Source organism: Leifsonia sp. Root4, assembly GCF_001425085.1.
In the GTDB taxonomy this organism is placed as follows: Bacteria; Actinomycetota; Actinomycetes; order Actinomycetales; family Microbacteriaceae; genus Microterricola.
The window spans coordinates 393,429-449,682 of record NZ_LMDN01000004.1; the positions used below are offsets into that span (position 1 = coordinate 393,429).

Below are 56,254 nucleotides of genomic sequence, written 5' to 3' on the forward strand. Positions count from 1 at the left end.
CGTCGCTCGGGTCCGTGCTCGGCTCAGTGCTCGGCTCGGAGCTGGGCGCGTCTTCGCCCTCGCTCGGCGATGGAGTGGGGGTGGGAACTGTCGCCGTGAAGTTCGCTGGATCGATCGCGTCATCGAACGAGAGCGGCGCCAGGAACGGGTTGACCCCGAGCTGTGCCTGGGCCGTGATGTCGGCGTCGGAGTATGGCAGCGCGAAGATCTCATTCGTCGCGCCGGAGAGCCGCTCCAGCCAGTCAGTGGCCGACGTCGGCGCGCTGGAGCCGAGAACGCGAATCGACACGAGGATCTTCGGATCGAGGGCGATGGCGACGTTGTGGCCGAGCGCCGCGTCCAGGCTGCGGGTGAGCATGCCGCCGGGTCCGGTGTACACGGCCAGCATCTCGCTGGGGATGAGACCCAGGTTGCTCGCCGGAGCTGTGATCGGCATCACCATGCCCAGTGGACTGCGCGGCGTCTCGCCCGTCACGAGCACGGTCGTGCTCCGCGCCGTCGAAACGACGGTGCCGCCGCTGATGAGCGATGCGACGAGTCCCTGCGCCCCCCAGTCGGTGGTGTCGAAGTCGAGTGATGCTGCCGGAACGGTCACAGGAGTGACGGAATTGGAGCCGGCCGCGACGCTGGGGAGCTCAACGGTTGCGACGACGTGTGCATCGTCGGGCATGCCGGCGCTGTCGGCATCCGACTCGGCGATCACCTCGTCGCTCGGGTGCAGCCAGCCGGCGAGCTCGGCAGAATCACTCAGCGTGTCATCGCTCAGCCCGACGGTGACGGTGGAGCCGGTCACTGTCTGGTCGGTGCCGTTGCTCACGCTCACCGTGAGCGGCAGATCCTCACCGGGACGCACGATGGCGCCCTGTGCCGGGGCGACCATGATCGTCACCGAGGTGGGCTCGGCCGTGGCGGCGGCAGGTGCGGTGACGGCCTGTGCGGGAGCTGCCGTGGTGGCACTCGCCCCGAGCAGTGCCGGGGTGAGCGTTGCCGCGGCGATCAGCAACGACAGGGTGCGGTGCGGCGGCCTCACACGCGTTCCGCGGGCGTTCAGCCGGGCACGGACAGCCCCAAAAAGCGCAGGCCGATGCGTGTGTAGTGACTCGGCCTCCATGCGGGAATTCTACGGTGCCGCGCTGGGTGACTGCTGCACCCTCCACGGCAACCCTTAATATGGAGACCATGCAAAGTGTCGCGGCGGCCCTTGCCCGGCTGGGCGATCTTGCGGCGACGCCCGCTGTCTCCCGTCTGGCCGGCGCATTCGAGGCGGCAGGCCACGAACTCGCACTCGTCGGCGGCCCGGTGCGCGATGCCTTCCTCGACCGCGGCACGAATGACCTCGACTTCACGACGAATGCCTCTCCGGAGCAGATCCTTGCGATCGTCACGCCGATCAGCGAGGCGCAGTGGGACATCGGACGCCAGTTCGGCACGATCGCAGCGAAGATTGCCGGCGAGACCGTCGAGATCACGACCTACCGCACCGACAGCTACGTCGACGGAACGCGCAAGCCGGAGGTCGTGTTCGGCACCTCGCTCGATGAGGATCTCGTGCGCCGCGATTTCACGGTCAACTCGATCGCGCTGCGGCTGCCGCAGATGGCGCTCGTTGATCCCTCCGGTGGAATCGAAGACATTCTTGACGGTCGTCTGCGCACACCGGCCGCGCCGGAGCAGTCCTTCGGCGACGATCCGCTCCGCATGATGCGGGCGGCCCGCTTCGCCTCCCAGCTCGGCTTCGAGCTCGACGCCGCGGCGTTCACCGCCATGACGGCAGGCGCAGAGAGCATCCGACGCATCTCCATTGAGCGCGTCAACGATGAGCTCTCCAAGCTGTTGAAGACGGATGCCCCGCGCGCCGGTCTCGAGCTGCTCGTCGACTCGGGCATCGCCGCGATCGTGTTGCCGGAACTCCCGGCCCTCCGCTTGGAGATCGACGAGCACCACCACCACAAGGACGTCTACGAACACAGCCTGACGGTGCTCGAACAGGCCATCGGCTACGAGAAGGCGCGCGGAAAGCTGCAGAGCCCCGACCTGATTCTGCGCCTGGCTTCGCTGCTCCACGACATCGGTAAGCCGGCGACACGGCGCCTCGAACCCGGCGGCGTCGTGAGTTTCCACCACCACGACTACGTCGGCTCCAAGCTGGCGAAGAAGCGACTGCGCGAGCTGCGCTTCGACAACGACACGATCGCCGCCGTCGGCCTCCTCATCGAACTGCACCTGCGATTCTTCGGCTACACCGAGGGTGCGTGGACCGACTCGGCGGTCCGCCGCTACGTCCGCGACGCCGGCGACCAGCTAGAGCGCCTGCACATCCTGACCCGCGCCGATGTGACGACGCGCAACCGGCGCAAGGCCGACAGGCTCGGATTCGCCTACGACGACATCGAGACGCGCATCGCGCAGCTGGCCGAAGAAGAAGAGATGAACGCGGTTCGGCCGGATCTGGACGGGGAGCAGATCATGAGCCTGCTCGGCATCCGCCCGGGGCGTGAGGTCGGCGAGGCGTACCGCTTCCTGCTTGAGCTGCGACTGGACGAGGGGCCGCTCGGGGAAGAGCTCGCGACCGAACGGCTGCTCGCCTGGTGGGCCGCCCGAGACTGATCTGATGGCTGTCGGGCGCCCGGCAACCGAGCACTGGTAGCGTTCGACGCGGAGGTGTCGTGAATCTGCGCAGAAAATCCCTGATGACCGGGGCCCTGGGCGCCCTGGTCGCCGTTCTGGCGCTGGGCAGCGGGGTACTGCTCGCCGGGGCGATTGCCGGCTCCGGCAACACGATCGTGACCGTGCGCCTCTGGGACGACAAGGTGGCAGACGCCTACAAGGCCTCCTTCGCGGCATTTCACGAGTCCAACCCCGACATCACGATCGATGTCACCGTGATTCCGTGGTCGCAGTATTGGACCCAGCTCGACGATGACGTCGCGGCCGGCCGCGCCGATGACATCTTCTGGGTGAACAACTCCTATCTGACCGACCTCGCCGACGACGGCACACTGATGGACATCGACGACACCCTCGGCTCCAGGGCGAAGAACGATTGGGACAGGGCCGTCGTCCGCGAGTTCACCCGTGACGGCGTCCTCTGGGGCGTTCCGCAGCTTTCGGATGCCGGCATCGCCCTCTATTACAACAAGTCCATGTTGGCCAAGGCCGGGATCGACGCGGCGACGCTGGAGACCGTGGCCTGGAGCACCGACCCGGCCGCGGACACCCTGCTGCCGATTCTCACGGCCCTCACCCGCGACAGCAGCGGCCGCGCTCCGAGCGATCCCGCGTTCGATGCCTCCGCCGTGACGCAGTTCGGCTACAACGCCGGCAACGATCTCCAGGGAATCATCCTGCCGTCGGTCGGATCCAACGGTGCGACCTTCGACGCCGACGGTGCCTACACCTTCGGCGAGGAGGGAGCGGCGCAGGCCATCGGCTACCAGGTCGACCTGATCAACACCCACCGGGTGGCGCCTCCGGCATCCGAGAGCAACGCCGACGGCGACTACGCCCGCGATCGCTTCGTCGACGGAGGGATGGCGTTGTTCCAGTCCGGCCTCTACAACCTGCCGTACGTCTTCGAGGGAGCCGAGTTCGAGTGGGGCGTCGCATCGATGCCGGCGGGCCCGAGCGGTCGAGTGTCGGTGACGAACGGCATCGTCGCAGCCGGAAACGCCCAGACAGCCCACCCCGAGGCGACGGCCAAGGTACTGGACTGGCTCGGCTCCACCGAGGGAAACAGCTTCGTCGGTGCGAGCGGTGCCGCGGTGCCGGGCGTCGTCGCCGCCCAGCAGGCGTACTTCGACCACTGGGGTGGCAAAGACGTCGACGTCGCGAAGTTCTTCGAGGTGTTGGCTGATGACGCCCCGACCATCACCCCGCCGGAAACCGCGAACTTCGCCGCGGTCCAGGCGGCGTACCAACCGCTGTTGAACGAGGTGTTCGCCGGCACGCTGCCGGTGGCGGAAGGCCTGCGCCAGGCTCAGGATGCCGCGAACGCGGCCATCGCCGCGAAGTAGTGGCAGCTGCCGTCAGCCGAGTGGCGCTCCGACGCGGCATCCGTTACCCTTGGAAGGTTGCTCACGTGCCGGGATCTCTGGCCTCCGTGTTCAACACATGCACAACCCTCCTGTTGCAGAACGTCTGCAGCCGTTTTAGTCCGAAGGAGGTGGGTTAGTCATGCACCAGTACGAACTGATGGTTATCCTCGATCCCGAGATCGATGAGCGCACAGTTGCTCCCAGCCTTGACAAGTTCCTCAACGTTGTTCGCAACGATGGTGGAACGATCGACAAGGTCGACATCTGGGGCCGTCGTCGTCTCGCCTACGAGATCAACAAGAAGACCGAAGGCATCTACGCCGTCGTCGACTTCACCGCAGAGCCCGCTACCACCACGGAGCTTGACCGCCAGCTGAAGCTCAGCGAAGCCGTCATGCGCACCAAGGTGCTGCGCGCAGAAGAGGGAATCGCTCAGGTTGCCGCTGCACAGAAGCTCGCCGAGGAGAAGGCCGCCCGCAAGGCTGCCGCTCCGGCCAAGGCTGCGAAGGACGCTTAGTCCCGATGGCCGGCGAGACCGTAATTACCGTGGTGGGCAACCTCACCTCAGACCCCGAGCTGCGTTACACGCAGAACGGACTGGCGGTTGCCAACTTCACCATCGCCTCCACTCCGCGCACGTTTGACCGCGCGAAGAACGAGTGGATCGATGGCGAGGCATTGTTCCTGCGCGCAAGCGTGTGGCGTGAATTCGCTGAGCACGTAGCAGGTTCGCTGACCAAGGGTTCCCGCGTTATCGCTTCCGGGCGTCTCAAGCAGCGTTCGTACGAGACGAAAGAGGGCGAGAAGCGCACCAGCTATGAGCTGGATGTCGATGAGATCGGCCCTTCGCTTCGCTACGCAACCGCGTCTGTCACGCGTGCCCAGTCTTCCGGCGCCCCCCGCGGTGCCGCCCCTCAGGGTGGCAACTTCGGCGGAGCAGTGGAAGAGCCGTGGGCTCCGAGCGCCCCTGCTGCCTCTGGCGGCCAGGACGTGTGGAACACCCCGGGCAGCTACAGCGACGAGACCCCCTTCTAGGCCCTTGGGCCGGCTTCCGGATGCCGCACTGCGCGGCCTCCGGGTGTAAATACTTCAAGACAAAGGAAATACCATGGCTGGAAAGAGCAGCGGCGACCGCCGCAAGCCACTCCGCGGAGCCAAGGGTGGCAAGAACGCCGCTCCCGCGAAGTCCATCCGCGTTGGTGTCATCGATTACAAGGATGTCCCGACGCTTCGCAAGTTCATCTCTGAGCGCGGGAAGATCCGTGCCCGCCGCATCACAGGCGTTTCCGTGCAGGAGCAGCGTCTGATCGCCCGTGCCGTCAAGAATGCCCGCGAAATGGCCCTGCTGCCATACGCCGGCAGCGGACGCTGAGGAGCAACGACATGAAACTGATTCTGACGCACGAGGTCACTGGCCTCGGCACCCCCGGTGATGTCATCGAGGTCAAGAACGGCTACGCCCGTAACTACCTGGTTCCGCAGGGCTTTGCCGTGCAGTGGAGCCGCGGTGGCGAGAAGCAGGTCGAGCAGATCAAGGCCGCTCGCGCGGCTCGTGAGCTCGCCACGCTCGAAGAGGCACAGGCCCTCAAGGCCGCCCTCGAGGGCGCCAAGGTCAAGCTGGTCGTCAAGGCCGGCGCTGAAGGCCGTCTCTTCGGTTCGGTGAAGACCACCGACATCGCTGACGCTGTTGCTGCTGCCGGACTCGGCACCATCGACAAGCGCAAGATCGAGATCCCCAACGCCATCAAGGTTGTTGGAACTCACGAGGCCACGGTTCGTCTGCGCGACGAGCTCTCGGCTGCAATCACCCTCCAGGTGGTAGCCGCCAAGTAGGCGTAAAACTCATCGGTACGGCGGCGGGCTTCGGCTCGCCGCCGTATCTGTTTAAGCGGCATCCGTTCTGCGCAATACCCCCATTCTGTGCACAGGCGACCACGATTGTGAGCCGAAATCGGTGCTGTGGAAAACTACTTTTTTCACACAGCTGTGCAAAGATTTAAGCCCTGTTCAAGAGGGATTTTTGTTCAAAAGAAAGTGTGTTGTCCACAGCTGTTCCCACAGGCTTTGCACAACACTGGCGGCGTTTCGCGCAGATTGTGCACAGAGTTATCCACAGGCCGGGTTGAGTTGCCATGACGCTGTCCGTATCGTGGCTGCAGCGGCTCTCGTGAGCCTGTCGCAGCGGCCAGCCTGAACGGCTTCCGTGCGGCAAGCAGCAGTGTCAGAGGTACCCGCTATCACTGGATATGGGTTCAGCTGTTCCCGACCCACCACTTTTTGACCGGCGCAGGCCGGTAGTCCAGTCGCCGAGGAGGCACCGCGTGTCGATCGCTCACCTGGGGCTCGCAGATTCTGCCGAGACCCCACGCTCCGAGTCCTATCGCACCGAGCGCACCCCTCCGCACGACCTGCTCGCCGAGCAGAGCGCGTTGGGCGGCATGCTCCTCTCGAAGGATGCCGTCGCCGACGTCGTCGAGACGCTCCGGGGCCCCGACTTCTACATCCCCAAGCACGAGCTCATCTTCGACGCGATCCTCGCGCTCTACTCGCACGGTGAGCCGACCGACGTCATCGCGGTCACCGACGAGCTCACCAAGCAGGGCGAGCTCGCCCGCGCCGGTGGCGCAGACTACCTCCACACGCTGACCAGCCTCGTGCCCACCGCGGCCAACGCCGGCTACTACGGCTCGATCGTCGCCGAACGCGCACTGCTCCGCCGCCTTGTCGAGGCCGGCACGCGCATCGTGCAGATGGGCTACGCCGGCGAGGGCGAGGTGCTCGACCTCGTCAACAACGCCCAGGCAGAGATCTACTCCGTGACGGGCAGCACCGAGACCGAGGACTACGTTCCGCTCACCGACGCCGTCACCGCGGCGATGGACGAGATCGAGGCGGCATCACACACCGACGGTTCGATGACCGGCGTTCCCACCGGCTTCGCCGACCTCGACGACCTCACCAACGGTTTCCACCCCGGGCAGATGATCATCGTCGCCGCGCGACCGGCGCTCGGAAAGTCGACGCTCGCTCTCGACTTCGCCCGCTCCGCAGCCATCGGCCACAACATGCCGGCGATCTTCTTCTCCCTCGAGATGGGGCGATCAGAGATCGCCATGCGTCTGCTCTCCGCCGAGGCATCCGTTCCCCTGCAGAACATGCGCAAGGGAACCGTCGACGCCCGCGACTGGACCACGATCGCCCAGGTGCGTGGCCGCATCAACGATGCCCCGCTCTACATCGACGACTCCCCCAACATGACGCTCGTCGAGATCCGCGCGAAGTGCCGCCGCCTCAAGCAGCGTGTCGGCCTCAAGATGGTCGTCATCGACTACCTGCAGCTGATGACATCCGGCAAGCGCGTCGAGAGCCGCCAGCAGGAGGTCTCGGAGTTCTCGCGTGCGCTCAAGCTCATGGCCAAGGAGCTGCAGGTTCCGGTCATCGCCCTCTCGCAGCTGAACCGTGGTTCCGAGCAGCGTGCCGACAAGATGCCGGCGATCAGCGACCTGCGTGAGTCTGGCTCGATCGAGCAGGATGCCGACATGGTCATCTTGTTGCACCGTGAGAGCGCCTACGAAAAGGACAGCCCTCGCGCCGGCGAGGCCGACCTCATCGTCGCCAAGCACCGTAACGGCCCGACGCGTACCGTGACTGTGGCCTTCCACGGCCACTTCTCGCGTTTCGCGGACCTCGCCCCCAGCTAAACCGGTGTTGGAGGGACGGTCGGTGACGTCCGTTTCGATGTGGAGTCGTCCATGTCATGGCTTTCGGGACAGTTCGCCGAGCGTTAGGGTGGTCGGCATAAAGCGACTGACCTGATTCTTTGGCACGTCGAGATCCCAGGCGCGGAGAGATCCAGTCTTCCAGGGAGAGCAACGATGAGACCACTTCGATACTCCATCAATGTCACGCTCGACGGTTGCTGCCATCACGAGGCTGGGCTCCCGCCGGACGAGGAGTCCATGCGCTACTGGACCGCTGAGATGGCACGAGCCGATGCCCTGTTGTTCGGCCGGGTGACCTACGAGATGATGGAGTCGGCGTGGCGGAAGCCGACCACGGGTGCATGGCCTGACTGGATGGATGAGTGGGAGATCCCGTTCGCCGAGACGATCGACCGGGCGAAGAAGCACGTCGTGTCCAGCACGTTGAGTGGGGTCGACTGGAATGCCGAGCTGGTGCGAGGTGACCTGGGGCACGCGGTTCGGCAGCTCAAACAAGAGCCGGGTGATGGTCTCTGGGTGGGCGGAGTAACGCTCCCCCTGGCGCTGGCAGATGTGGGATTGATCGACGAGTACGAGTTCATCGTGCAGCCCGTCCTTGCCGGCCACGGGCCGACGTTGCTCGCCGGTTTGCGCGAGCGAATCCAGCTTGAACTCGTGGATCGCCAGGAGTTCCGCTCAGGTGCGGTCCGCATGCGGTACAGGCCCATTCCAGCAACGGCCTGACGCGACTCGCTAACCCAGGGCAGCTCGGCGCGTGGTGTGCCGGGTGGGCACCGCGGACCAGGGGTCCTCCGGCCACGGATGCTTCGGGTAGCGGCCGCGCATTTGTGCACGCACCTGCGCATAGGGACCGGCCCAGAACGATGCGAGGTCGTCGGTCACGGCAAGCGGGTGCCCGGCGGGGGACAGCAGGTGGAACAACACCGGCACCCGCCCTCCGACGAGACGCGGGGTCTTTGCCCACCCGAAGCATTCCTGCAGCTTCACGGCCACAACCGGGCGGGCGATGGAAGCATCGATCGGCGGGTAGTCGAGGCGGACACGGGAGCCACTTGGGACTTCGAGGCGTTCCGGAACCAGGGAGTCGAGCTCGACCGCGTCGGGCCACGGCAGGATCCGGCGGAGTGCCGAGGCAAGATCGAGGCGCGCGGCCGGCGTGCCGGCGGCGAGGTCCGAGAGTTCCGGGCCGAGCCAGGAATCGAGGCTGCGGAGGAGCGCGGCATCCGACACATCGGGCCAGGGGGATCCGAGTTCGCGATGCAGCAGGGCGAGTCGACGCCGGAGGCCATCCGCCGCGTCCGACCAGGTGAAGATCCCGAGCCCGCGCTCCTCGAGGGCACGACGGACGGCATCCCGACCGCCGACGTCGGCCTGGGCGCGCACCGGGACGGATGAGCGGACGATCGCGCCGACCCTCCGGGTACGGCGCGCGACGACGCGGCCATCCACGAACTGCGCCTCGACCCGCTCGGTGATCAGATGGGCGGCCGCCTGCTCAGCCTCGCTCTCAGAGAGAACGGCGGCGGAGCGGATGGTCGCCCCGGTTCCCGCGGCCGCCCGGCCCTGAGCGCGGGTGACGTCCGCCACCGCCAGCCACTCGGCACTCGCCAGCGGGCCCGTGATCCCGGCGCGGGTGCCAGAGGCGAGGAGGAACGTCGCACCGTGCGCCGAGTGATCGACGCGGCGGGCGATCCACTCGGGGAACGCAAGCGCAATGACGAACCCGGTCCGATCGGCAGCTGCTCGCGTCGCTCTGTGCGGCGCTCCCGGCGCGGCGAAGCGCTCGAGTCGGCGAACCTCCTGCTCCCATCGGCGGGAATCCGGGCTTCGCCCGGTGCGCAGCGCGGACAGCGCGCCCGCGGCGTCGCCGCCCGCAACGCGCAGATCACTGCTGAGCAGTGCGATGACCTCGGCGGCCGTGCGTCCGCCGACGACGGCGCTGCCGAGGAGAAGTGCGCGCGCGAGGCGAGGATCGGTCGGGATTCGAGCGAGCGCTCGTCCGTCCGTGGTGGCACGGCCATCGGCATCAATCGCTCCGAGTCCGCGCAGCACGGCGATGGCATCACGCAGACTGCCAGCGGGTAGCGGATCCACGAGCCGGAGCCCGGCCCCGCCTGGCGCACCCCAGCAGGCCAGGAGCAGCGCTGCGTCGGTGAGATCCGCCGCCGCGATCTCGGGGGCCGGCTGTGTCGGCGCCGCCGCGAAGGTGCGCTCGTCGACGCAGCGGACCGCGACACCCGGTCCCTGCCGTGTGGCGCGACCTGAGCGTTGGATGGCCGAAGCCTTGGGCGTCGGGCCGGTGACGAGACCGCTCATGCCGCGCGTCGCGTCGCGTTGGGGAGCACGCGACAGGCAACTGTCGACGACGAGGCGCACGCCGGGAACGGTCAGAGAGGATTCGGCGAGTGAGGTCGTGACGATGATCCGTGCGGCAGAGCCGGGGCTCCGCCCGCCGATCACGGCATCCTGTTCCGCGGCGGAGATCTGGCCGTGCAGTTCGCGGACATCGAACTCCGCCGCGCGAGCACGGATGCGTCCGGCGATCTCGGAAACCTCCCTCGCGCCCGGCGCGAAGACGAGGGCATCGGCGGCCGGATCCGTGCGAACCAGAGTGCGGTGAGCGGCAACGGCGGTGCTGGCGACGTGGTCGAGGAACGCCCACGTCACCCCGCGCTCGTCCAACCGCGGAGTCGGACAGGGCGCCCAGTGCACCTCGAGCGGATGTGCCGGTGCGGTCTGGGTCACGATCGGCGCCGGAGACGAATCCGTGCCGAGCACCGTGGCGAACCGCTCCGCGTCGAGGGTCGCAGACATCGCGACGAGGAGGAGATCCTCGCGTAGCTCGCGAACCTCGCCCAGCAGCCCGATCAGCAGGTCCGTCTCCAACGCGCGCTCGTGCACCTCGTCGATGATGACCGCGCCGACGCCGTCGAGACCGGGGTCGTCCAGCAGACGGCGCAGCAGCACGCCGGCGGTGACGAACTCGATCCGGGTGGATGCGCTCACCTGGTGTTCGCCACGGACGGTGAACCCCACGCGAGAGCCGATGGGTGAACCGTCCAACTGTGCGAGCCGACGGGCGGCGGCGCGGGCAGCGACCCGGCGGGGCTGCGTGACGACCACGCGCCCCGCCACACGATCGGCGACGATCGGCGGAACCAGCGTTGTCTTTCCAGTGCCCGGTGGCGCGCTGACGACGACGGCGTTGCTCCGGTCGAGTGCTTCCCTCAGGTCACCGACCGCTGATGCGAACGGGAGCCCGCGCCCGAGCCTCGACGGGTCGAACGGCAGAGTGGTCACTCCCCCAGTCTCTCGCGTTCGGCCGGTGCGTGCTCACAGCAGGTCCCGTGCCTCGGTGCTCCGCGTTCTCAACCGATTGCCTCCGCGATCGGTCCGTGCAATCGTGAATCATGCCTATCGAACGGATCCGCCCCGACGGCCTTGTTCACAGTCCCGCCTTCAGCCACGTTGCCGTGGTGCCGCCCGGAGCGACCACGATCTACGTCGGCGGGCAGAATTCCGTCGACGCCGACGGCACACTCGTCGGCGGGGACGACGTGGCTGCGCAGTCCATTCGCGCCCTCGAGAACGTCAAGACGGCGTTGGCCGCGGTGGGCGCGGGCGTCGATGACGTGGTGCAGTGGACGGTGCTGTTCGTTGACGGCGTCGACATCGCGGCGGCGTACGGGGCGATTGCGTCCGAGCTCGCCACCGAGCAACCGGGGCTGGTGACCGGTGCCCGCGTGGCCGGCCTCGCCGTGCCGGGCGCACTCGTCGAGATCGCCGCGATTGCGGCGAAACTCTCCTGACGTCCGTAGCAGCCGGGCCCGGCCGCGCCGCATGAGTGCCTGAGTCGGCTGCCGCACGGCTCGACGCGCTCGCGCGATCGGGAGGACTTCGCGCGATCGGGAGGGCGATATTCTCGAAGCCATCCTCCCGAATGGCCCTTCTCGTCCCGAGTGGCCGAGATGGCGTGCCTCAGACCGATTGGAAACCGTTCATGCTGGTTACTCGACTGGATGTCCAGGCCGCCGAGCGGCGCACCCGTGGTTTCGTGCGGCGCACGCCGACGTTTCACGCCGCGGAGACGCTGTCGTTCAAGCTCGAGTTCCTGCAGTACACCGGAACCTTCAAGGCCCGCGGGGCATTCAATCGCCAGCTCGCGGCCCGGGAGCGCGGGGAGCTGGATGCCGCGATCGGCATCGTCGTGGCATCCGGGGGCAACGCCGGCATCGCGAACGCCTACGCGGCCAGGGAGCTGGGGGTGCCGGCGACCGTCTACCTGCCGGAGACGGCACCGGCCGTCAAGGTGGCGCTGCTGCACAGCCTCGGCGCCACGGTCGTGCAGACCGGCAGCGAGTACGTCGAGGCCTTCGAGGCCGCGACGGCCTTCGCCACCGAGCGCGGCGCCCTGTTCTGCCACGCCTACGACCAGCCCGAGATCGCGGCCGGCGCCGGCGTGCTCGCCGAGGAGATGCTCGCCGACGATCCCGCGATTGAAACGATTGTCGTCGCTGTTGGCGGCGGTGGGCTCCTCGCTGGCGTGCTCGCCGCGGTGGACGCTCGCGCCCACGTCGTGGCCGTCGAGCCGGAGCGTGCCCCGACGCTGCACGCCGCACTGGCGGCCGGCGCCCCGGTCGACGTTGAGGTCGGCGGCATCGCCGCGGATTCGCTCGGCGCCAGGCGGGTCGGGCAGATCGGATTCGCGATGGCTCACGCAGCGAGCAGTGGGCTCAGCAGCGTCCTCGTGAGCGACAGCGACATCGTGGCGGCCCGCACGGCGCTGTGGCGCGACTACCGGATCCCCAGTGAATACGGGGCAGCTGCTGCGGCGGCCGCCCTGGCATCCGGGGCCTATCGCCCGCGCTCGGGCGAACGCATCGCCGTGATCGTGTGCGGGGCGAACACCGACCCGGGAACGCTCGCCGGCGGCTAGGARGCCGCTGCCCCCTGCGCGCTCGAACCGCTCTCGGCCTCGGTGCGCCACTTCGTGCCCCAGCGCACGAGCGGATGCAGCACCACGATGAGTTCGCGGCCGGCCGGGCTCAGCCGGTACCGCACCTGCACCGGCGTCGTCGGCGTCACCTCGCGAAGCATCAGCCCCTCCTGCTCGAGCTCCTTGAGCCGCACGGAGAGCAGGCGGTCGGAGATGCCGTCGACGAGCGCGCGGTACTCCGAGAAGCGTTCGGCGCCGCGGGCACCGGCGAGCAGGATCGAGGCCGTCCACTTGCGCCCGGCGATCTCGGCCGCCATCTGAAAGCGGCGGCACTCGGCGTCATCGATGTGCTCGCCGTACAGCGACGTCAATTCGGTATCCACTTACTAATAGTAAGCACCTAACCATCGGCTCGTCAATGGCGCGCCCAGCGCCCACGATAGAAGAACGAGAGCACGACTCTCCCCCAGACTCGCTCGCACTCGAGCCCGCATCTGATCGCAGTGAATCTGACCTCGGAGATTCTGACCTCAGTGAATCTGACTTCTATGAAAGGAACACCGATGGAACTCGGCGTCTACAGCTTCGGCAGCCTTGCCCGCGACCCCCAGAGCGGCGAGCTCGTGAGCACCGCGCAGTCCACCCGCAATCTGCTCGAGGCGATTCGGGTGGCCGATGAGGTCGGCCTCGACTACTTCGGCATCGGTGAGCACCACACGCACGAGATGCCCGCCTCGGCGGCGGCAACGATTCTGGCGGCCGCGGCATCCGTCACCGAGAACATCACCCTGGCCAGCGCCGTCACCGTGCTCAGCACCGATGACCCGGTGCGCGTGTTCCAGCAGTTCGCGACCGTCGACGCCCTCTCCAACGGCCGCGCCGAGATCACGGCCGGTCGCGGCTCCTCGACCGAGTCGTTCCCGCTGTTCGGATACAGCCTCAACGACTACGACACGCTCTACGCCGAGAAGCTCGAGCTGCTGCTCGCGATCAACGCCAACGAACGCGTCACCTGGAGCGGCACGACCCGCCCTGCGCTCCACGACGCGGCGGTGGTTCCGCGCCCGGATGCCGGCAGCCTGCCGATCTGGCTGGGCACGGGCGGCAACCCCTCGTCCTCTGTGCGCGCCGGTCTGCTGGGCCTGCCGATCGCCTACGGCATCATCGGCGGCGTACCGGCCCGCTTCGCGCCGCTCACCGAGCTCTACCGCAACACGGCCAGGGCCAACGGCATGGCGGAGGCCGACATCAAGGTGTCGGTCGGCAGCCCCGGCTACATCGGCGAGACCGGTGCCGCCGCCCGCGATGACTTCTGGCCGCACTGGCACAACACCATGGGGGTCATCGGATCGCAGCGCGGTTTCGCGGCCCCGTCGCGCCTCTCCTACGACCGCGACACGGCGGCCGGCGGTGCGCTCTTCGTCGGCTCGCCGGAGGAGATCGCCGAGCGCATCGTCACCCTGCACGGCAGCCTCGGACACATGCGGCACTTCCTGCAGATGGACTTCGGTGACATGCCCCAGCAGCAGCTGTTGCGCTCGATCGAGCTGCTCGGCACCGCGGTCAAGCCCCTCGTCGACGCGGCGCTCCGCGCATGAGCACCGTCGGAGTCATCGGTGCAGGCAAGGTCGGAACGGCCATCGCCCGGCTCGCTCTCGCGGCCGGCGACGATGTGCTCATCGCCGGCTCTCCGAACGCGCAGTTCCTCGAGCAGATCCTCGCGATGACGGCCCCGGGCGCCCGAGTCGCCAGCCTCGACGAGCTTGCGGATGCCGCGGAGCTCACGGTGCTCGCGGTGCCGTTCGGCAAGATCGACTCCGTGGATTTGGAACGATTCACTGGCGCGGTCGTTGTCGACGCGGCCAACTACTGGGAGCCCGTCGACGGCACCCCGGCGATCCTGGCCGGGGCCGGCGCGCTCAGCACCAGCGAGGTCGTGCAGGCGCGGCATCCGGGCGTGCGCCTGGTCAAGTCGCTGAACCACCTCGGCTACCACGACATGGACACCGACGCGGCCCCAGCAGGATCGGCCGGGCGCCGGGCTCTCGCCGTGGCCGCCGATGACGAGGAGGCGAGCGACATCGTCGCGTCGTTCCTCGACCGCATCGGCTTCGACCCCGTACACGTCGGCGCCCTGGCCGACGGTGCGATCCTGCAGCCGGGCGAGGCGCTCTTCGGTCGCTTCGTGCAGCGCGCGGAGCTGCTCGCCGTCGCCGCAGGGCGGGGCGAACTCGCTGCGTAGTGCCACGCCCCGGCGGTGGACGTGGCGTACACTCCGGGTAACGAGCTGCAGCACCGGTGCTGGAGCGTGCGGCATCCGCCCCACGCCGGCGTCGGCTGCACCCCGTGAGACGGGAGTCGGCGGTGAGAGTCGGAGTGTCGCGTGAGCGCCGAGACGGGGAGAGGCGCGTCGCCGCCACACCCGACACGGTGCGCCAACTGATCGGCCTCGGACTCGAGGTGTTCATCGAGAGCGGCGCGGGGACGGCGGCCGGTCACGGCGATCAGGCATACGCCGATGCCGGAGCCGAGATCGTCGCCGAACTCGAACTCGAGCTCGACAGCCTCGACGTCTACGCACACGTCCGGCCGCTCAGCCCCGAGACCGCCACCCGGTTGCGCCGCGGCGCGGTCACCGTCGGGCTCGCATCGCCGGCGAGCGAGCTGCCCACCGTGCGCGCCCTCGCCGCGGCCGGCATCACGGCCTTCGCACTCGAGTTGGTTCCACGCATCTCCCGGGCGCAGTCGATGGACGCCCTGACCTCCCAGGCGCTCATCGCCGGCTACCGTTCCGTGCTCGAGGCGGCACTGCGGCTGCCGCGCTTCTTCCCGCTCTACATGACGGCGGCCGGCACGATCCCGCCGGCGAGCGTGCTCGTGCTCGGCGCCGGCGTGGCCGGGCTGCAGGCGATCGGCACCGCGAAGAGGCTGGGCGCCCGGGTGTCGGCCAACGACGTGCGGCCGGCCTCGGCCGACGAGGTCGCGTCGATGGGCGCCACCTTCATCTCGCTCGATCTCGAGGCCGCCGAGGCGGGCGGCGGCTACGCCAAGGAGCTCGGCGAGGACCGTGCGGCCATGCAACGCGCTCTGCTCGCGCCGCACGTTGCGGCATCCGATGTGCTCATCACCACGGCCGCGATTCCCGGCCGCCCCGCCCCGCTGCTGGTGACCAGCCGGATGGTGGCGGCGATGCGCCCCGGCTCTGTGGTGATCGACCTCGCCGCGGAGAGCGGTGGCAATGTGGAGGGCTCGGTGGCCGGCAGTGACGTGCTCGTGCCGACGGCCGACGGCACGGGGGCGGTGACGCTCGTGGGGCTGAAGGATGCCGCATCCGCCATGGCGTCCGACGCCTCCAGGCTCTACGCCAAGAACGTCGCCAATCTGATCGAGCTGATGACCGCCGACGGCGTCGTCGCCCCGGACTTCGCCGACGAGGTCATCGCCGGCGCCTGCCTCACCGAGGGCGGGGTGGTGCGCCACGCGCCGACCGCCGCGGCAATCGAAGCGGAAGGAGCGGCCTGATGGATGGCATGGCGCTGTTGACGATCACCGTGCTCTCGGTGTTCGTCGGATTCGAGGTCGTCTCGAAGGTGTCGAGCACCCTGCACACCCCGCTGATGTCGGGGGCGAACGCGATCCACGGCATCATCCTGGTCGGAGCGATCATCGTCGCCGGCCAGGCGGACGACCCGTGGATTCTCGCGGTCGCCCTGCTCGCCGTCGTGCTCGCAACCGCCAATCTCGTCGGCGGCTTCGTCGTGACCGACCGGATGCTCGAGATGTTCCGCGGGCGCAAGGCCCCGACGCCGACGACGGCACCGGGGCGGGCGGCACCCGGGCACGGCTCGACGAGCGGGAAGGACGGAGAGCGATGACGCTGCTCGACCCCACCTGGACCGCCCTGCTCTACCTGGTGGCCGCCGTCTGCTTCATCCTCGCGCTGCGCGGGCTCGCCTCGCCCCGGAGCGCCCGTCGCGGCAACCTCATCGGTGCGGCCGGCGCGCTCATCGCCGTCGTCACCGTGTTCCTCTCGACCGAGCTCGACAACATCCCGTGGATCCTCGCCGCCATGGCCATCGGCTCGCTCATCGCGGCCCCGATCTCGCGGCGCGTGAAGATGACCCAGATGCCCCAGCTCGTCGCCGCCTTCAACGGCGTCGGCGGTGGGGCGGCCGCGCTCGTCGCACTGCTCGAGCTCTCGCACAACGAGGATCCCTGGGTGCGTCTGGCGATCGTCTTCACGCTTGTCGTCGGCGCGATCTCCTTCGCGGGCTCCGCGATCACCTTCGCCAAGCTACAGGAGCTGATGACGACGCGGCCGGTGCTCTTCCCCGGCCTGCCCGTGCTCATGGGCCTCGTGCTGGTGCTGGCGGTCGCCGGCTCGTGGGCGACCATCGCGACGGGCTCGATCGGGATCGCGGTGGCGCTGCTCGGCGTCGGGCTCGTCGCCGGCGTGCTGCTCGTGCTGCCGGTCGGCGGCGCCGATGTGCCCATCGTGATCTCACTGTTGAATGCTTTCACCGGGCTCGCGGTGGCGGCATCCGGCCTCGTGCTCGGCAACGTGCTGCTCGTCGTGGCCGGCACACTCGTCGGTGCCAGCGGAACGATCCTGACCAGGGCGATGGCCGCCGCGATGGGGCGCGGGGTGGCCGGAATCCTGTTCGGGGCCTTCCGCGGTGGCTCGACCGCGGGATCGACGACGCAGAGCGAACGGCCGGTGCGATCCTCCAGCGCCGAGGACGTCGCGGTGCTGCTCGGCTACGCGCAGCGAGTCATCGTCGTTCCCGGCTACGGGCTCGCCGTCGCCCAGGGCCAGCACACCCTCGTCGAACTCATCTCGGCGCTCGAGGCGCGTGGCATCGAGGTCGTCTACGCGATCCACCCGGTTGCCGGCCGGATGCCCGGCCACATGAACGTGCTGCTCGCCGAGGCGAACGTGCCCTACGAGTCGCTCAAGGAGATGGCGGATGTGAACCCCGAGTTCAAGCTGACGGATGTCGCGCTCGTCGTCGGCGCGAACGACGTCGTCAATCCGGCCGCCAAGACCTCTCCCGGATCGCCGATCTACGGCATGCCGATCCTCGAGGTCGAAGACGCCAGACAGGTCGTGTTCCTCAAGCGCTCGATGCGGCCCGGCTTCGCCGGGATCGAGAACGAGCTGCTCTACCAACCGCAGACGACGCTGCTCTTCGGCGACGCCAAGGACTCGCTCGGCAAGATCCTGGCCGCGGTGAAGGCGCTCTGAGCAGGCACGACGAGGAATCGCCTTCGTCCAGAGCAGATGGTCGGGTGCATTGTAGGGCGACGTAGACTGGAGGCATCCCCCAGCAATGAAAGAGGTCGCAGCGTGACTCAGACTCGGGTTGCCGCAGCGCAAACCTCGACCGAATGGTTCGTGCCACTCGGCCGGGCGATCCTGCTGGCCGTTCCGGCCATTGCGATCACCTTCTCCGAAGACCATGGCCCGCGGTTCGGCCTGATCGTCTTCGGCATCTGGGCGCTCGTCAGCGGCCTCGTGGTCGGTGCGCTGAGCCTGCGTCTGCTCGGGGACCCGCTCAGCCGTCGCCTCTTCGCCACGAACGGTGTCATCAGCGCCGCAGCCGGCCTCGTCGCGCTCGGCCTCGTCGGAGCGCTCGGCGCCGAAGAGGGGCTCGGCACCTTCCTGTTCCTCGTCACCGTCTGGGCCGCGTGCACCGGCGTTGTCGAGTTCTACGCCGGTTGGCGCACCCGCACGACTCAGGCGGCATCGCGCGACTGGCGCATGGCCGGTGGCTTGACCGTCATCCTCGCTCTGGTTCTCATGATCCTGCCTCCGCACGCCGTCGTGTCCGTTGGTCTGCTCGGGGCTTACTTCGCGATCCTCGCCGTGTTCCTCGGTATCGCAGCGTTTTCACTCAAGTGGGATTCGGCCACCGCTGCCCGCGCAGTCGACGCGCCGGCGGCATCCGCACCGCAGGCCACCTCCACCCCCACCACTTCACCTGAATCGGATGCCTCGTGACCTCGAAGCCAGACCCCAAGAAGCCCCTCGAGCCGTTGGGCGCGGCTTATCAGCCGAGCAGGCGTGAGATTCTGCGGCCGGCCGAACTCGTCGGCGGCGCCGGCATCGGTGCGGTGTTCGTCGGGCTCGTCGTCTTGCTGACGACCCAGCAGCTCGTGCTCACGCTCGTCTCCACCGGCATCACCTTCATCGTCGTGCTGATGGTGCTCGCCCTTTTCGCCATGGGCTCCAAGCAGGACGCAGAGGAGACCGCCGACATCGAGCTGCAGGATGACGCTGCCCAACGGAAGGCCCAGCAGACGCAGCAGGCCGAGACACCGGAGGCCCCGGAGGCCCCGGACACCGCGCACTAGCGCCACACACCACGCGCCGCGCGCTCGCGCCGCTCCCGCTCGGGAGGAAAGAGCGAGAGGGGGAGGACGGAATCACTGATTCCGTCCTCCCCCTCTGCTTGAGTCCTCGGACCGGCGGGATCGCTAGGCGCGGGGCAGGCGGTCCACGAGCTCGTCGGCGAGGCCGATGTAGCCGGCCGGGGTGAGCTCGAGCAGGCGCTGCTTGGCGGCGTCACCGATGTCGAGCGCGCCGACGAATGCGACGAGCTCGGTCTGGCCGATGCGCTTGCCACGGGTCAGATCCTTGAGCAGGGCGTAGGGGTCCTCGATGTTCGAGCGACCGGCTGCCACCTCGGCACGGATGACGGTTTGAATCGCTTCACCGAGGATCTCCCAGTTCGCGTCAAGGTCGGCCAGCAGCACCTCGCGGGCGAGGTCGATCTCGCCGAGGCCGCGCTGGATGTTGTCGAGGGCGAGCATCGAGTGACCGAAGCCGACGCCGATGTTGCGCTGCGCACTGGAGTCGGTGAGGTCGCGCTGCAGGCGGCTGGTCACGAGGGTCGCGGCGAGCGAGTCGAGCAGGGCGCTGGAGAGCTCGAGGTTCGCCTCGGCGTTCTCGAAGCGAATCGGGTTGATCTTGTGCGGCATCGTGGAGGAGCCGGTGGCACCGGCCTGCGGAATCTGACGGAAGTAGCCCATCGAGATGTAGGTCCAGATGTCGGTGGCGAGGTTGTGCAGCACGCGGTTCGCGTGCGAGACGCGGTTGTAGAGCTCGGCCTGCCAGTCGTGCGATTCGATCTGCGTGGTCAGCGGGTTCCACGTGAGCCCGAGGCCCTCGACGAACTCCTGCGAGATGGTGGGCCAGGCGGCATCCGGTGCCGCGACAACGTGCGCGGCGAATGTGCCGGTGGCGCCGGAGAACTTGCCGAGGTACTCGCTGGCGGAGACCTGGGCCTCGATGCGGCCGAGGCGGTAGACGAAGACGGCGAGCTCCTTGCCCATCGTCGACGGCGTTGCCGGCTGACCGTGGGTGTGGCAGAGCATCGCGGCGTCGCGGTGGGTCTCGGCCAGCTCGGTGAGCGTGGCGATGACGCCGCGGAACTTGGGCAGCCACACCGTCTGCACGGCGTCACGCACGGTGAGGGCGTAGCTGAGGTTGTTGATGTCTTCGCTCGTGCAGGCGAAGTGCGTGAGCTCGGCGATGGAGTCGAGGCCGAGCGCGGCCAGCCGGCGGCGAACGAGGTACTCAACGGCCTTCACATCGTGGCGGGTCACGGCTTCGAGGGCGGCGAGCTCGTCGATCTCGGCCTGGCCGAAGTCGGCGACGAGGGCGCGGAGCGAGACCTTCTTCTCGTCGGAGAGCGGTGCGGAACCGAACATGGAGTGGTCGGTCAGGTAGATCAGCCACTCCACCTCGACCTGCACGCGCGCCCGGTTGAGCCCGGCCTCGGAGAGGAACTCTCCCAACTCGGTGACGGCGGCCTGGTAACGGCCGTCGAGCGGGCTGAGTGGCTGAGGGGGCAGGGGACTCATCGGACTCCTTGTCGGATTGCGGGGGCGATTTGCCGGAATAGTGCCTGCGAAGACCTCTCAATCATCGCAAGAACTGCGTCAAACATCGCATCGTCCGAATAGTAGGGGTCCGGAATATCGCGCAGGTGCGCCTGTTCCGCGTCAAAACTGAGCATCATGCGCACCTTGTCGCGCTCGATCTCATCGGTGGCCCACGCACGCAGGATGCGCTCGTGGCTGCGGTCGAAGGCAACGATCAGATCGAAGTCGCCGAAGGAATCGGTCTCGAACTGGCGGGCCCTATGCATGCTTCCGTCATAGCCGCGTCGGGCGAGCGCGTCGATCGTGCGCTGGTCGGCCCGCTCCCCCACGTGCCAGTCGCCCGTGCCGGAAGAGGTTGTGACGATGTACCCGGCGAGGCCGGCGCGCGCGACCTGCTCGCGCAGCACAACTTCGGCCATCGGTGAGCGGCAGATGTTGCCGGTGCACACGAAACTGATGCGGAAGGGCTGCGCGTCATCGCTCGGCGAATCAGCGCGCGTCATGCAGTCCATTCTGGGGCACAAATCGGCCGCGCGCAGTTCGAATTTATGTTCGCATCAGGATGCCGCTCGCGGGGCGTGAATCGGGCCAGCTGCCGCCCCAGCGAGCGGCAGCGGCGCCACCGCTCCTCCTGCGCACAGCGCCGCACGAGCGACAGGTTCTCCACCGCTGCCCGTCCGGTGCCGACACCTCAGAGGAGTGAGCCGAGACTGGACGGGTGGACGTGATCGGAACGGCGCGGGGCGGCGAGCCAGAGTCGGCGTCATCGCTGGTGCTGGGCTGGCAGCTACTGGCGGCCGATGAGCGCTGCGCCACGGCCGAGGCGCGCCTGGCCGGCATCCGCGCCCTGCTCGCCGACATGGCACCCGACGTGGTCGACGCACTCCCGGAGGCACCGGAGAGTTGGCGCTCGCGGGCAGCCACCGCGTACGCCGCGCGCCTGCACGCGCTGCGCTCACGTCTGGCTGCTGCGCTCGCCGAACTGCACGAGGCAGAGGCGGCCGCCTGGCGGGAGCTGGTGGCGGAGCAAGAGGAGCGTGAGCGGTTGCGTTGGCTGGTGCAGGGCGGCGGAGCCGTTGTCGAGCGAACGGGGCCGGGCCCGTGAGTGACGCCCGGTGAGCGACACCCTGACGCTCTCCGGCGGCGGCTCGACCACGGTCGCTACCGAGGAGTTGCTGATCGACGCGGCCCGGCTGGGTGCCACACAGACCAAGGCGGAGGCGTGGCTTGCCCGCATCCGCGCCGTGCAGGCGCTGGATACCGGCGGCTCCACCTGGGCGGAGCCCGCTTCGATCGAGTCGCTCGGAGAGGCACTGCGCCAGGTGCAGGCGTTCGGGGACGAGGTGGCTCGGGCGCGGAGCGCGCTGGTGCTGGCGGCCGAGTCATACGGGTTCGCGGAGCGCACCGTCACGGCCCTCTGGGGTGCCGGGGCCCAGCTCGGCGCCTGGGCAGGCGGGCGGGCACTGCCGTTCCTCGTCGTGCCCGCAGCCCTCTCGCTCGTGCCGATCGCGCTGCTGGGGCTGCTCGTCAGCGGTGCGCTGGGGGTCCCTCCAACGCGCCTGCCCGCTCTGCTCGCCGCGTGGGTGCACGCCAACCCGGGGCTGCTGAACAGCCCGGCGTTCGTGCGGCTCGTGCGCGGCGCGGTTTCATCCGGCGACGAGTTCGCGGCCGGACTGCTGCGGGTGCCCGCCGCCGCGGCGCTGCCGACCGGCCGAGCTCTCGGCGCCGAGCAGGGGGCCGCCGCGATCGCGGCCCTGGCGGTGCTCGCCGCGGCCGCTGGCAACACGGCGCTCCGCGAGACACCGCAACGTGTGCACCGCACCGCCCCGCCACGCCCCGTTCGCCCGCCGCGCGGGGTCGGCGAGCTGGCGGCACGCGTGCCGTCATCCGCTGCGGGATCGCCGCAGATCAGGCTCGAACGCTACGGCGGTGCTGCCGGGACGCGCTGGGTCGTCTACCTGGCCGGCACGGCCGATTTCGCGCCGACACCGGCCGGGGAGCCGTTCGATCTCACCGCGAATGTGCTGGCCACCGCGGACGGCGACGCCGCGAGCGAGCGTGCCGTGCGCGAGGCGCTGGCCGCAGCAGGGGCCGATGCCAGTGATCCCCTGCTCGTTGTCGGGCACTCCCAGGGCGGCCTCGTGGCCGGCCGCCTCGCCGAGGCGGGCGATCTCAGCGTCGCGGCCTACGTGAATCTCGGCGGCCCGCTCGGTGCCGTCAGCGCCGCCGAGGCGCCCGGCCTCTCGATCGAGCACAGCGAAGACATCGTGCCGGCGCTCGGGGGCGAAGCGGCATCCCCGACCGAGCTCGTCACGGTGAGCCGCCGCGTGCTCGACGGGGCGGATGCCGCCGCACCGCTGTTCGCGGCGCACGAGCTCGAGCGGTACCGGGAGACCGCCCGCCTGATCGACGGCTCGGAGGAGGCCCGCTTGGTGGAGTTCGAGCGCATCGTGCGCGACTTCGCGGGCTCGGCCCCCGGCACGGAGACCCGCTGGCGTTCGGAGCGACTCCCCCGGCCCGGCGGCTAGCTCGCCGTCGCGGCAGCTGACGTTCGCGCGGACGGCTTGTGCCGACGGCGTGAGCGGCCGGCCGGTGATTCGGCCGACACGCTGCGGCTGACGCCCGCCCCGTCGGCGTGGCGACCGAATCACCGGCGGAACGTACGCGTTCCCGGTGCGGTCGCCGCAGACCGGAGCTGGCCGCTAGCGAGCGTCGGAGTCAGACCTGCGCATCAGCGGCCGCAGGATCAGGCTGAGCAGACCAGAGATGATGCTGAGCACGAGGGCGCCGAGCACGGCCCACCAGAAGTCCTCCACGACGAGGCCGAAGCCGAAGAGCGAGGTGACCCACGCGGCGAGCATGAGCAGGAGCGCGTTCACGACGAGAGAGAGCAGCCCGAGCGTCAGGATGTACAGCGGGAACGCGACGACCCGCACGACGGTGCCGATGAAGGTGTTCACGAGGCCGAAGACCAGGGCGACCAGCAGGTAGGTGAGCACGGTCGCGAGCTGCGTGTCGTCGTACGGGAGCACGCTCACGCCGGCCACAATCAGCGTGGTGAGCCACAGTGCGACGGCGTTGACGATCAGACGGAGGAGGAAGGTACCCATGGCACCACTATTCCACCTCCCTTGCACCGGGGCCGCGATATCTCGTACTCATGCCTCTCGCGGCATACCCGGCCAATAGACTCGGCAGGGTGACTGAGACCACCCCCAGCGCCACCGATCCGCGCGCAGCGCTTCGCCTGCGCCCCGAGATCGCGGCCCTTCCCGCCTACCGGCAGGGAAAGGCGGCCGAGGCCGATGCCTTCAAGCTCTCGAGCAACGAGAACCCCTTCGACCCGCTTCCCGGCGTCGTCGACGCCGTCGCGGCCGCGACGGCGTTCAATCGCTATCCGGATGCCACGGCGCTGAGGCTCCGCACGGAACTCGCCGCACGGCACGGCGTCAGCCCGGACGAGGTGCACATCGGCTCCGGCTCGGTCGCGCTGCTCGCGCAGCTGGTGCTCGCGACATCCGGCCCAGGCACCGAGGTCGTCTACTCGTGGCGCTCCTTCGAGGCATACCCCAGCCTGGTCACCGTCTCCGGTGCCGCCAGCGTGCGCGTGCCGAACACGCCGGAACACGGCCACGACCTCCCGGCCATCGCCGCCGCGATCGGTGACGCGACGAGCCTCGTCATCATCTGCAGCCCGAACAACCCCACCGGTGCCGTCGTCGGCGCCGAGGAGTTTGAGGCCTTCATGGCCACGGTGCCCTCCGACGTCATCGTCGTGCTCGACGAGGCCTACGCCGAATTCGTGTCCGCCGGAACCGCAGCAGAGCCTGCCGCGGTCAACGGCCTCCCCCGAGGGAGCGCTCCGCTCACCGCGCGCCACCCGAATCTGGTCATCCTCCGCACCTTCTCCAAGGCATACGGCCTGGCCGGCCTGCGCGTCGGCTTCGCGATCGGTTCGGAGACGATCCTCGATGCCGCCCGCTCCACGGCGATCCCGCTCTCCGTCACGGCTCAGGCCGAGACCGCGGCCCTGGCCTCGCTCGCGGCCGAGAAGCAGCTGCTCGAGCGGGTGCACACGATTGCGGCGCGACGCGACGCAATCCACGAGGCCCTCACCGCCCAGGGCTGGGCACTCCCCCGGTCCTTCGCGAACTTCCTCTGGCTGCCGCTCGGAGCCGAGACCGCAGCAGCAGCGGAGCAGCTGAACGCAGCCGGTCTCGTCGTGCGCGCCTTCGCCCCGGAGGGCATCCGCATCTCCGTCGGCGAAGAGGAGTCGGTGCCGCGGCTCCTCGCGGCGCTGCAGCAGATTCTCGACGAACTCGCACCGGGCCACCCGGCCAGGCGGCTAGCGTAGGACGGTGGCAGAACCAATGAACGGCAGCATTTCAGACCAGCAGGACCATTCCGGCCGGCGCTCCGTCGACCAGCGCTCCGTCGATCAACAGAGTGTCCCCAGGGTGCAGATGCTCACCGCCGACGGTGAGTTCGCGCCGAACGAGGCGGCCGCCGAGTTCCTGCCCTACTTCGAGCGCCTCGGCGACGCCGACTTCCGGCAGTTCTATCGCGACATGGTGATCGTGCGTCGATTCGACCGGGATGCCGCCAATCTGCAGCGGCAGGGCCAGCTCGCGCTCTGGGTTCCGAGCCACGGCCAGGAGGCCGCCCAGGTCGGCTCCGGTCGCGCCGCCCGCGCGCAGGACCACATCTTCCCGAGCTACCGCGAACACGTCGTCGGCATGATCCGCGGACTCGACCCCGTCAACATCCTCCGCGTGCTCAAGGGCGTCACGATGGGCGGCTGGGATCCGGCCGAGAACGGCAACTTCCACCTGTACAGCTTCGTGCTCGCCTCGCAGAGCCTGCACGCCACCGGTTACGCCATGGGCATGCAGTTCGATGGCACCACCGCGACGGGCAACCCCGAGACCGACGAGGCCGTCATGGTCTACTACGGCGACGGCGCCTCCTCGCAGGGCGACGTCAACGAGGCGCTCGTGTTCGCGTCGAGCTACCAGACCCCGCAGGTCTTCTTCCTCCAGAACAACGGCTGGGCCATCTCGGTTCCGGTCGAGCGGCAGTCGCGCGTTCCGCTGGCCCTCCGCGGCCCCGGATTCGGCATGCCCGGCACCCAGATCGACGGCAACGACGTCTTCGCCAGCTACGCCGTCACCGCCAAGCACCTCGACGACGCCCGCGCCGGCCACGGCCCGGCCCTCATCGAGGCGATGACCTACCGCGTCGGCGCGCACACCACCGCCGACGATCCCACGAAGTACCGCCGCGACGCCGAGACGGCCGACTGGCTCCCGCGCGACCCGATCACGCGCCTGCGCACCTTCCTCGAGGCCCGCGGGACCGAGCAGGCCTTCTTCGACGACACGGATGCCGAAGCGGCCGATTTCGCCAACGATGCGCGCAGGCGCGCCCTCGAGATCGAGGCGCCGGGCGACGAGGTGATCTTCGACAACGTCTACGCGGAGCCGCATCCGCTGGTCACAGAGCAGAAAGCGTGGCTCGAATCATTCGAGGCCTCGTTTGAGGACGGTTCGGCATGAGTACGACGACAATGAACCAGACGGCAGCCGCCCAGAGCACGGCCACACTGCCCCTTGGCAAGGCCATCACCGCCGGCCTCCGCGCCGCGATGACGGCGAACGACAAGGTACTGATGATGGGCGAGGACATCGGCCCACTCGGCGGCGTGTTCCGCGTGACGGAGGGCCTGCACGCCGAATTCGGCGACAAGCGCGTGCTCGACACCCCGTTGGCCGAATCCGGCATCATCGGAACCGCGATCGGTCTCGCCATGCGCGGCTACCGCCCGGTCTGCGAGATCCAGTTCGACGGCTTCATCTTCCCCGGCTTCGACCAGATCACCACGCAGCTCGCTCGCATGCGCAACCGGCACGAGGGCAGGCTCAGCATGCCCGTCGTCATCCGCGTGCCCTATGGCGGGCACATCGGCTCGATCGAGCACCACCAGGAGAGCCCGGAGGCGTACTTCGCGCACACCCCAGGCCTCCGCGTGGTGAGCCCGTCGAACCCGAATGACGCGTACTGGATGATCCAGCAGGCCATCGAGTCCGACGACCCCGTGTTGTTCTTCGAACCGAAGAGCCGCTACTGGCCCAAGGGTGTCGTGGAGCTCGGCGCCGCGCCGGAGCAGGTGCTGCCGCTGCACGCCAGCCGCGTTGTGCGCCAGGGAACCGACGTCACCGTCGTCGGCCACGGCGCCATGGTCAGCGTTCTGCTCGAGGCCGCGGAGCTCGCGGCCGAGGAGGGCACGAGCATCGAGGTGATCGACCTGCGATCGATCTCACCGATCGACTACGGGCCCATCCTCGAGTCCGTCGCCAAGACGACCCGCCTCGTCGTGGCGCAGGAGGCATCCGGCTTCGTCAGCGTGGGTTCCGAGATCGCGGCGACCGTCATGGAGCGGGCCTTCTACCTGCTCGAGGCGCCCGTGCTGCGCGTCTCCGGATTCGACACGCCGTTCCCGCCCGCCGCGGTCGAGACGCACTTCCTGCCGAGCGCCGACCGCGTGCTCGACGCCGTCGACCGCGCGCTCGCGTACTAAGAGCATTCTCTTCTCGGCTCTGGCCGAATACCCTTTGTTCATCTGCACGGAAGGCACCCCATGAGTGAACACACCTTCAACCTCCCCGACGTCGGCGAAGGTCTCACCGAGGCCGAGATCGTGCAGTGGAAGGTCGCCGTCGGCGACACCGTTGCCGTCAACGACGTGCTCGTCGAGATCGAGACCGCCAAGTCACTGGTCGAGCTGCCCTCGCCGTTCGCCGGTGTCGTCGGCGCCATCCTCGTCGACGAGGGAAGCACCGTCGACGTCGGCACCGCCATCATCACCGTCGGTTCGGGTGCTGCCGCTTCGGATGCCGTTCCCGCAGCCGACAGCGAGATGACACTCCCGGTCTACGGCAACCTCGACTCCGAGTTGGCTGACGCCGCGAGCACCATCACCAGCGAGGGCGAGGAGAAGCCGGGCGCCGTGCTCGTCGGTCACGGCAGTTCGGCCTCAGGCGGGAGTCGCCGTCGCAGGGCGCGCTCGCACGCCACCGCGCATGAGACGCTCGCCGCACCCCACACGACGACCGTTGTCGCCGCGCCCGTCGCAGCACCTGTGCCTGCTGCAGAGGGCGCCCCGGCGCCGAGCGCAGCCCGTGTGCCCGTGCCAGCGGCATCCGCCGGCCCGGTGATCGCCAAGCCGCCCGTGCGCAAGCTCGCCAAGGACCTCGGCGTCGACCTCGCGGAGGTGACGCCGACCGGCTCGATCGGCGACGTCACGCGCGACGATGTCATCCGCGCAGCCTCGCAGGTGAGCGTCTTCCGCAACATCGAGACGCCGAAGTGGCCGGAAGACCGTGAAGACCGGATCCCGGTCAAGGGCGTGCGCAAGGCGATCGCGAACGCGATGGTGTCGAGTGCGTTCTCCGCCCCGCACGTCAGCCTCTTCGTCGACGTCGACGCCACCCGCACCATGGAGTTCGTCAAGCGTCTGAAGAGCTCAACCGACTTCGCTGGCGTCAAGGTGTCGCCGCTGCTGATCATGGCGAAGGCCATGATCTGGGCCGTGCGCCGCAACCCGACGGTGAACGCCGCGTGGACCGACGAGGAGATCGTCGTCAAGCACTACGTCAACCTCGGCATCGCCGCGGCCACCCCGCGCGGGCTGATCGTGCCGAATGTCAAGGAGTCGCAGTCGATGAGCCTGCTGCAGCTGGCCGGCGCGCTCGAACAGCTCACCATCACGGCCCGCGACGGCAAGACCAGCCCGGCCGAAATGTCAGGCGGCACGATCACGATCACGAACATCGGCGTCTTCGGCATGGACACCGGCACCCCGATCCTCAACCCGGGCGAGGTGGCGATCGTGGCGCTCGGCACCATCAAGCAGAAGCCGTGGGTCGTCGACGGCGAGGTGCGCGCCCGGTACGTCACGACGATCGGAGCGAGCTTCGACCACCGCGTCGTCGACGGCGATGTCGCCAGCCGCTTCCTGGCCGATGTGGCCTCGATCATCGAGGAACCGGCGCTGCTGCTGGACTGAGCCACCGTGTCGGAGGTTTCGACAAGCTCAACCATCGGGCATCAGCGCCCGCCGATTGAGCGGTTTCGACAGGCTCAACCATCGGGCATCGCACCCGCTCAACAACGGGCGTCGCACTCGCCGATCGAGCCTGTCGAAATGCCGCCACACGCTGTCGACAGGCCCACGCAGCGCCGGGAACCCCATGCTCCAAGGTAACGAACGGATAACGGTGCAGTCGCGGCGCGTGGCCAGCAACGGCGGCGATCCGCCGAATCGATTGTGAGTTATCCACAGGCTTATCGGCCTTCTCGATTAGTCTTCGCCCGGCATGGTTGATAGCTTCGTTGAGGCCGAAGTTGGCCACAATCCAGTCCGCGATCGGCGCGGTTCCTGCCTGCGCGGGAGCATGCCGAGCGTATGGTCGGATGATGTCGGCGGCGGCCCCAAGGCCCCGCCAGCCGGAGCAGCGCGATTCGCCGCAGACACCCAGTCTGCCGCTTGAGACCGCGCGCTCCGCACGCGTCTCCGACCCGGCCGCAAGAAGCGAAAGCACACGCCTGAACAGCGTTACTTGGCGTGCGCCCGGAGTGCACCACGTGTCCGTCACAATTGACCATCCGACCCCTCCCCCCGTCCTCCCCTCGATTCCGGTGCAGATCCCGACCGCCGCAGCCGGCGTCGCCGTTCGGGCAGAGGGCCTCTACAAGGCTTTCGGGCGCAAGCCGCTCGACACCGTGCAGCGGCTGCGTGCCGGAGCCGACCGTTCCGGGCTGCCATCCGAGCAGACCGCCGCCGTGATCGACGCCTCCTTCGAGGTGAAGCGCGGCGAGATCTTCGTGGTGATGGGTCTCTCCGGTTCGGGCAAGTCGACGCTCATCCGCATGCTGAACGGCCTGCTCGAGCCCACGGCCGGCACCGTCGAGGTGGCAGGAACCGTGATCACCGGCCTGCCGCCGAAGAAGCTGCGCGCGGTGCGCCGCGAAAGCGTCTCCATGGTGTTCCAGCACTTCGCGCTGCTCCCGCACCGGAGCGTGATCGACAATGTGGCTTACGGCCTCGAGGTGCAGGGTGTCCCGCTCGAGGAACGTCGATCCCGCGCGAACACCATCATCGGGATCGTCGGCCTGGACGGCTGGCAGCACAAGCTTCCCGGGCAGCTCTCCGGCGGCATGCAGCAGCGCGTCGGGCTGGCCCGCGCGCTCGCGGCCGACACCGACATCCTGCTCATGGACGAGGCCTTCTCTGCTCTTGATCCGCTGATCCGGCGCGAGATGCAGGAACAGCTCGTCGAGCTGCAGGCCGAGCTCGGCAAGACGATCATCTTCATCACCCACGACCTCAACGAGGCGATGTTCCTCGGCGACCGCATCGCCGTGATGCGCGACGGCAGGATCGTGCAGATCGGCACGCCGGAGGAGATCCTCACCGACCCGGCGAACGACTACGTCGCCCAGTTCGTGCAGGACGTCGACCGTGCCCGCGTGCTCACCGCCGCGAGCGTGATGGAGCCGGCGCGGGCGATTGTCTCGCTCTCCGCCGGGCCCCGCGCGGCGCTCCGCACCATGCGCGATCTGCAGACTTCCGCGGCCTACGTCGTCGGCAACGGCCGCATTCTGCTCGGCGTCGTGCGTGACCGGGATGTGATCCGCCAGGTCAAGAACCGCGAGACCGACCTCTCCCTCGTCGTGCGGCACGACCTCTCGGCCGTGGACGCCGACACCAACCTCAGCGAGCTCGTCGAAGCCTCCGTCGAGAGCGCGTTGCCGCTCGCGGTGATTGACGAGCGCAAGCGGCTTCTCGGCGTCATCCCGCGCGTCACCCTGCTGGCCGCGCTCGGCAATGTGCCGGCGCACACCAGCGAGATCCCGGTGATGATCGACCCGCCGGCCACGATTCCCGTTGACGTCGTCACCGAGACCCTGCTCGCGACGGGCGGCCCCGTCGTCCCCGCCGATGACGCGCTCGAAGGGAGCCTGCGATGAACCCGTCCCTGCTGCACAGCTCCCCGCCCACTGGCCCCGTCATTCCACTCGGCGAATGGGTCGAGACCTTCATCGACTTCCTGACGACCAGCCTCGGCTGGCTCTTCGACGGCCTGCGCGCCGCGTTCGGCGGGCTCTACGACCTCGTTGACCTCGTGCTCTCCGCGCCGCCGTTCTGGGCGATCATCGCCGTGATCGCGCTGCTCGGGCTCATTCTGCGCGGCTGGCTGTTCGCGGCAGGATCCGCTCTCGGGCTGGTGCTGATCGTGCTGCTCGGCCAGTGGGGCAACGCCATGGACACGCTCGCCCTCGTGCTGGTGGCCAGCGCGATCGCCATCGTCATCAGTGTGCCGCTGGGCATTCTCGCGGCCCGCTCGAGCGTGGCCTCCGCCGTCATCAAGCCGATCCTCGACTTCATGCAGACGATGCCGGCCTTCGTCTACCTGATCCCGGCGCTGATCTTGTTCCGCGTCGGCATCGTTCCCGGCATCGTCGCGACGATCGTGTTCGCGATGGCGCCCGGCGTGCGGATGACCGAGCTCGGCATCCGCGGCGTCGACAAGGAGGTCGTCGAGGCCGCGCACGCCTTCGGCTCCTCCCCCCGCCGCATCCTGCGCCAGATCCAGCTGCCACTCGCGATGCCGACCATCCTCGCCGGCATCAACCAGGTCATCATGCTCTCGCTCTCGATGGTCGTCATCGCGGGCATGGTGGGCGCCGGCGGCCTCGGCGGCGAGGTGGTGAAGAGCCTCGGCCGCATCGACGTGGCCCTTGGCTTCGAGGCCGGCCTCTCCGTGGTGATCCTCGCCATCATCCTCGACCGGATGACGGCGGCCCTCGGGCTGCCGCGCCGTGCGCTCCGCCGGCGTACGCCAGAGGCGGAGCCGACCGCGGCAGACCCAGAGGCGGCGCCGACCGGGACCGCTCCCGCCGCGGCCGCTGCCGACCGCGCCGCGGAGCCCGCCGCCGTCTGAGTGCACCGCACCGGCACCTCCAGAACCAGCAATCCCGTACCAATCCCCGTCTGCGTCATCCGTGGCCAGGCGGAACGAAAGGAACACCCATGAAAAAGCGCTCCGCGCTCGCACTGACCGCCGTCGGTGCCGCAACCCTGCTCGCCTTCACCGGCTGTGCCGCCCCGGAAGCCGAGGTGCTCGACAACGGCGACAAGCAGGACCTCACGATTGCCGTGTTCAACGGCTGGGACGAGGGCGTCGCCGCCTCCGAGCTCTGGAAGGCGATCCTCGACGAGAAGGGCTACAACGTCACCCTCGAGTACGCCGACGTCGCCCCGGTCTACTCCGGCCTGACCACCGACGACTACGACGTGGTGCTCGACACCTGGCTGCCGATCACCCACGCCAGCTACATCGAGAAGTACGGCGATGACCTCGTCGACCTCGGCGCCTGGAACACCGAGGCCAAGCTCACCATCGCGGTGAACGAGGACGCCCCGATCGACTCCCTGGATGAGCTCGCGGCCAACGCCGATCTGTTCGGCAACCGCCTGGTCGGCATCGAGCCGGGAGCCGGCCTCACCGAGGTCACCACCGATGCCGTCATCCCCGGCTACAAGCTCGACGGTTTGGACTACCTCACCAGCTCGACCCCGGCCATGCTGAGCGAGCTCAAGGCGGCGACGGATGCCGGAGAGAACATCGCCGTGACGCTGTGGCAGCCGCACTGGGCCTACGACGCCTTCCCGGTGAAGGACCTCGAAGACCCCAAGGGACTGCTCGGTGAGGCGGAGGGTGTGCACTCCTTCGGCGGCAAGAGCTTCGAGAGCAACTTCCCGACTCTCTCGGCGTGGCTGAAGGACTTCACGCTCGACTCGAAGCAGCTCGCCTCGCTGGAGAACGCCATGTTCAACTCCGACGGATCCAGCAGCGACTACGCACCGGCCGTGCAGGAGTGGATCGCCGAGAACCAGGACTACGTGGACACGTTGACCCCGTAACAGAGCTCTCAGACACGACGATGGCCCGCACGATTCCGTGCGGGCCATCGTCGTCTGCGGACTCACGCCCGGTCGAGCCACCGTGCAGAGGGGCGCTCCACTGGGTGAACCGCACCAGCATCGCGTGCGGTTCCTGAGATTGCCTGGGGAGGGCTGCCGCCTTTCGCGACGCTGCGCGTCGCGCACGCTGGCTCGAGGGAGCGACCGAGGAACGAGGCCGCCCCCAAGCCGAGTGCGCTGCGTGACCCCCGGTGTCAGACGGGCGAGGAGGCGTCGAGCGCGATCTCGAACAGCACGGTCTCGTCGTCGCGCGAAACCTCGCTCATGCCGGCCTTCAGCAGAACCCGCTGGGCAGAGATATTGTCTGGTGTGGTGTCGGCGCGGGCGAGCTTGGCGCCGTTCTGCGCCGCGATGCCGAGGGCCCCGAGTACCGCCTCGGTCGCGAAGCCCATGCCGCGCACGCCGGGAACGAGGCCGAATCCGAACTCGACAACGCCGGCGGCGGAGGGCGCGCCGAAGAAGCCGATGCCTCCGATGGCCGCACCGTCATCGATGCGGCGCACGATGTACGGGCCGAATGGGGCGGGGTCGCCCTGCTCCTCGACGATGCTGAGGAACATGCGGACCACGTCGAGTTCATCGGCGAATGGGTAGCCGCCCTCCCAGCGATACTCATCGCCCGGCGTGCCTGCCAGCACGCGCTCCGCCTCCTCGACACTGAAGGGGTGCAGCACAAGACGTTCGGTGAGCGTATCCACGCGCTCCACTCTGCCATGCCCCACCGACGCCGCTGTACCCACTGCGGGGGTCAATGCCCCAGTCACCAATTGGTTTTGACAATCATTATCAATAAGGCGTAGCGTTGCAGCATGATCAGTCGCCGCCGTGTACCGAAGTCCCTCGCAATCGCGGCCGGCGTCGTCCTGGCGACCGTTGGGCTGGCCGGGTGCGCCAGCGCCTCCGGCGCCGAGCAGGCTGGCGCGGGCGAGGGGCTCAGCATCGTGGCCTCGACGAGCGTGTACGGGCAGATCGCGGGCGAGATCGCCGGCGGCGCGGCATCCGTCACGAGCATCATCGACAGCTCGGTGAACGACCCGCACTCCTACGAGGCCTCGGCCCGTGACCGCCTCGCGGTCAGCCGCGCCGACGTCGTGATCGTCAACGGCGGCGGCTACGACGCCTTCATGGAGTCGCTGCTCGCGGATGCCGAGAGCCCGGAGCGCACGGTGCTCGACGTCTCAGAGATCTCCGGGCTGTTGCCGGGCGATCAGCACGAGCACGCGGATGATGAGCACGCGGGCGAGCAGGCGACGGATGACCACGCCGTAGATGACCACGCAAGCGATGAGCACGCCGACGATGTCACCGAGGACGCGCACGCAGACGAGGACGCGCACGCAGACGACGACGCGCACGAGCACGACCACATCGAGGGCTTCAACGAGCACCTCTGGTACAACTTCGACACCATGCGCCACCTGGCGGAGGCCATCGAGGCCGAGCTGAGCGAGCGCTCCCCGGAGCACGCGGCGCAGTTCGCCGCCAATGCCGACGCTTTCGACGCCGAGCTCGGCGCACTCGAAGCGCGCACTGACTCCATCGCCGACGGCTTCGCGGGCACTCCCGTCGCCATCACCGAGCCGGTTCCGCTCTACCTGCTCGACGCGGCCGGCCTGCACAACGAGACTCCGGCCGCCTTCAGCGAGGCGATCGAGGAGGGCGACGATGTCGCCCCGCGTGCCCTGCAGGAGATGCTCGGGATCATCGAGACGCCGGTCGCGCTCCTGGCCTACAACGCCCAGACGGCGAGCCCGCAGACCGAGCTCGTGCGCGAGGCCGCTCTCGCGGCATCCGTGCCCGTCGTCGACTTCGCCGAGACGCTGCCGGAGCGCACCAGCTACATTTCTTGGATGGACGACAACGTGAGTGCACTCGAGGCTGCCCTCGAAGCGGCGCCCGCCGCATGAGCCCGACCCTGCAGCCCCCTGTGCTCAGCCTGGAGGACGCGGCGCTCGGCTTCGGTGCCCGCACGCTCTGGGACGGCCTGAGCATCGACATCGCGCCAGGTGAGTTCGTGGCCGTGCTCGGCCCGAACGGCTCGGGCAAGACGAGCATGCTGAAGACCGTGCTCGGCCAGCAGAAGCTCGACACCGGCAGCATCCGCTTCGCCGGCGGCCCCGTGCAGCGCGGTGATCGCCGCATCGGCTACATCCCGCAGCAGAAGCTGATCGGGGCGGGAACCCCGCTGCGCGGACGCGACCTCGTGACGCTCGGCGTCAACGGGCACCGCTTCGGAGTGCCATTCACACGCAGGGCCGAACGGGAGCGCGTCGACGCGCTGATCGCGGCCGTCGGCGCCACCGGCTACGCCGACTCCCCCGTCGGCAACCTGAGCGGCGGCGAACAGCAGCGGCTCCGCGTCGGGCAGGCACTCGCCGGCGACCCGCTCCTGTTGCTCTGCGACGAGCCGTTGCTCAGCCTCGACCTCCAGCACCAGCGCGGCGTCAGCGAGCTGATCGACCGGCGTCGTCGCGAGCACGACACCGCCGTGCTCTTCGTCACCCACGACGTGAATCCGATCCTCGGCATGGTCGACCGCATCCTCTACCTGGCAGGCGGCCGCTTCCGCATCGGCAGCCCAGACGAGGTGCTGCAATCCGACGTGCTCAGCGAGCTCTACGGCACCCCGGTCGAGTGCATCCGCAGCGGCGGACGCGTGATCGTCGTCGGTGTTCCGGATGCCGAGACGCACCACCACGCCGCGAGCGAGCTGCCGGCATGAGCGCCATCGATCCCGGCGACATCCTCGGGCAGATGTTCGACTTCAGCGACTACGGTGCGCTGCTCGCCCTCGTCTCCAACTCCATCATCGCCGCCGCGGTGCTCGGCATCGTCGGGGGTCTCGTCGGCGTCTTCGTGATGCAGCGCGACATGGCCTTCGCCGTGCACGGCATCAGCGAGCTGAGCTTTGCCGGGGCCGCCGCCGCCCTGCTGTTCGGCGTGAACGTCGTTGCCGGCTCTGTGCTGGGCGCACTGGTCGCCGCGCTCGTCATCGGCGTGCTCGGTGCCAAGGCACGGGACCGCAACTCGATCGTCGGCGTGCTGATGCCGTTCGGCCTCGGGCTCGGGATCCTGTTCCTCGCGCTCTACCCCGGCCGCAGTGCCAACAAGTTCAGCCTGCTCACCGGCCAGATCGTCTCCGTCGACGACCCGCAGCTCGGCTGGCTGATCGGGATGAGCCTCGTCGTGCTGATCGGGATGCTGCTGATCTGGCGCCCGTTGAGCTTCGACAGCCTCGACGCCGATGTGGCCGCCGCCCGCGGCGTTCCGACCCGCTTCCTGTCCTTCGCGTTCATGCTCCTGCTCGGCCTGATCGTGGCGGTCTCCGTGCAGATCATCGGCGCCCTGCTCGTGCTCGCCCTGCTCGTGACTCCGGCGGCGGCGGCGATGCGGGTGAGCGCCTCCCCCGTGCTCGTGCCGGTGCTCAGCGTGCTGTTCGGGCTCGTCTCCGCGGTCGGCGGCATCCTGCTCGCCATCGGCGGATCGCTGCCGATCAGCCCGTACATCACGACGATCTCCTTCGTGATCTATGTGGTGTGCCGGGTGATCGCCTGGCGCCGGGAACGCAGCCGCACGACGGTGCCTGCACTCTCGGCTAGCGCATAGAGCTGGTGGGGCGTAGCGCCCCGAACCGGCCTCATTCCTTTCCTGATCGCCGAGCCCTCGACGTCTGTGCCACCCACACGGGGGTGTCGGCTACCGTAGACAGGGCGCGAAAGGAGCTGGCAGTGAATCAGGGATCGACCGTCCCCCAGCTGGGAAGCGTGCTGGGCGGGCGCTACCGGGTCGACGCCCTGATCGGCGTCGGCGGCATGGCCTCGGTCTATCGAGCCTTCGACACGGAGCTGGGCCGTGAGGTCGCGCTGAAGCTGTTCCGCCCGGATGCAGCGGATGCCGGCGAGTTCGCGCGTCAGCGCGGGGAGATCGAACTGCTCGCCCGCCTCAACCACCCGGCGCTCGTCACGCTCTTCGATGCGGGTGTCGCGCAACTCGCCGGCGTCGGCAGGGCCTACTTCGCGATGGAACTCGTCGACGGCCCCGAACTGCGGGCGACCTTCGCGGAGCGAACGCTGACCCCCGGCCACCTCGCGCACCTGGCTTGTGACATTGCCGAGGCTCTGCACTACATCCACGACCGAGGCATCGTGCATCGTGACATCAAACCGGCGAACATACTCGTCGCTCCGCCGCGACTTCCCGGCTCGCCCCCCAGCGGGAAGCTCACCGACTTCGGAATTGCACGGCTGATCGACGGCGCCCGGCTCACCTCGACCGGAGCGCTGGTTGGCACGGCAAGCTACCTGAGCCCGGAGCAGGCGCTCGGCGAAACCGTCGCAGCACCGAGCGACATCTACGCGCTCGGTCTGGTGCTGCTCGAGGGGATCAGCGGCGAACGCGCGTTCCCCGGCGGCGCCATCGAGTCAGCGTTGGCGCGCACCACGCGCGATCCCGAGATTCCGGCTGCCGTGCCGCCGGAATGGGCGCGGCTGCTCGCCGCGATGACCAGCCGCGCCCCTGGGGAGCGGCCTACCGCGGCCGAGGTCGCCACCGCGCTACGCTCGCTCGAATCTCATCGGGATCCGACCGCAACCGCCGTCTTTGCTTCCGGCTTCGCAGCCGACGCCACGCCGAGCTCCGACGCGGCGACGACGGAGCTGCTGAGCGGATCGACCCGCGTGATGCCGGTGACCGGGGCCCACGGCGCCGGTGAGGCGCCTCGGCGCTCAACTCGACGGCGGCTGCTCGTGGCATCCGGGGCCCTGATGCTGCTCAGCGCCCTGTTCGTGACGGTCTTCGTGCTGGTGGTGCTTCCCGCGATCACGGAGTCGAGCGCGCCGAGCGCGCCGGCGCTCGAGTATCCGGCGGTGCCCGGGGTGCTCGGTGAGCATCTGGGCGAACTCCAGGATGCGGTGACGCCATGACCGCGCCCCTGTCCTGGTCCCGCACTCGTCGCCTGCTCGGTGTTGCGCTCTTCGGCACCCTGTCGCTCCTGCCACTGGCGGCGTGCACGACAGCGCCGCCAGAGCTCGAAGCCTCGGCGGCAGAACACTTGCAGTCGGCGGTTCTGCGGGTGACCGAGTCGTCGGCCGCTGGCGACTTTGCCACGGCCTTGCAGCAGCTTGATGAGGTCGAGGCCGAGCTCCTCGACGCTGCTGCGGGTGAGCAGTTGAGTGCCGCGCGCGCCGCGCGTGTTCAAGCCGCGATCCTGATGGTCCGGGCCGACCTCGAGGCGGCCGTGCACGAGGACGAGGCGCCTCCGATGCCAGGTGAGACATCGTCGCCCGGCCCGACCCCCTCGACCGGCCCGACGTTCGACCCGGACTGCAACAAGGGCCAGGAGAAGAAGGGCACGTGCAGCCGAGACGAGCCCGAGGACGGCGACGACTAGCGCCACCCCTTCGGTGCCGGAGCGAGATCCCTCCCGTTCAGGGCACTGCCCGCCCGGCTGCAGTGCGCCCGCTCAGTAGGATTCGTGCAGCAGAAGTCGTGCAGCGCCGATCGGCGCCCACACACAACGGAAGGTGGACATGTGACGCTCGAGAGTTTGCTCCAGGCCGGAGAGTGGACGACGCCTCCCGTCGCGGCGGTGCTGAGTGACGGGGTGCTGCGCGTCTCGGCCGCTCCCGAGAGCGACGCGTGGCGCCACACCGGCTACGGTTTCGTGCACGACACGGAGCATGCCCTGCTGGAGCCGTTCGGGGCGGAGGGTTCCGTCGAGGTGAGCTTCCGACTCGATTACACCGAGCAATTCGACCAGGCGGGCGTGTTCATCGCGGCATCCGAGACCGAGTGGATCAAGGCGGGCGTCGAGATCTCCGACGGACTGCCACAGGCGGGGGCGGTGGTGACCCACGGATTCTCCGACTGGTCTGTCGCGCCGGTGCCCGAGTGGGCGGGCCGCCTCATCACCGTGCGCGCCAGCCGTGCCGGCGACGGCATCACGATCAGGGCCAGGGCCGACGACGAGCCGTTCCGCTTGCTGCGCCTGGCGTACTTCTCCCCCGATGCCGAACTCCGCATCGGATTGTTCTGCTGCGCGCCGATGCACGGCGGCCTGACGGTCGAATTCACTCGCTATGAGCGCGGCGAGAAGGATGCCGCCCTGCATGACTGAGTGGACGGCCGCCTTCGCATAGGCGGGGCGCGGTACGCTGGAGGGGAGAATGAGGTGATCAGGCCATGGTGGTGAAGCGCGAGGTGATCAAACGCAATACGTGGCAGCGTGAGGCTGTGCGCGAAGCGCTTGAGCTGACCGACGGCTTCATCAGCGCGCAGGCGCTGCACGCCTCCCTGCACGCCACCGGCTCCCCCATCGGACTCGCCACCGTCTACCGTGCGCTCGCCGATCTGGCCGGCGAGGGCGACGCCGACAGCCTGCAGTCGCCGGAGGGTGAGAGCATCTACCGTGCCTGCAGCACAACCGGCCACCACCACCACCTGATCTGCCGCAACTGCGGGCTCACCGTCGAGATCGCGGCGGATGCCGTCGAGACGTGGGCGCAGTCGATGGCAGCGGAGCACGGCTTCACGCAGGCGGCGCACGTCGTCGACGTGTTCGGCCTCTGCCCGAACTGCAGCGCGGCCGCATCCGCCCGCCCCTGACGAGCGGAACACCCGCTCGGTTTGCGCGACACGCCCGAGCCACGTAGACTTTCCCCTTGGCCGGGTGAACCTAACACCCGGTTTCGCACGAACACTCCCCCACAACGTCGATCTCGCTCCCTGAGCTTGTCGAAGGGTGGGATGACGCGTGCCGACAAGGGATCTTGGGAAGGGCACTCGCCCTTCGGTATTGGAGGAAACCATGGCAGCAACCTGCCAGGTGACCGGAGCTGTTCCCGGCTTCGGACACAACATTTCGCACTCGCACCGTCGTACGAAGCGCCGCTTCGACCCGAACGTGCAGAAGAAGACCTACTACGTGCCGTCGCTTCGCCGCAACGTCACGCTGCAGCTGTCGGCCAAGGGCATCAAGGTCATTGACGCTCGCGGCATTGAGTCCGTCGTCAAGGACATCCTTGCTCGTGGGGAGAAGATCTAGTGGCAAAGCAGCAGGACGTTCGTCCGATCATCAAGCTTCGTTCGACCGCAGGCACGGGTTACACCTACGTCACGCGCAAGAACCGTCGCAACAACCCCGACCGCCTCGTGCTGAAGAAGTACGACCCTGTAGTGCGCAAGCACGTCGACTTCCGTGAGGAGCGCTAAAAATGGCTAAGAAGAGCAAGATTGCCCGCAACGAGCAGCGCAAGGTGATCGTTGAGCGCTACGCCGCTAAGCGCCTTGAGCTGAAGAAGGCCCTCGTCGACCCGAACGGAACCGACGAGTCCCGTGAGGCCGCACGCAAGGGTCTCCAGAAGCTTCCCCGCAACGCATCGCCGATCCGTGTTCGCTCGCGCGACGCGATCGACGGCCGCCCCCGTGGTGTGCTCACCAAGTTCGGTGTCAGCCGTGTTCGCTTCCGCGACATGGCCCACAAGGGCGAGCTGCCCGGTATCACCAAGTCCAGCTGGTAAGTACCAGCCGGCTGGTAACAGCCTCGCCTGACTCAAGCACGCTTGAACAGGCACAGAAAGGGCGTCGACTTCGGTCGGCGCCCTTTCTGCATTCTTCTCGGCGAATCCGCAGAAAATGGGCGCTGGATGCCGCAAAGCACCGATTTTGCTCCGCCACGGGCGAACACGCCGGGCAAATGTGCTCGAATGGCCCCGAAATCCGCGTGAATCCGCGGATCTCTGTTACATTCGAGGCGGTCAACCGACCACGGGGAGCGACTCAGCCGAGCCGCACACCCCCAGATTCGATTAGCTGTTTTATGACAGATAACGGTCCGAGGAGGACACTCAATGGCTGACAAGTCGCTTAACAAGACCGAGCTCGTTGCGAAGATCGCCGCTTCGACCAACCAGAGCCAGGCAACTGTCGACGCCGTTCTCGGCGGCCTGTTCGACGAGCTCGCCTCGGCCGTCGGCGCCGGCGTCAAGGTTTCGATCCCGGGCTGGCTCGCAGTCGAGCGCACCCACCGTGCCGCTCGCACCGGCCGCAACCCGCAGACCGGCGCCACCATCGAGATCGCCGCTGGTTACTCCGTCAAGGTCAGCGCCGGCAGCAAGCTGAAGGCTGCAGCCAAGGCGTAAGTCTCGACTACACGCGTTCGCAGGGGCTCCGCCGATTCGGCGGGGCCCCTGCGGCGTTTCCGCTGGCGACTGCTCCCGCTGGTTGAGCGCCCTCCCGCTGGTTGAGCCCCCTCCCGCTGGTTGAGCCCGCTCCGCTCCCGCTGTTGAGCCCTCGCCCGCTGGTTGAGCCCCCTCCCGCTGGTTGAGCCCCCTCCCGCTGGTTGAGCTTGTCGAAACCTCCCGGCGGGCTTGATTTCGACAAGCTCAATCAGCGGGGGAGTGACTGCACGGCGGGCGCGGAGCGCCGCCGGACTGCGATCGGGACACCGAGCCGGCGCCGGGCGGCCGCCCAGCGCGCAGCGCGTAGGCTGGAGGGGTGCTTCGCCTGACCCGTGTTCTCGGCCCAGCCGCGCTTCTGTTGTTCGCCATCGTGGCGCTCGTGGCCGGCCTCAACTTCGGCGGCGGCGCCGCCCCGCAGCTCCTGCAGGATCCGGGAGCCGTGGTGCGCTGGGGCCTTCCGGTCAGCAAGCTCTTCGTCAATCTCGGTGCCGCAGCCATGATCGGCGCGCTCGTGCTCAGCTGCTTCGCCCTGAGCCCCAAGCAGCCGGAGTTCAACGCCGCGCTCGACGTGGCGGCGGCAGGCGCAGCCGTGTTCACCGTCGCGGCGGCGTTCACGGGATTCTTCACCTACCTCTCCGTCACCGGGGCAGCGCTCTCCCTGGACGCGCAGTTCGGCGCATCGCTCAGCCAGTTCCTCACCCAGATCGAGCTCGGTCAGGCGTGGCTCATCACGACGCTTGTCGGCGCCGCCGTCACCGTGCTCTGCTTCGCGGTGCGCAACCACACCCTGCTCGTCTTCGTGACGGTGCTCGCGGTCGCAGCGCTCATTCCGATGGCGCAGCAGGGCCACGCGGCCGGAACCGCCGGGCACAACGCCGCCGTCACGAGCCTCGGTCTGCACATCGCCGCGGCCGCAGCGTGGCTCGGCGGCCTCATCACGGTCGTGGTGTTGCGCGAGAAGCTGGTCGACCGCCGCCTCATCACGGTGCTCTCCCGCTACTCGACCGTCGCGCTGATCGCCTTCCTCGTGCTCACGATCTCTGGTGTCGGAACCTCGATCCTGCAGCTCGGCAGCTTCGAGAACCTGCTCAGCAGCTACGGCTTCATCCTGTTGGCGAAGGTCGCTGCGCTCATCATTCTCGGCATCTTCGGCGTCATCCAGCGCGGCTACTTCATCGAGCGGATGCAGCGGGCGGGCGTCTCAGCGGCATCCGCCGTTCGCTGGTTCTGGGGCTTCGTCGTTGCCGAACTCGCCTTCATGGGCATCGCCTCCGGCCTCGCGGTCGCGCTCGCGAGAACGCCGAAGCCGGTGACACCCGGCTCGGAACTCACCACGACCCGCACCCCGGCCGAACTGCTCACCGGCGAGAAGCTGCCGCCGGAACTCTCGTTCTCCCGTTACTTCACCGAGTGGAACATCGACCTCATCTGGCTGCTGGCCTGCTCCTTCGGCATCTTCTTCTACCTCGCCGGCGTCTGGCGCCTGAGCAAACGCGGAGACTCCTGGCCGATCTACCGCACCGTGCTCTGGATCGCGGGCATGATCGCCCTGTTCTACGTCAGCAGCGGGGGAGTGGCCGTCTACGGCACGTTCCTCTTCAGCACGCACATGCTCGCCCACATGGCGCTGACCATGGCGATCCCGGTGCTGCTGGTGCCCGGTGCACCCGTGACGCTGGCGATGCGCGCAATCCGGCCGCGCAAGGACGGCAGCCGCGGGCCGCGCGAGTGGATCCTGCTCGCCGTGCACTCCCGCTTCGCCTCGATCATCGCCAACCCGATCGTCGCTGCCGTGCTCTTCGCCGGCTCGCTCTGGGTGTTCTACTTCAGCCCGCTGTTCAGCTGGGCGACGACCGACCACATCGGTCACCAGTGGATGACGGTGCACTTCCTCATCACGGGTTACCTCTTCGTGCAGTCGCTGATCGGCATCGACCCGGTTCCCTACCGCCTGCCGTACCCCTTCCGCCTGCTCCTGCTGCTCGGCACCATGGCGTTCCACGCCTTCTTCGGGCTGGCCATCATGACCGGAACGGGTCTGCTGCTGGCCGACTGGTACGGCGCCATGGGCCGCGACTGGGGGCTCGACGCGATCGCCGACCAACAGATGGGCGGCGGCATCGCCTGGAGCGTCGGCGAGATCCCCACGCTGGCTCTGGCGATCACGGTGGCGATCCAGTGGAGCCGCTCCGACGCCAAGGAGAGCAAGCGCAGCGACCGCAATGCCGATCGCACGCACGAGGCGGAGCTCAACGCCTACAACGAGAACCTCGCCAGGATCGCCGAGCGCGACAGCGCGGGTCGCTAGCCCCGCCCTCCGCCTCCTCGCTCCAGCACCGCGCCGTGAGATGTCAGAGACGGCCCCTTCACCCTGTGCCAAGGGGCCGTCTCTGACATCTCGTGGCGGGCCTGGGGCTTGGCCGGTGTGTCATTCGGCGCCGGGCGTCCAGCCGCGGGCAACGAGTGCGCGGCGCAACGCCAGCAGGGTGGCCTCAAGGCGGCGCCCGCTGTGTGATTTGTTCACCTGAATGGTGCGCCACTCGGCCTCGGCGAGGCGATCGCGGCGGTCGACATCGTTGAAGTACTGCTGCTCGAGCCGCTGATGGTGCGCACCGTCATACTCGACCAGAACTTTGTAGCGCCGGTAGAGCATGTCTCCGCGCGCGATCGCGAGCCCGTGCTCGTCATAGATGGTGCCATTGACCTCGGGTTCCGGCAGGCCACTGCGGACAATGGCGAGGCGAAGCTCGGTCTCCTTGGGCGAATCCGTCCCCGCGCGGATCAACGGCAGCGCCTGCGCCAGTGCTCGTGCGCCGCGGCTGCCGGCGTACCGCGTGGCGGCACCCTCCAGCGCTTCGATCGTCGCTAGCGGCCGGGCCCGCCGGACCAGACCATCACCGAGGACGACGAGCTCATCGACCGTGAACTGGGATGCCATCTGGCACCAGGTATCGAGCGCCGAGATCACGCGAACGCCGTCGAGCAGAGTGAGCGTGCCGGGTTCGCGCGCCCGCTCGATAGAGAGTGAGTAGCCGCGCACGCCAACCAACCGCGGTGGGCGGTGCGGCGCGATTGCCGTGACGTGTAGCCGAGAGTCGGCGTGGAGACGCTGAGGCTCGGGCAGGCCGAAGAGGCGCACGGCGGTGAGATGGCTGAAGCCCTGGTGCCGCGGCATTCGCGTGGCGTAGGCCCGACACAGCGCCCAGACGGAGGCGTTCGCCGTCGCGTTCGAGCGCACACCGTAGTACGGCGCGTCGAGATCACCGCTGCGGAGGCGCTTGGCTCCTACCCCGGCGGTGCGGGCCGCTGAGACGGTGAAAGCCGTTCCGAGCGCGGGTGGGAGGGATTTGCGAGGGTGCACACCGGAATGCTCCCTCACCTGCCCGCCAGCTGGCAGAACTTATCCACAGGCGCCGTCCGCCCGCCACCGCGAGATGTCAGAGATGGCCCCTTCAGCGATGGCGAAGGGGCCATCTCTGTCATCTCGCCGTCGGTTTGGCCCGCGGCGGGCGGGAGAGGTCAGTGCAGGACGATTTGGGGCTGACCGCTGGGGGAGAGGGTCACGGTGAGGCCCATGCTGAACGGCTCGTCCTGATCGAGTGTGCTGACATCGCCATCGAAGAGCGACTGCACTTCGACCTGCACGTGGGCGACCCCGGGCGTCTGCGGCATCTCGAAGTTGCTGTCGGTCGCGGTGAGCGTGACGACGGGGTACTCGGTGATGGTCCAGACCGGAGCGCTTGTGACCCGATCGTCGATGCTCACGCCGAAGGGGCAGCTGGTCGGCATCAGCACGGCCTGGGTCGTGCAGGTTTCATCGAGCCAACCGTTGAGATCGGCCTGCACGTCGTGGACGAATTCCTCGGTCGGCTGCACGTCGACTGTCGCCTCCGTGACACCACTCGCGGTGACCGGCACGGCAACGGGGGCCGCGGCGAGCAAACGAGTTTCTTTGCTCAGCTCGTAGTTTGACGGAGAGAAGGCCAGATAGGAGGCCGAATTGGAGAACGTCGGCTCGGCGTCGGGCGCGTGGTGCGCGCGCGTGTCGAGGGTGAGTCCGTTCACCGTGAACTCCGCGTCATGCAGCACGGTGACCGAGAGCACGGCGAGCGGGCTACTGGCGAACCGCCATTCGTCGAAGACACCGAAATTCGTGCCGGTGCGCTCGACCTCGAACACACTCTCCGCCTTCGTGCCGTTGAGGGTGTACTCGACGGTCACCTGCTGCACGCCGTCTTCGCCCTTGTCGACGCCGGTCACCGTGGCATCTTGGGGTGCGCGCATCACCGAGTCGCGCAGGAGCGTGCGAGGGAGCTTCGTCGGCAGCCCGGCGGCGGCCAGCTCTGTGGCCTGCGGCTGCACTCCGGGAAAGCTGAGGGCGGCCTCGGCGTCGGAGCGGGAGAGGGCGTTCATGTACTGCTGCACGAAGCCGGATGCACTGTAGAGATCGCGGTTGAGCGCGCCGATCCCGGCCGCCATCGCCAGGACCAGCAGCAGCGCCAGGCCGCCCCAGATCGCTGCGACGCGGAGCAGTGTCGCCGGCGTTGCCGGTGGCTTCGGTTCCGGGGGAGCCCACATCACCGTGGCGCCGGTGTCGGTGTCGATCGTGACGCCGGGCGGCAGCGGTTCGTCCGCGGAGTGGGCGCCGTGGTGGCCGATGCCGAGCTCGCGATCCGGAATCACCTGCACGGGAACGGTGATGCCGAAGGGGCTGGTGGCCGGCAGGGTCGTCGGAACGACGGGCGGCTCCTGCCCACTCTCGTCCCCCGGCCCCGTACTCACCCGCTCAGTCTATTCAGCCCCCGCCTGAGCAGAGTCTGTGCCACGGCGCCGTGCGCAACTCGGCGAAATCTCGGGGCGAGCGGATACAGTTGAAAGCTGCATCCGCCCACCAACCACTGCCAGAAAGGCGCGTCGTGTCGCTTGCGTTGTCGCCGGAACAGGCTGCCGTCTTCGAGGCGATCGAGGGCACGAAAGACCACGTCTTCGTCACGGGCCGTGCGGGAACGGGTAAGTCGACGCTGCTGAACCACCTCAACTGGAACACCGAGAAGCAGATCGCGATCGCCGCGCCGACCGGCGTTGCCGCCCTGAACGTCGGCGGCCAGACGATCCACTCGCTGTTCCGGTTGCCGATCGGCATCATCGCCGACCACGACATCGACCAGAACGATCAGACCAAGAAGCTGCTCAACACCATCGACACCCTCGTGATCGACGAGGTCAGCATGGTCAGCGCCGACCTGATGGATGCCATCGACCGCAGCCTCCGCCAGGCCAGGGTCAAGCCGTTCACCCCCTTCGGCGGCGTGCAGCTCGTGCTCTTCGGCGACCCGTACCAGCTGGCCCCCGTTCCCGGGGACCCCGAGGAGCGCGCCTACTACGCGGACCACTACCGCTCCATGTGGTTCTTCGACGCGAAGGTCTGGCAGGAGGCCGGGCTGCGCATCTTCGAGCTGACGGAGATCCACCGCCAGAGCGACAGCGCGTTCAAGGGCATGCTGAACGCGGTGCGGCACGGCCGTGTCACGGCCGAGATCGCCGGCGCCCTGAACGGGATGGGCGCTCGCCGGCCGTTGCCGGAGGAGGGCGCCATCACGCTGGCCACCCGCAACGACGCCGTCAACCGCATCAACGCGAGCGCGCTGGCCCGCCTGCCCGGTGCCGCGCGCACCGCCGAGGCCGAGATCATGGGGGACTTCGGTGGCCGCGCCTACCCGGCCGACGCCAAGCTCGAACTGAAGATCGGCGCGCAGGTGATGTTCCTCCGCAATGACAGCGCGATCGACGGCGGTCCGCGCTGGGTGAACGGCACGATCGGCACGGTCACAGCCCTCAGCGACACCGTCGTCGTCGACATCGACGGTGAGGAGCACGAGGTCGAGCCGGCGAGCTGGGAGAAGTTCAAGTACAGCTACAACCCGCTCACCAAGAAACTCGTCAAAGACGTGGTGGCCGAATTCTCACAGTTCCCGCTCCGGCTCGCCTGGGCCGTGACGATCCACAAGTCACAGGGCGCCAGCTATGAGCGGGCGATCGTCGACCTCGGCAGCCGGGTGTTCAGCCCGGGGCAGACCTACGTCGCCCTCAGCCGCCTGACCAGCCTGGAGGGGCTCTACCTCACGCGCCCGCTCCGCCCGAGCGACATCATCGTCGACGAGAATGTGCGCCGATTCATGTCTGAGGCCGAGCGCGAACGGCCCATCGCCGCGCGCTGAGACGGGGCCTCGGCGCGCACCCCGTGCATCGTGCCCGTAACGGTGCGATCTCGTTCTCGGCATGCTCTCAGCGGGGGCGGTAGAATCCCCTCATACGGGGGATGTCTTTGCGCAACGAGGGGGCTCGATTGAACGCACATTGGAAACGGGGCAGGCGGAAACGGCTGTTCGCGGCCGGGGCCGCGCTGCTGCTGACGGTGGGGTTGGCGGCGTGTTCGGCCGATGCAGGGGCCGTCGTGCCCGAGTTGCCGAAACAGCACGATGGGCCGCTGCCTCAGGCGATGACCGAGCAGCTCGACGCGGCGCTCGCTCAGGCGATCGCGTGGTCGGCGTCATCCGGTGCCATTGCAGGCGTGTGGGCCCCGTGGGGCGGCGAGTGGACCAGCGCCCAGGGTGTGAGCACCGTGGGTGGCACGGCCCCACTCAGCACCGACATGCACTTCCGCAGTGCGGCGGGTGACCGACCGATGGTCTGCACGGTGATGCTCGAGCTGGCGGATGCCGGCACGCTCTCGGTGAGCGACCCGGTCGCGGAGTACCTGCCGGATCAGCCGGGTCTGGAGGGCATCACGCTCGGCCAGCTCTGCCAGGGCACGGCCGGACTCGCCGACTACCGGCCGCAGTTCCAGGCGCAGTTCGTGAACAATCCGAAGCGGGAATGGTCGGGCATCGAGCTCATCTCCGGCGGTCTCGCCGCGGCGAGGACGGAGCCGGGCACCACGTGGCAGGATTCCGCGACGGCGATCGGTGTGCTCGGCCTGGCGCTGACGGCGGCGAGCGGCCAGAGCTGGGCCGAGCTGTATGACGAGTACATCTTCACGCCTCTCGGCCTCAGCGAGACCAGTGTGCCCACCGGTGACGAGTTCACGATCGAATCGCCCGCGCCCCACGGCTACGCCGCGGCGGTGAACCCGGACGGTTCGCGAGACTGCGCCGTCGTGCACGACGAGACGAAACTCTCGCCATCGCTCTCCGGGGTGACGGGCGGCGTCGTCTCGACGCTCGACGACCTCAAGCGCTGGTCGCAGGTGCTGGCAGAGGGGAGCCTGCTGAGCAACAGATCGGCAGACGCCCAGCTGGCGACGGTCTCACTCGGCGGCGATTCCCCCACGTGGAAGGGCTACGGCCTCGGTGTGCAGACGCTCGGCCCCCTGGTCGGGCACGATGGCGAGATCTCGGGGTTTCTGACCGCGGCGTACGCTGATCCGGAAACGGGCTTCACCGTCGTCGTCATGCTCAACAACTCGACGGCAGGCAAGGGCTTTGCCCAGCAGCTGGCCATGCAATTGGCATCGATCGCCTCGAAGGCGCCTGCCGCGGGTGGGGCGAGTGCTCCAACTCTCGAGCTGCCGTGGTCTGCCGAGCAGGCGACAGCTGCGCTGCAGGCCGCTGCCGTGTGCCAGCCGGCGCCGGCCGGATAGCCCGGCACCGATCGGCTGCACGCCGCCGCTCAAAGGCGGCACCCTAGCCAGGAGACTGCGCCAAACTCTCGACGTGGATCGATTCAATGACCGTTCCGCGCTCAACCTGGCGGGACAGCGAAGGGCGGCGCCCCGTGTGGGAACGCCGCCCTCTGCATGCTGGTCGCGGCCGGCTACTTGGCCCGGCTGGCCTTGAACTTCGCGCTGACCCGGTTGAGGATCTGGCTGGCCAGCTCGGGGTCGATGCCGTGTTCGGCAGCGAAGGCGTCGAGCGTCGCACGGTTCGGTGCCGGCACGGCGCCCGTGGCCTGCACCTGCTGCGCAACAACGGTTTCGGCGGCGGCGATGGCCTGCGCCACCACGGGGTCGATGGGGGCGGATGCCGCGGCGGCCGGTTGCACCGGCGGTGCGACGGGAGCGGCGACCGGCGCGGCTGCCGCTACGGGCGGTGCGACGGGAGCTGCAACGGGCGCAGCGCTCGCTGGGGCGGCGACGACCTTCGGCGACGCGACCAACTCCGGCGCCGTGGCAGCCGGTGCGGACTTCTTGCCCGAGCCGGAGCCCGCGGAGCCCGAACCCGAACCGGAGCCCGTGCTTGCCGCCCGGTCGCGGCCGGCCACGGCGCCGCCGACCGCCCCGCCGGCAGCCCCGCCGACGACCGAGTTCAGCAGCTCGCGCACGCCGATCCCCATCGTGGACTTGAGCACGGAGTCGACCTCGCTGAAGCCGCTCGCCACGTTCTTGGAGAGCTGCGATGCGCCGTCGGTCGAGATGACGGTGAGCTGATCGATGTTGCCCATCGGGGCGGCGAGTTCGTGCGCGATCAGGGGCAGCGACTCGATCATGCGCAGCTGGATGAGTGCATCGGACTGGTCGGCGACGGCCTGCGCCGAGAGGCGCGTGGCCTCGGCCTCTGCCTTGCCGCGAGCGAGGATCGATCCGGCCTCGGCCTCACCCTCGACCCGCACGGCCTCGGCCGCGGCGACACGGGCATCGCGCGAGGAGTTGGCGGCGGCGACCGCGGCGGCAGCCTGCGCCTCTGCGGTCACGCGGATGCGGTAGCTCTCGGCATCCGCCACCGCGTTGACCTCGGATTCCAGCTCGGCCTTCTTCAGCTGGGCGCGCTTCTGCGCGGTGAGCTCTTGCTGCTCGATGATGTTCTGCTGCGCGGTGGCCTCGGCCAGCGGGCGGGCGGCCTCGGACTCGGCCGCTGCGCGGTCGGTGTCGAGCTTCAACGCAGCGCGACGCAGGGCAAGCGTCGCCTCCGCCTCAGCGACGGCCTGCTCGGCGGCGATGGCGGCTTGACGGGCCTCACGGGTGGATGCGGCCTCGGCCACCTCGGCGGCTGCACGCACCTTGGCCTGCTCGGCGCGACCGATGTCGTTGATGTAGTTGTTGTCGTCGGTGATGCCCTTGATCTCGAAGGAGTCGACGTCGAGGCCCTGGTTCGCGAGCGATTCGCGGGCGGTCGAGAGCACGGTCGCGCCGAGTTCGTCGCGGCGCTGGATGATCGTCATCACGTCGGTGGCGCCGATCGATGCCCGCAGCGAACCGGAGAGCACCTCCTGCGCGAAGGAATCGATGTTCTTGTCCTGGCCGAGGAAGCGCTGGGCGGCGGCCAGGATCGAGGCGTGCTCCTCGCCGACCTTCACGATGGCGACGGCGTCGACGGTGATCGTGACGCCATTGCGGTCCTGGGCGAGGGCCGTGACCTCGATCGCGCGCGAGCGAAGCTCGAGCTTGTGCACCTTCTGGAAGAACGGCGTGATGAACACACCCTGGCCGACGACGATGCGCTGACCGGAGGTCTCGCGCGCCTGCCCGTCGACGACCGTGCGCTTCGAGCGCTTGCCCGTGATGATGAGGGCCTCATCTGGCCCCGCGTTCTTGTAGAGCGTCTTGCTGTAGATCAGGGCGATGATCAAGACGATGACGACGGCGCCGATGATTGCCGGAATCGGGCCGAACCAGAAGTCGAACACAGGGGTCCTTTCGATGGGAGAGGGCCGCGGGGCGACGGTCGAGCATGCGCCCCCAGCACGTTCCATCGAATCCTTGCAGCAAAAGGCGCCGGGCGCGACCCGCGCCCGTGGCCGTCACTGCACGTTCCATCGAGTCCTTGCAGCAAAAGCCGCCGGGCGCGACCCGCGCCCGTCACGCCGTGCGCTGGGCTTCGCTCTCCCGTGTCATCGAGAACAGAGCCGCCAGGCCCGGCTGCCCGCCGACGCGGTGTGCCACCCGCTGTCGTTCCGAACCAGTGCCGTGCGTGAGCATGCGCTGAAGCTGCGTTTCGACCTCGTGCCGGTCGCCGCTGGCGTCGAGTTCAGGACCGACGAACTCCAGAAGGGATGCGACGGCGTCGCGGGCCGGCACGATCGAGCCGGTGAGCGCGTCGAAGACCCCGTTCGTGGTGCCGTCGCGAGCGGCAAGCCAGAGCGCGGCATCGAGCAGCTCCGGCGGGTGCTCGGCGATGCTGGCCGTGTCGAGGTGCTCGGCCGTGACCGTGGCGATGACGGCCCGAGCCAGTGCGGCCAGCAGCACCGTGTCCTGAGCGCGCAACTGGGCATCGAACACCCTGATCTCGATGGTCGGGTAGCGCTCAGACAGGCGCGCTCCCCACGCGATCGTGGCCAGGTCCAAGATCGCACCACTCTGCACGAGGCGCTCCGCCCTCTGCGCGTAGTCCTCGGCACCGCGGAAGAGCGGTGGGATGCCCGCGACGCCCCAGCGCCGGATCAGCACGCTCCGCCAGCTGGCGAAGCCGGTGTCGATCCCCTTCCAGAACGGCGAGTTCGCGCCGAGCGCGAGCAGCAGTGGCAGCCACGGGCGCACGCCGTTCATCGCCCGCACGCCGGACTCCCTGTCGCCCACCTCGACGTGCACGTGCACGGCATTGATCTGGTGGTCATGGCTGATCCCGCGAATGTCCGAGCGCACGCGGGCGTAGCGGGCATTGGGCGTCAGCGGCGGATCGTTGTCGGTGTCATACGGAATGCCGCTGCCGGCCGCCACGACCTCGCACTGCTCCGCGGCGGCGCCGAGTTCTTCGCGAAAGTGGGCGAGCCAGCTGTGCGCCTGAGTGAGATCCGAGCAGATCGGCGTCGAATACTCGATCTGGGACGCGAGGAACTCCGGATGGACATCGGTGACCACCCCGCGTGTGGCAATACGTTCACGCACGCTCTCGGCCCGGGCGACGGGTGAGAGCCGCCACGGGTCGAGCAGCATGAACTCTTCTTCGATCCCGAATCGAACCATCGTGCACTCCCTGGATCAGCGAAGCGGGATGTGCGGGACGTTTCCGCGTCGCTTCTCGGTCGATGCTGAGGATCAGCGGTCAGTGATTACGCAGCATGGAGATGAGTTCGCTCTTGCGTTTCGATGAATAGTTGCGCAGACCCAACTCCTTCGCGCGGTCGCGCAGGGCCTTGACAGTCCATTCGTCGTAGTCTCCCGAGTGGCCGCCCCGGCTGCCGATGGTCGCTCGACCTTCCTTTGCCGCGGCGTTCGAGATGCGGGCGGCCTTCTCTTTGGACGCGCCGTCCTTGCGCAACTCCTCGTAGAGTTCGGGGTCTTTGAGGCTCGGGTTCGTCTTCCCCGGCATCGACGTCTCCGTCCCAGTCTCCGATGCGAGCGCTACACGTTGTTGCGCCCGCTCAGGGAGCGGATGAGCCAGGCGATGATCGCGATCACGGCCAGGATGATTCCCACCCAGAGCAGGAAGTTCAGCGACTCAACCAAGCCACCTGTGATCGCGAGAATTACGGCGACAACGATGACGATCACCAGCAAAATGTTCACGAGTTCCTCCTTGTTTGGGACCTTGTTTGTGACGCGGTCAGCTCACGGCATCACGGTACGCCGTTCCTCCACGATGTCAAGAGGTCGCGTCCCGGGCAAGGGGCTTGACAGCCGTGCGCGGTTGGCAATGCGCCCCTGTTTTTTCGGCATCCGACGTGGCAGTGTTGACAGGGATGAGGAGGGGTCATGCCAGCCGAACACATTGCAATCGAACGATGGTGGCCGCAGCTGATCGCGGCAAGCAAACACCGGATTCAAGGGGACCTCGAAGCGCCATTGCCGGATGAGATCGTCCGTCAGATCGAGGCAATCATCGGCCGTGACATCGAGGGCGATGGATGGGTGTTGACCGAGGGGGAGAAAGACTTCATCAGAACCCAGGGTGAGCCGGTCGACTGAGCCAGATCCCCGACGATTCTGAGACGCTCAGTCGTCCAGAGTCGCGCGAAGCTTGGGTGCGAGCGCGATGTCGTGGGCGACTCGCGCAGCCTCGACGCTCGAAATGTCGAGACCGCTCTCGGCGAACCGGGCGATGAGGGTTGCGCTGATCATCGACTCCGCTCGGCCGCCCAGTTCGGTACTGGTGCTGGCGATGATCTCGGCGACTTTCTGAGCCTCCGTCAACTCGTGGTCCCCCTTGAGTGGCTGGTCGCGCTGTGCGGCCGCGCCGGCCCCGCTGGAATCAGGCATTCGTCGTCAACTCCTTGTGCAGTGGTGTTCCCCTGCCAGTCAACGCTAGGCGAGAGTCGATGCAGCCGAAAGGGGGGAACGCCGAAGCCGTCGATCTTGGAAGCCGTCGGGTTGCGAGTTTCGTAGCTTTCTTCACAAATTCGCCTGTGGATAAGAATGTGGGAACTCGTGTGCAAACCCCGGAAACAAGGGCGTGCGGCATGTGCACTTGGCTGTGGATAACCACTTTGAACAGCCTGTGAGTGACCGCGACGTGTTCGCAGTGTTAAGGGCTGCGATGGCGGCGCGGGTAGGGGTGAATTTCGAATGACATTTCGAGTACGCATCCGTGATTCGCTCTCCCACCGACCGCGATGTGTCAGGGGCGTTGCTGCAAATTGTGGGTGGCGAGCACCGTGCGGCCGGCCGGGTGCGCGCGCGGCATCATGTCGACGATCGCGATCTGGCTGAGGGAGAGTACGTCGCCGGCGCTCACCCTGGCGGCGCCTTTGACGGTCACATGGGGGCGAAAGCCGTCTCCCGTGAATGCCGGTTCCTCCGGCGTCGCCGCGAAGGGGCGCAGGGCGTCGACGAGCGCGCGGTGCAGCCGCGTCAGCTCGGGGTGCTCGCGCACAAGTGTGACGGGGATGTCATGGCGGCGACCGAACAGCTCATCGTGGTCGGCGATGACGCGAAGCGCCCCCTGGTCTGCGCAGGCGGTGGCGACGACATCCGCGATGGCGGCGGGCTCGGCGTTGCTGAGGAACGGAGGCAACACCGTGATGTGCAGCGGCCAGTCGCGCACAGCAAAGCTGTCGCCGACGGTGAGTGGGGTGATCGGCAGAACGATGACGAGGCGGGACATGCGCCGATCCTAGGGGAGCGACGCCCACGATCGGGTGCCGTCTCTGGCGCGGTGGGCCACCAGAACCCTAAAATCGAACCGCACTAGGTTTTCGCGCAATCACAACTACAAGGAAGTCAGGACATCTCCATGCACATGCACACCAGAGCGGGGATGGCCATCGCGGCCATCGCCGCTGCCGCGCTTCTCCTCACCGGGTGCGCCCCCGGCGGAGACAGCGAGGCAGCAACAGCGGCCGCCAAGCCGACCGCTGACACCACGATCACCATCGACCAGGGCACGCTGACTGGTGTTGCGACGGCATCCGGTGTCGAATACCTCGGCCTGCCATACGCCAAGCCCCCAGTCGGCGAGCTGCGCTGGCACGAGCCGGAGCCCGCAGCGGGCTGGGAGGGCACGCTCGACGCGTCCAAGGCCGGCCCCGACTGCCCCCAGCCGGTCAACGGCGATTCGGACGGCTCGCTCAGCGAGAACTGCCTCTACCTGAACGTGTACGCGCCCGCTGCCCCGAAGAAGCAGAAGGACAAGCTCCCCGTAGTAGTCTTCCTGCACGGCGGCGGCTACACCGGAGGCACCCCGAACATCTACGACGGCCGCGACTTCACGGCAACCGGTGAGGCCATCGCGGTCATCCCCGCCTTCCGCGTCGGGCTCTTCGGGTTCTTCCCCACCTCGACAGAGGAGAGCGAGTTCGGCGCCCAGGGCAACTGGGGCCTGCTCGACCAGCAGGAGGCACTCCGCTGGGTACAGGAGAACATCGACGCCTTCGGCGGCGACCCGGAGAACGTCACGATCGTCGGCGAATCTGCCGGCGCCGGATCGGTCTGCTTCCAGCTTGCGTCCCCGACGGCCGCAGGCCTCTTCGACAAGGCCGCGATCCAGTCCATCGGCGCTTGCAGCGTCAGCGACACCCCGGTGAGCACGGCGTCGTACAGCGCCGACTGGGGCTGTGCAGAGGGAGACCTCGCCTGCCTGCGCGCGGTTCCCGCCGCATCGGTCGTCGGCGCCGGTTCCGGCTTCGGCTTCGCCTACCCCTCCTCGGGCGGGCCAGACCAGCCGGTCGGCCCCGATGAGGCCGCTCAGAACGGAACGCTGGCCGACGTGCCACTGCTCATGGGCGTCACCAGCGACGAGTGGCTCGGCTTCGCCTCGGCGAACTACCCGCTCGACCCGGCCGAGTACGAGGCCATGGTTGCCGGACAGTTCGGCGATGCAGCACCGGCCGTCCTCGAGGCGTACCCGGCGGATGCCGGCCCCGACCCGGTGTTCGCACTCGGCTGGATGAGCGGCGACTCGCAGTTCGCCTGCCCGGCGCTCGCCACCGCCGACGCCTTCTCATCCGCAGGTCGCGACGTGTACTTCTACGAGTTCGCCGACCGCACGGCACCGGGATGGCGCGACCTCGGCAGCCCGTTCCCGCCGTCCTCCCTGGAGCTGGGGGCGACGCACACCACCGAGTTGCAGTACCTCTTCAACTACGCGGCCGCACAGCGGGCGCTGAACGAGGAGCAGTCCGAGCTCTCCGACGACATGATCGAGCTGTGGCTGTCGTTCATGCAGAGTGGCGAGCCCGCACTCAAGGGCACCCCGGAATGGACCACCTTCGTCGATGGCTCGGAGGTCTTGCAGCTGAAGACCGCCTCGGCCGGCGGGATCGAGATGATCGACACCTTCTCCGACGCTCACAACTGTGAGCTGTGGAGCAGCCTGCGCTAGCTCGAGACTCACCGGTGCGGGTGGACGCGACGTCTGGGACGCGCGCCCACCCGCACCGATCAAGCCGTGCGGATCAGGGTCGCTGCGCGATCTGCTCGTGCTCGCCGCCTGCCGCCAGCATCATCTGGTGCGTGAGGAGGAGCCGCCAGCGGCCATTCGAGCAGCGTTCCCGCACGAAGCCGAGTCGGCTCGCGAGCGCCAGCGACCTCACATTGCGCTCGTCGATGACTGCGGATGCCGTCATCGCCCGCAGCTCGCGGAAGGCGAAGCCCAGCAGGGCTCCCGCCGCCTCGACGGCGTAGCCGTGGCCGGAGTGGGCGCTTCCGAGCAGCCAGCCGGCCTCCACCTCGCGGTTTTCCGACGGGACAACGCGGAGATGCATGGAGACGTCGCCGATCAGTGTGCCATCGTGTTCGACGGCCAGGGCGAGGAAGTCATCGCGCCGCGCCAGCACGGTGCTCGCGGTGCGCCGACGGAGGTGCGCCAACGACTGCTCCCGCGTTCGCTCCGGCCAGGGCAGGTAGCGGCGCACCTCGGGATCCGACTGGATGGCGTACCACGCGTCGGCGTCGGCCATCCTGTGCGGGCGCACGGTGAGCCGACTCGTCTGGATCGTGGGCGCGAACACCGCTCGCTCCAGCGTTCGCTCGGCCACCAGCTCACGCCTGGCGGAGCTTTCCCGGCCGGCGGCTCGGGCGGAGTCGACCGCGGCGCCGAGCGTGGACGCCGTCCGGGCTGCGGTGAGTGACATGCCGCACACGG

The 56,254-nt window shown here is 68.4% G+C and carries 58 protein-coding genes (1 of these 58 running past the window's edge); 42 read left to right on the forward strand and 16 right to left on the reverse strand.

The annotated features are described in order from the left end of the window. Positions 1-1,030, reverse strand: partial view of a DUF6049 family protein gene (locus ASC66_RS15160; RefSeq protein WP_055841333.1) — the 5' portion only. Its footprint begins 1,235 nt before the window's first position; the window shows 1,030 of its 2,265 coding nt (coding positions 1-1,030); its start codon is at positions 1,028-1,030; the stop codon falls past the left edge of the window. A 149-nt stretch (positions 1,031-1,179) separates the two neighbouring features. Between ASC66_RS15160 and ASC66_RS15165 the strand changes: the two genes are divergently transcribed. The 8 genes from ASC66_RS15165 (at position 1,180) to ASC66_RS15200 (ending at position 8,479) form a co-directional block, all read left to right on the forward strand. Continuing rightward, entirely contained in the window at positions 1,180-2,607 is a 1,428-nt protein-coding gene (locus ASC66_RS15165; RefSeq protein WP_055841336.1) for a CCA tRNA nucleotidyltransferase, read from the forward strand. Between the two features lie 83 nt (positions 2,608-2,690). Further along, positions 2,691-4,013, forward strand: a complete 1,323-nt coding sequence (locus tag ASC66_RS15170) for an ABC transporter substrate-binding protein (protein ID WP_055841339.1) — start codon at positions 2,691-2,693, stop codon at positions 4,011-4,013. Between the two features lie 160 nt (positions 4,014-4,173). Then, positions 4,174-4,551 (forward strand): 30S ribosomal protein S6, encoded by a 378-nt coding sequence (gene rpsF / locus ASC66_RS15175; protein WP_055841342.1) that lies wholly within the window; start codon positions 4,174-4,176, stop codon positions 4,549-4,551. 5 nt (positions 4,552-4,556) lie between these two features. After that, entirely contained in the window at positions 4,557-5,069 is a 513-nt protein-coding gene (locus tag ASC66_RS15180; RefSeq protein WP_055841345.1) for a single-stranded DNA-binding protein, read from the forward strand. Between the two features lie 73 nt (positions 5,070-5,142). Next, positions 5,143-5,406 (forward strand): 30S ribosomal protein S18, encoded by a 264-nt coding sequence (gene rpsR, locus ASC66_RS15185; RefSeq protein WP_035835236.1) that lies wholly within the window; start codon positions 5,143-5,145, stop codon positions 5,404-5,406. Between the two features lie 11 nt (positions 5,407-5,417). Continuing rightward, positions 5,418-5,867: a 50S ribosomal protein L9 gene (gene rplI, locus ASC66_RS15190; protein ID WP_055841351.1), complete on the forward strand. Its 450-nt coding sequence runs from the start codon at positions 5,418-5,420 to the stop codon at positions 5,865-5,867. Between the two features lie 488 nt (positions 5,868-6,355). Beyond that, positions 6,356-7,735 carry a replicative DNA helicase gene (dnaB, locus tag ASC66_RS15195; protein ID WP_055841354.1) on the forward strand — a complete coding sequence of 460 codons (1,380 nt, stop codon included), beginning with the start codon at positions 6,356-6,358 and terminating at the stop codon, positions 7,733-7,735. 174 nt (positions 7,736-7,909) lie between these two features. After that, the gene (locus tag ASC66_RS15200; RefSeq protein WP_055841357.1) at positions 7,910-8,479 is read left to right on the forward strand and encodes a dihydrofolate reductase family protein; all 570 of its coding nucleotides are present in this window, start codon (positions 7,910-7,912) and stop codon (positions 8,477-8,479) included. A gap of 9 nt (positions 8,480-8,488) precedes the next feature. Here the strand turns inward: ASC66_RS15200 and hrpB are convergent, their stop codons facing one another. After that, entirely contained in the window at positions 8,489-11,056 is a 2,568-nt protein-coding gene (hrpB, locus tag ASC66_RS15205) for an ATP-dependent helicase HrpB (RefSeq protein ID WP_055841360.1), read from the reverse strand. Positions 11,057-11,166: 110 nt separating this feature from the next. Between hrpB and ASC66_RS15210 the strand changes: the two genes are divergently transcribed. Beyond that, the gene (locus tag ASC66_RS15210) at positions 11,167-11,565 is read left to right on the forward strand and encodes a RidA family protein (RefSeq protein WP_200944835.1); all 399 of its coding nucleotides are present in this window, start codon (positions 11,167-11,169) and stop codon (positions 11,563-11,565) included. A gap of 194 nt (positions 11,566-11,759) precedes the next feature. Then, positions 11,760-12,692 carry a serine/threonine dehydratase gene (locus tag ASC66_RS15215; protein ID WP_055841773.1) on the forward strand — a complete coding sequence of 311 codons (933 nt, stop codon included), beginning with the start codon at positions 11,760-11,762 and terminating at the stop codon, positions 12,690-12,692. Here the strand turns inward: ASC66_RS15215 and ASC66_RS15220 are convergent. Continuing rightward, positions 12,689-13,075 (reverse strand): winged helix-turn-helix transcriptional regulator, encoded by a 387-nt coding sequence (locus tag ASC66_RS15220; RefSeq protein ID WP_055841366.1) that lies wholly within the window; start codon positions 13,073-13,075, stop codon positions 12,689-12,691. The two genes, ASC66_RS15215 and ASC66_RS15220, sit on opposite strands and share 4 nt — an antisense overlap. Before the next feature lie 180 nt (positions 13,076-13,255). Here ASC66_RS15220 and ASC66_RS15225 point away from each other — a divergent pair, with 180 nt between their 5' ends. The 7 genes from ASC66_RS15225 (at position 13,256) to ASC66_RS15255 (ending at position 19,046) form a co-directional block, all read left to right on the forward strand. Then, positions 13,256-14,290, forward strand: a complete 1,035-nt coding sequence (locus ASC66_RS15225) for an LLM class flavin-dependent oxidoreductase (protein WP_055841370.1) — start codon at positions 13,256-13,258, stop codon at positions 14,288-14,290. Then, positions 14,287-14,934 carry an NADPH-dependent F420 reductase gene (locus ASC66_RS15230; protein WP_055841373.1) on the forward strand — a complete coding sequence of 216 codons (648 nt, stop codon included), beginning with the start codon at positions 14,287-14,289 and terminating at the stop codon, positions 14,932-14,934. Before ASC66_RS15225 ends, ASC66_RS15230 begins: the two co-directional genes overlap by 4 nt. 122 nt (positions 14,935-15,056) lie before the next feature. After that, a complete protein-coding gene (locus ASC66_RS15235; RefSeq protein ID WP_055841376.1) occupies positions 15,057-16,214 on the forward strand; it encodes a Re/Si-specific NAD(P)(+) transhydrogenase subunit alpha in 1,158 nt (385 codons plus the stop codon). Beyond that, positions 16,214-16,567, forward strand: a complete 354-nt coding sequence (locus ASC66_RS15240; RefSeq protein WP_055841379.1) for an NAD(P) transhydrogenase subunit alpha part 2 — start codon at positions 16,214-16,216, stop codon at positions 16,565-16,567. Before ASC66_RS15235 ends, ASC66_RS15240 begins: the two co-directional genes overlap by 1 nt. Continuing rightward, positions 16,564-17,937 (forward strand): NAD(P)(+) transhydrogenase (Re/Si-specific) subunit beta, encoded by a 1,374-nt coding sequence (locus ASC66_RS15245; protein WP_055841382.1) that lies wholly within the window; start codon positions 16,564-16,566, stop codon positions 17,935-17,937. Before ASC66_RS15240 ends, ASC66_RS15245 begins: the two co-directional genes overlap by 4 nt. 102 nt (positions 17,938-18,039) lie before the next feature. Beyond that, on the forward strand, positions 18,040-18,693 hold the full coding sequence (locus ASC66_RS15250; protein WP_055841385.1) for a hypothetical protein: 654 nt from the start codon (positions 18,040-18,042) through the stop codon (positions 18,691-18,693). Continuing rightward, on the forward strand, positions 18,690-19,046 hold the full coding sequence (locus ASC66_RS15255; protein ID WP_055841387.1) for a hypothetical protein: 357 nt from the start codon (positions 18,690-18,692) through the stop codon (positions 19,044-19,046). The genes ASC66_RS15250 and ASC66_RS15255 overlap by 4 nt, the downstream gene beginning before the upstream one ends. Before the next feature lie 123 nt (positions 19,047-19,169). Here ASC66_RS15255 and purB read toward each other — a convergent pair whose 3' ends face one another. Together purB and ASC66_RS15265 are read right to left on the reverse strand one after the other, a co-directional pair. After that, positions 19,170-20,558: an adenylosuccinate lyase gene (gene purB / locus ASC66_RS15260; RefSeq protein ID WP_055841390.1), complete on the reverse strand. Its 1,389-nt coding sequence runs from the start codon at positions 20,556-20,558 to the stop codon at positions 19,170-19,172. Then, the gene (locus ASC66_RS15265; protein WP_055841776.1) at positions 20,555-21,082 is read right to left on the reverse strand and encodes a low molecular weight protein-tyrosine-phosphatase; all 528 of its coding nucleotides are present in this window, start codon (positions 21,080-21,082) and stop codon (positions 20,555-20,557) included. The genes purB and ASC66_RS15265 overlap by 4 nt, the downstream gene beginning before the upstream one ends. 215 nt (positions 21,083-21,297) lie before the next feature. Between ASC66_RS15265 and ASC66_RS15270 the strand changes: the two genes are divergently transcribed. Together ASC66_RS15270 and ASC66_RS15275 are read left to right on the forward strand one after the other, a co-directional pair. After that, complete coding sequence (locus tag ASC66_RS15270) at positions 21,298-21,684, forward strand: hypothetical protein (protein ID WP_055841393.1); 387 nt, start codon at positions 21,298-21,300, stop codon at positions 21,682-21,684. A 10-nt stretch (positions 21,685-21,694) separates the two neighbouring features. Next, positions 21,695-23,107: a serine/threonine-protein kinase gene (locus ASC66_RS15275; RefSeq protein ID WP_055841396.1), complete on the forward strand. Its 1,413-nt coding sequence runs from the start codon at positions 21,695-21,697 to the stop codon at positions 23,105-23,107. 174 nt (positions 23,108-23,281) lie between these two features. Here ASC66_RS15275 and ASC66_RS15280 read toward each other — a convergent pair whose 3' ends face one another. Further along, positions 23,282-23,689, reverse strand: coding sequence for a phage holin family protein (locus ASC66_RS15280; RefSeq protein ID WP_055841399.1), 408 nt, complete (start codon positions 23,687-23,689; stop codon positions 23,282-23,284). 89 nt (positions 23,690-23,778) lie between these two features. On the opposite strand from ASC66_RS15280, the gene ASC66_RS15285 reads away from it, so the two are divergent. The 7 genes from ASC66_RS15285 (at position 23,779) to ASC66_RS15315 (ending at position 32,565) form a co-directional block, all read left to right on the forward strand. After that, positions 23,779-24,933, forward strand: coding sequence for a histidinol-phosphate transaminase (locus ASC66_RS15285; protein ID WP_235496950.1), 1,155 nt, complete (start codon positions 23,779-23,781; stop codon positions 24,931-24,933). Between the two features lie 109 nt (positions 24,934-25,042). After that, entirely contained in the window at positions 25,043-26,134 is a 1,092-nt protein-coding gene (locus ASC66_RS15290) for a thiamine pyrophosphate-dependent enzyme (protein WP_055841782.1), read from the forward strand. Positions 26,135-26,145: 11 nt separating this feature from the next. Further along, positions 26,146-27,156 carry an alpha-ketoacid dehydrogenase subunit beta gene (locus ASC66_RS15295; protein ID WP_055841402.1) on the forward strand — a complete coding sequence of 337 codons (1,011 nt, stop codon included), beginning with the start codon at positions 26,146-26,148 and terminating at the stop codon, positions 27,154-27,156. Between the two features lie 60 nt (positions 27,157-27,216). Next, on the forward strand, positions 27,217-28,644 hold the full coding sequence (locus ASC66_RS15300) for a dihydrolipoamide acetyltransferase family protein (protein WP_055841405.1): 1,428 nt from the start codon (positions 27,217-27,219) through the stop codon (positions 28,642-28,644). A 626-nt stretch (positions 28,645-29,270) separates the two neighbouring features. Next, positions 29,271-30,608 (forward strand): quaternary amine ABC transporter ATP-binding protein, encoded by a 1,338-nt coding sequence (locus ASC66_RS15305; protein WP_502691627.1) that lies wholly within the window; start codon positions 29,271-29,273, stop codon positions 30,606-30,608. After that, positions 30,605-31,582, forward strand: a complete 978-nt coding sequence (locus tag ASC66_RS15310; protein WP_055841408.1) for an ABC transporter permease — start codon at positions 30,605-30,607, stop codon at positions 31,580-31,582. Before ASC66_RS15305 ends, ASC66_RS15310 begins: the two co-directional genes overlap by 4 nt. 89 nt (positions 31,583-31,671) lie before the next feature. Then, positions 31,672-32,565 (forward strand): glycine betaine ABC transporter substrate-binding protein, encoded by an 894-nt coding sequence (locus tag ASC66_RS15315; protein WP_055841412.1) that lies wholly within the window; start codon positions 31,672-31,674, stop codon positions 32,563-32,565. Positions 32,566-32,819: 254 nt separating this feature from the next. Here ASC66_RS15315 and ASC66_RS18290 read toward each other — a convergent pair whose 3' ends face one another. Next, entirely contained in the window at positions 32,820-33,323 is a 504-nt protein-coding gene (locus ASC66_RS18290) for a GNAT family N-acetyltransferase (protein WP_162243518.1), read from the reverse strand. A gap of 111 nt (positions 33,324-33,434) precedes the next feature. Between ASC66_RS18290 and ASC66_RS15325 the strand changes: the two genes are divergently transcribed. From ASC66_RS15325 to ASC66_RS15380, 12 genes are all read left to right on the forward strand, one after another. Beyond that, on the forward strand, positions 33,435-34,532 hold the full coding sequence (locus ASC66_RS15325; protein ID WP_055841418.1) for a metal ABC transporter substrate-binding protein: 1,098 nt from the start codon (positions 33,435-33,437) through the stop codon (positions 34,530-34,532). Then, the gene (locus ASC66_RS15330; protein WP_055841421.1) at positions 34,529-35,347 is read left to right on the forward strand and encodes a metal ABC transporter ATP-binding protein; all 819 of its coding nucleotides are present in this window, start codon (positions 34,529-34,531) and stop codon (positions 35,345-35,347) included. Before ASC66_RS15325 ends, ASC66_RS15330 begins: the two co-directional genes overlap by 4 nt. Next, positions 35,344-36,231 (forward strand): metal ABC transporter permease, encoded by an 888-nt coding sequence (locus tag ASC66_RS15335; protein ID WP_055841424.1) that lies wholly within the window; start codon positions 35,344-35,346, stop codon positions 36,229-36,231. Before ASC66_RS15330 ends, ASC66_RS15335 begins: the two co-directional genes overlap by 4 nt. Before the next feature lie 122 nt (positions 36,232-36,353). Beyond that, positions 36,354-37,547 (forward strand): serine/threonine-protein kinase, encoded by a 1,194-nt coding sequence (locus ASC66_RS15340; protein ID WP_055841427.1) that lies wholly within the window; start codon positions 36,354-36,356, stop codon positions 37,545-37,547. Further along, a complete protein-coding gene (locus ASC66_RS15345) occupies positions 37,544-38,014 on the forward strand; it encodes a hypothetical protein (RefSeq protein ID WP_055841430.1) in 471 nt (156 codons plus the stop codon). Before ASC66_RS15340 ends, ASC66_RS15345 begins: the two co-directional genes overlap by 4 nt. Before the next feature lie 141 nt (positions 38,015-38,155). Next, positions 38,156-38,740: a DUF1349 domain-containing protein gene (locus ASC66_RS15350; protein ID WP_055841433.1), complete on the forward strand. Its 585-nt coding sequence runs from the start codon at positions 38,156-38,158 to the stop codon at positions 38,738-38,740. Between the two features lie 65 nt (positions 38,741-38,805). Beyond that, on the forward strand, positions 38,806-39,228 hold the full coding sequence (locus tag ASC66_RS15355) for a Fur family transcriptional regulator (protein ID WP_502691626.1): 423 nt from the start codon (positions 38,806-38,808) through the stop codon (positions 39,226-39,228). A 202-nt stretch (positions 39,229-39,430) separates the two neighbouring features. Next, positions 39,431-39,667, forward strand: a complete 237-nt coding sequence (rpmB, locus tag ASC66_RS15360; RefSeq protein WP_055841436.1) for a 50S ribosomal protein L28 — start codon at positions 39,431-39,433, stop codon at positions 39,665-39,667. Continuing rightward, the gene (rpmG, locus tag ASC66_RS15365) at positions 39,667-39,834 is read left to right on the forward strand and encodes a 50S ribosomal protein L33 (RefSeq protein WP_011187086.1); all 168 of its coding nucleotides are present in this window, start codon (positions 39,667-39,669) and stop codon (positions 39,832-39,834) included. The genes rpmB and rpmG overlap by 1 nt, the downstream gene beginning before the upstream one ends. A gap of 2 nt (positions 39,835-39,836) precedes the next feature. Beyond that, positions 39,837-40,142, forward strand: a complete 306-nt coding sequence (rpsN, locus tag ASC66_RS15370; protein ID WP_055841439.1) for a 30S ribosomal protein S14 — start codon at positions 39,837-39,839, stop codon at positions 40,140-40,142. 330 nt (positions 40,143-40,472) lie between these two features. Further along, a complete protein-coding gene (locus ASC66_RS15375; RefSeq protein WP_055841442.1) occupies positions 40,473-40,763 on the forward strand; it encodes an HU family DNA-binding protein in 291 nt (96 codons plus the stop codon). 355 nt (positions 40,764-41,118) lie between these two features. Further along, positions 41,119-43,110 (forward strand): bifunctional copper resistance protein CopD/cytochrome c oxidase assembly protein, encoded by a 1,992-nt coding sequence (locus ASC66_RS15380; protein ID WP_055841447.1) that lies wholly within the window; start codon positions 41,119-41,121, stop codon positions 43,108-43,110. 120 nt (positions 43,111-43,230) lie between these two features. On the opposite strand, the gene ASC66_RS15385 is transcribed toward ASC66_RS15380, so the two are convergent. After that, positions 43,231-43,977, reverse strand: coding sequence for a putative endonuclease domain-containing protein (locus ASC66_RS15385; RefSeq protein ID WP_157509820.1), 747 nt, complete (start codon positions 43,975-43,977; stop codon positions 43,231-43,233). A 344-nt stretch (positions 43,978-44,321) separates the two neighbouring features. Further along, the gene (locus ASC66_RS15390) at positions 44,322-45,584 is read right to left on the reverse strand and encodes a hypothetical protein (RefSeq protein ID WP_055841454.1); all 1,263 of its coding nucleotides are present in this window, start codon (positions 45,582-45,584) and stop codon (positions 44,322-44,324) included. A gap of 134 nt (positions 45,585-45,718) precedes the next feature. Here ASC66_RS15390 and ASC66_RS15395 point away from each other — a divergent pair, with 134 nt between their 5' ends. Further along, complete coding sequence (locus ASC66_RS15395; protein WP_082492377.1) at positions 45,719-47,020, forward strand: ATP-dependent DNA helicase; 1,302 nt, start codon at positions 45,719-45,721, stop codon at positions 47,018-47,020. A 281-nt stretch (positions 47,021-47,301) separates the two neighbouring features. Then, positions 47,302-48,441 (forward strand): serine hydrolase domain-containing protein, encoded by a 1,140-nt coding sequence (locus tag ASC66_RS15400; RefSeq protein ID WP_055841457.1) that lies wholly within the window; start codon positions 47,302-47,304, stop codon positions 48,439-48,441. Between the two features lie 173 nt (positions 48,442-48,614). On the opposite strand, the gene ASC66_RS15405 is transcribed toward ASC66_RS15400, so the two are convergent. The 4 genes from ASC66_RS15405 to ASC66_RS18360 form a co-directional block, all read right to left on the reverse strand. After that, a complete protein-coding gene (locus ASC66_RS15405; protein WP_055841460.1) occupies positions 48,615-50,423 on the reverse strand; it encodes an SPFH domain-containing protein in 1,809 nt (602 codons plus the stop codon). Between the two features lie 172 nt (positions 50,424-50,595). Next, on the reverse strand, positions 50,596-51,699 hold the full coding sequence (locus ASC66_RS15410; protein ID WP_055841464.1) for a carboxylate-amine ligase: 1,104 nt from the start codon (positions 51,697-51,699) through the stop codon (positions 50,596-50,598). Positions 51,700-51,778: 79 nt separating this feature from the next. Further along, positions 51,779-52,045 (reverse strand): DUF7218 family protein, encoded by a 267-nt coding sequence (locus ASC66_RS15415; RefSeq protein ID WP_055841466.1) that lies wholly within the window; start codon positions 52,043-52,045, stop codon positions 51,779-51,781. 32 nt (positions 52,046-52,077) lie between these two features. Further along, positions 52,078-52,242 carry a hypothetical protein gene (locus tag ASC66_RS18360; RefSeq protein ID WP_199677018.1) on the reverse strand — a complete coding sequence of 55 codons (165 nt, stop codon included), beginning with the start codon at positions 52,240-52,242 and terminating at the stop codon, positions 52,078-52,080. Positions 52,243-52,428: 186 nt separating this feature from the next. Between ASC66_RS18360 and ASC66_RS15420 the strand changes: the two genes are divergently transcribed. After that, on the forward strand, positions 52,429-52,641 hold the full coding sequence (locus ASC66_RS15420; RefSeq protein WP_055841469.1) for a hypothetical protein: 213 nt from the start codon (positions 52,429-52,431) through the stop codon (positions 52,639-52,641). 27 nt (positions 52,642-52,668) lie between these two features. On the opposite strand, the gene ASC66_RS15425 is transcribed toward ASC66_RS15420, so the two are convergent. Together ASC66_RS15425 and ASC66_RS15430 are read right to left on the reverse strand one after the other, a co-directional pair. Then, positions 52,669-52,932, reverse strand: a complete 264-nt coding sequence (locus ASC66_RS15425) for a hypothetical protein (RefSeq protein ID WP_055841472.1) — start codon at positions 52,930-52,932, stop codon at positions 52,669-52,671. 358 nt (positions 52,933-53,290) lie between these two features. Beyond that, a complete protein-coding gene (locus ASC66_RS15430) occupies positions 53,291-53,776 on the reverse strand; it encodes a 2'-5' RNA ligase family protein (protein ID WP_055841474.1) in 486 nt (161 codons plus the stop codon). Between the two features lie 129 nt (positions 53,777-53,905). On the opposite strand from ASC66_RS15430, the gene ASC66_RS15435 reads away from it, so the two are divergent. After that, positions 53,906-55,492, forward strand: coding sequence for a carboxylesterase/lipase family protein (locus tag ASC66_RS15435; RefSeq protein WP_055841477.1), 1,587 nt, complete (start codon positions 53,906-53,908; stop codon positions 55,490-55,492). Positions 55,493-55,565: 73 nt separating this feature from the next. Here the strand turns inward: ASC66_RS15435 and ASC66_RS15440 are convergent, their stop codons facing one another. Beyond that, positions 55,566-56,243, reverse strand: coding sequence for a GNAT family N-acetyltransferase (locus ASC66_RS15440; protein ID WP_082492380.1), 678 nt, complete (start codon positions 56,241-56,243; stop codon positions 55,566-55,568). Positions 56,244-56,254 lie beyond the last annotated feature (11 nt).

Excerpts from the sequence above, each read along its gene's own strand:
- ASC66_RS15345 (WP_055841430.1), top strand. The coding sequence starts at position 37,544 with ATGACCGCGCCCCTGTCCTGGTCCCGCACTCGTCGCCTGCTCGGTGTT.
- ASC66_RS15420 (WP_055841469.1), top strand. The coding sequence starts at position 52,429 with ATGCCAGCCGAACACATTGCAATCGAACGATGGTGGCCGCAGCTGATC.
- ASC66_RS15165 (WP_055841336.1), top strand. The coding sequence starts at position 1,180 with ATGCAAAGTGTCGCGGCGGCCCTTGCCCGGCTGGGCGATCTTGCGGCG.
- rpmB (WP_055841436.1), top strand. The coding sequence starts at position 39,431 with ATGGCAGCAACCTGCCAGGTGACCGGAGCTGTTCCCGGCTTCGGACAC.
- ASC66_RS15230 (WP_055841373.1), top strand. The coding sequence starts at position 14,287 with ATGAGCACCGTCGGAGTCATCGGTGCAGGCAAGGTCGGAACGGCCATC.
- ASC66_RS15400 (WP_055841457.1), top strand. The coding sequence starts at position 47,302 with ATGACCGAGCAGCTCGACGCGGCGCTCGCTCAGGCGATCGCGTGGTCG.
- ASC66_RS15440 (WP_082492380.1), bottom strand. The coding sequence starts at position 56,243 with ATGTCACTCACCGCAGCCCGGACGGCGTCCACGCTCGGCGCCGCGGTC.
- ASC66_RS15410 (WP_055841464.1), bottom strand. The coding sequence starts at position 51,699 with ATGGTTCGATTCGGGATCGAAGAAGAGTTCATGCTGCTCGACCCGTGG.
- rpsR (WP_035835236.1), top strand. The coding sequence starts at position 5,143 with ATGGCTGGAAAGAGCAGCGGCGACCGCCGCAAGCCACTCCGCGGAGCC.
- ASC66_RS15315 (WP_055841412.1), top strand. The coding sequence starts at position 31,672 with ATGAAAAAGCGCTCCGCGCTCGCACTGACCGCCGTCGGTGCCGCAACC.
- ASC66_RS15225 (WP_055841370.1), top strand. The coding sequence starts at position 13,256 with ATGGAACTCGGCGTCTACAGCTTCGGCAGCCTTGCCCGCGACCCCCAG.
- ASC66_RS15435 (WP_055841477.1), top strand. The coding sequence starts at position 53,906 with ATGCACATGCACACCAGAGCGGGGATGGCCATCGCGGCCATCGCCGCT.
- ASC66_RS15200 (WP_055841357.1), top strand. The coding sequence starts at position 7,910 with ATGAGACCACTTCGATACTCCATCAATGTCACGCTCGACGGTTGCTGC.
- purB (WP_055841390.1), bottom strand. The coding sequence starts at position 20,558 with ATGAGTCCCCTGCCCCCTCAGCCACTCAGCCCGCTCGACGGCCGTTAC.
- ASC66_RS15265 (WP_055841776.1), bottom strand. The coding sequence starts at position 21,082 with ATGACGCGCGCTGATTCGCCGAGCGATGACGCGCAGCCCTTCCGCATC.
- ASC66_RS15375 (WP_055841442.1), top strand. The coding sequence starts at position 40,473 with ATGGCTGACAAGTCGCTTAACAAGACCGAGCTCGTTGCGAAGATCGCC.
- ASC66_RS15290 (WP_055841782.1), top strand. The coding sequence starts at position 25,043 with ATGCTCACCGCCGACGGTGAGTTCGCGCCGAACGAGGCGGCCGCCGAG.
- ASC66_RS15310 (WP_055841408.1), top strand. The coding sequence starts at position 30,605 with ATGAACCCGTCCCTGCTGCACAGCTCCCCGCCCACTGGCCCCGTCATT.
- ASC66_RS15280 (WP_055841399.1), bottom strand. The coding sequence starts at position 23,689 with ATGGGTACCTTCCTCCTCCGTCTGATCGTCAACGCCGTCGCACTGTGG.
- ASC66_RS15335 (WP_055841424.1), top strand. The coding sequence starts at position 35,344 with ATGAGCGCCATCGATCCCGGCGACATCCTCGGGCAGATGTTCGACTTC.
- rpsF (WP_055841342.1), top strand. The coding sequence starts at position 4,174 with ATGCACCAGTACGAACTGATGGTTATCCTCGATCCCGAGATCGATGAG.
- ASC66_RS15180 (WP_055841345.1), top strand. The coding sequence starts at position 4,557 with ATGGCCGGCGAGACCGTAATTACCGTGGTGGGCAACCTCACCTCAGAC.
- rpsN (WP_055841439.1), top strand. The coding sequence starts at position 39,837 with ATGGCTAAGAAGAGCAAGATTGCCCGCAACGAGCAGCGCAAGGTGATC.
- ASC66_RS15245 (WP_055841382.1), top strand. The coding sequence starts at position 16,564 with ATGACGCTGCTCGACCCCACCTGGACCGCCCTGCTCTACCTGGTGGCC.
- ASC66_RS15425 (WP_055841472.1), bottom strand. The coding sequence starts at position 52,932 with ATGCCTGATTCCAGCGGGGCCGGCGCGGCCGCACAGCGCGACCAGCCA.
- ASC66_RS15430 (WP_055841474.1), bottom strand. The coding sequence starts at position 53,776 with ATGTCCCGCCTCGTCATCGTTCTGCCGATCACCCCACTCACCGTCGGC.
- ASC66_RS15330 (WP_055841421.1), top strand. The coding sequence starts at position 34,529 with ATGAGCCCGACCCTGCAGCCCCCTGTGCTCAGCCTGGAGGACGCGGCG.
- ASC66_RS15325 (WP_055841418.1), top strand. The coding sequence starts at position 33,435 with ATGATCAGTCGCCGCCGTGTACCGAAGTCCCTCGCAATCGCGGCCGGC.
- ASC66_RS15295 (WP_055841402.1), top strand. The coding sequence starts at position 26,146 with ATGAACCAGACGGCAGCCGCCCAGAGCACGGCCACACTGCCCCTTGGC.
- rplI (WP_055841351.1), top strand. The coding sequence starts at position 5,418 with ATGAAACTGATTCTGACGCACGAGGTCACTGGCCTCGGCACCCCCGGT.
- ASC66_RS15240 (WP_055841379.1), top strand. The coding sequence starts at position 16,214 with ATGGATGGCATGGCGCTGTTGACGATCACCGTGCTCTCGGTGTTCGTC.
- ASC66_RS15415 (WP_055841466.1), bottom strand. The coding sequence starts at position 52,045 with ATGCCGGGGAAGACGAACCCGAGCCTCAAAGACCCCGAACTCTACGAG.
- ASC66_RS15210 (WP_200944835.1), top strand. The coding sequence starts at position 11,167 with ATGCCTATCGAACGGATCCGCCCCGACGGCCTTGTTCACAGTCCCGCC.
- ASC66_RS15385 (WP_157509820.1), bottom strand. The coding sequence starts at position 43,977 with ATGCCGCGGCACCAGGGCTTCAGCCATCTCACCGCCGTGCGCCTCTTC.
- ASC66_RS15170 (WP_055841339.1), top strand. The coding sequence starts at position 2,691 with ATGACCGGGGCCCTGGGCGCCCTGGTCGCCGTTCTGGCGCTGGGCAGC.
- ASC66_RS15300 (WP_055841405.1), top strand. The coding sequence starts at position 27,217 with ATGAGTGAACACACCTTCAACCTCCCCGACGTCGGCGAAGGTCTCACC.
- ASC66_RS15355 (WP_502691626.1), top strand. The coding sequence starts at position 38,806 with ATGGTGGTGAAGCGCGAGGTGATCAAACGCAATACGTGGCAGCGTGAG.